This is a genomic window from Alloalcanivorax sp. C16-1 (assembly GCF_046507805.1).
GTDB lineage: Bacteria > Pseudomonadota > Gammaproteobacteria > Pseudomonadales > Alcanivoracaceae > Alloalcanivorax.
In genome coordinates this window covers 1399030-1455470 of the sequence record NZ_JBKFTK010000001.1, presented here as the reverse complement: position 1 = coordinate 1455470, position 56441 = coordinate 1399030, and the positions used below count along the sequence as shown (strand labels likewise).

52 protein-coding genes (2 of these 52 only partly in view) are annotated in these 56441 nt (G+C 68.1%); 31 read left to right on the top strand and 21 right to left on the bottom strand.

Translation table 11 applies throughout. The features are described 5' to 3' along the window. Positions 1-592 carry the 3' portion of an HAD-IIB family hydrolase gene (locus ACLD0W_RS06950; RefSeq protein ID WP_410306747.1) on the top strand. It extends 257 nt beyond the left edge of the window, so the window shows 592 of its 849 coding nt (coding positions 258-849); the start codon falls outside the window, past its left edge; its stop codon occupies positions 590-592. Further along, complete coding sequence (locus ACLD0W_RS06945; RefSeq protein ID WP_410306746.1) at positions 585-1802, top strand: glycosyl transferase; 1218 nt, start codon at positions 585-587, stop codon at positions 1800-1802. Before ACLD0W_RS06950 ends, ACLD0W_RS06945 begins: the two co-directional genes overlap by 8 nt. 240 nt (positions 1803-2042) lie before the next feature. Here ACLD0W_RS06945 and ACLD0W_RS06940 read toward each other — a convergent pair whose 3' ends face one another. Further along, complete coding sequence (locus ACLD0W_RS06940) at positions 2043-2873, bottom strand: 23S rRNA (adenine(2030)-N(6))-methyltransferase RlmJ (protein WP_410306745.1); 831 nt, start codon at positions 2871-2873, stop codon at positions 2043-2045. Between the two features lie 160 nt (positions 2874-3033). Between ACLD0W_RS06940 and dapF the strand changes: the two genes are divergently transcribed. The 5 genes from dapF to ACLD0W_RS06915 are packed head-to-tail and all read left to right on the top strand — an operon-like array spanning position 3034 to position 6608. Next, positions 3034-3888: a diaminopimelate epimerase gene (gene dapF, locus ACLD0W_RS06935; RefSeq protein ID WP_410306744.1), complete on the top strand. Its 855-nt coding sequence runs from the start codon at positions 3034-3036 to the stop codon at positions 3886-3888. Next, positions 3885-4613: a DUF484 family protein gene (locus tag ACLD0W_RS06930; RefSeq protein WP_410306743.1), complete on the top strand. Its 729-nt coding sequence runs from the start codon at positions 3885-3887 to the stop codon at positions 4611-4613. Before dapF ends, ACLD0W_RS06930 begins: the two co-directional genes overlap by 4 nt. 7 nt (positions 4614-4620) lie before the next feature. Next, positions 4621-5529: a tyrosine recombinase XerC gene (xerC, locus tag ACLD0W_RS06925; protein WP_410306742.1), complete on the top strand. Its 909-nt coding sequence runs from the start codon at positions 4621-4623 to the stop codon at positions 5527-5529. A gap of 51 nt (positions 5530-5580) precedes the next feature. After that, positions 5581-6288 carry an HAD family hydrolase gene (locus tag ACLD0W_RS06920; RefSeq protein WP_410306741.1) on the top strand — a complete coding sequence of 236 codons (708 nt, stop codon included), beginning with the start codon at positions 5581-5583 and terminating at the stop codon, positions 6286-6288. Further along, positions 6288-6608 (top strand): YqcC family protein, encoded by a 321-nt coding sequence (locus ACLD0W_RS06915; protein WP_204431640.1) that lies wholly within the window; start codon positions 6288-6290, stop codon positions 6606-6608. The genes ACLD0W_RS06920 and ACLD0W_RS06915 overlap by 1 nt, the downstream gene beginning before the upstream one ends. Positions 6609-6623: 15 nt before the next feature. Here ACLD0W_RS06915 and ACLD0W_RS06910 read toward each other — a convergent pair whose 3' ends face one another. Together ACLD0W_RS06910 and ACLD0W_RS06905 are read right to left on the bottom strand one after the other, a co-directional pair. Next, on the bottom strand, positions 6624-7622 hold the full coding sequence (locus tag ACLD0W_RS06910; RefSeq protein WP_410306740.1) for a hypothetical protein: 999 nt from the start codon (positions 7620-7622) through the stop codon (positions 6624-6626). A gap of 97 nt (positions 7623-7719) precedes the next feature. After that, entirely contained in the window at positions 7720-7935 is a 216-nt protein-coding gene (locus tag ACLD0W_RS06905; protein ID WP_204431642.1) for a hemin uptake protein HemP, read from the bottom strand. Positions 7936-8118: 183 nt separating this feature from the next. Here ACLD0W_RS06905 and ACLD0W_RS06900 point away from each other — a divergent pair, with 183 nt between their 5' ends. Together ACLD0W_RS06900 and ACLD0W_RS06895 are read left to right on the top strand one after the other, a co-directional pair. Continuing rightward, entirely contained in the window at positions 8119-8637 is a 519-nt protein-coding gene (locus tag ACLD0W_RS06900; protein WP_410306739.1) for a DUF6231 family protein, read from the top strand. Between the two features lie 97 nt (positions 8638-8734). Further along, the gene (locus tag ACLD0W_RS06895) at positions 8735-9418 is read left to right on the top strand and encodes a hypothetical protein (protein ID WP_410306738.1); all 684 of its coding nucleotides are present in this window, start codon (positions 8735-8737) and stop codon (positions 9416-9418) included. 24 nt (positions 9419-9442) lie between these two features. Here ACLD0W_RS06895 and ACLD0W_RS06890 read toward each other — a convergent pair whose 3' ends face one another. Continuing rightward, positions 9443-11074: a site-specific DNA-methyltransferase gene (locus ACLD0W_RS06890; protein ID WP_410306737.1), complete on the bottom strand. Its 1632-nt coding sequence runs from the start codon at positions 11072-11074 to the stop codon at positions 9443-9445. A 166-nt stretch (positions 11075-11240) separates the two neighbouring features. Between ACLD0W_RS06890 and ACLD0W_RS06885 the strand changes: the two genes are divergently transcribed. Both ACLD0W_RS06885 and ACLD0W_RS06880 read left to right on the top strand, forming a co-directional pair. Continuing rightward, positions 11241-11588 (top strand): helix-turn-helix domain-containing protein, encoded by a 348-nt coding sequence (locus ACLD0W_RS06885; protein WP_410306736.1) that lies wholly within the window; start codon positions 11241-11243, stop codon positions 11586-11588. Positions 11589-11709: 121 nt separating this feature from the next. Beyond that, entirely contained in the window at positions 11710-12063 is a 354-nt protein-coding gene (locus tag ACLD0W_RS06880; protein ID WP_410306735.1) for a helix-turn-helix domain-containing protein, read from the top strand. 6 nt (positions 12064-12069) lie between these two features. Here ACLD0W_RS06880 and ACLD0W_RS06875 read toward each other — a convergent pair whose 3' ends face one another. From ACLD0W_RS06875 to ACLD0W_RS06860, 4 genes are read right to left on the bottom strand one after another with little or no spacing between them, the layout of a single operon-like run. Then, complete coding sequence (locus ACLD0W_RS06875; protein ID WP_410306734.1) at positions 12070-12579, bottom strand: dihydrofolate reductase; 510 nt, start codon at positions 12577-12579, stop codon at positions 12070-12072. Positions 12580-12604: 25 nt separating this feature from the next. After that, positions 12605-13438, bottom strand: a complete 834-nt coding sequence (locus tag ACLD0W_RS06870) for a thymidylate synthase (protein WP_410306733.1) — start codon at positions 13436-13438, stop codon at positions 12605-12607. A gap of 4 nt (positions 13439-13442) precedes the next feature. Next, entirely contained in the window at positions 13443-14246 is an 804-nt protein-coding gene (gene lgt / locus ACLD0W_RS06865) for a prolipoprotein diacylglyceryl transferase (protein WP_410306732.1), read from the bottom strand. A gap of 41 nt (positions 14247-14287) precedes the next feature. Next, a complete protein-coding gene (locus ACLD0W_RS06860) occupies positions 14288-15085 on the bottom strand; it encodes a sulfite exporter TauE/SafE family protein (RefSeq protein ID WP_410306731.1) in 798 nt (265 codons plus the stop codon). A 69-nt stretch (positions 15086-15154) separates the two neighbouring features. Here ACLD0W_RS06860 and ACLD0W_RS06855 point away from each other — a divergent pair, with 69 nt between their 5' ends. Further along, entirely contained in the window at positions 15155-15916 is a 762-nt protein-coding gene (locus ACLD0W_RS06855; protein ID WP_410306730.1) for an NRDE family protein, read from the top strand. A gap of 12 nt (positions 15917-15928) precedes the next feature. On the opposite strand, the gene ptsP is transcribed toward ACLD0W_RS06855, so the two are convergent. Next, on the bottom strand, positions 15929-18196 hold the full coding sequence (gene ptsP, locus ACLD0W_RS06850; RefSeq protein ID WP_410306729.1) for a phosphoenolpyruvate--protein phosphotransferase: 2268 nt from the start codon (positions 18194-18196) through the stop codon (positions 15929-15931). A gap of 57 nt (positions 18197-18253) precedes the next feature. Beyond that, the gene (locus ACLD0W_RS06845; protein ID WP_262731788.1) at positions 18254-18757 is read right to left on the bottom strand and encodes an RNA pyrophosphohydrolase; all 504 of its coding nucleotides are present in this window, start codon (positions 18755-18757) and stop codon (positions 18254-18256) included. A 171-nt stretch (positions 18758-18928) separates the two neighbouring features. Between ACLD0W_RS06845 and ACLD0W_RS06840 the strand changes: the two genes are divergently transcribed. Together ACLD0W_RS06840 and ACLD0W_RS06835 are read left to right on the top strand one after the other, a co-directional pair. Then, positions 18929-19609, top strand: a complete 681-nt coding sequence (locus ACLD0W_RS06840) for an HAD family hydrolase (protein ID WP_410306728.1) — start codon at positions 18929-18931, stop codon at positions 19607-19609. Continuing rightward, positions 19606-20670 carry an imelysin family protein gene (locus tag ACLD0W_RS06835; RefSeq protein WP_410306727.1) on the top strand — a complete coding sequence of 355 codons (1065 nt, stop codon included), beginning with the start codon at positions 19606-19608 and terminating at the stop codon, positions 20668-20670. The genes ACLD0W_RS06840 and ACLD0W_RS06835 overlap by 4 nt, the downstream gene beginning before the upstream one ends. Before the next feature lie 9 nt (positions 20671-20679). Here the strand turns inward: ACLD0W_RS06835 and ACLD0W_RS06830 are convergent, their stop codons facing one another. Further along, the gene (locus ACLD0W_RS06830; RefSeq protein WP_410306726.1) at positions 20680-21264 is read right to left on the bottom strand and encodes a sterol desaturase family protein; all 585 of its coding nucleotides are present in this window, start codon (positions 21262-21264) and stop codon (positions 20680-20682) included. Between the two features lie 52 nt (positions 21265-21316). Then, positions 21317-22366, bottom strand: coding sequence for an AraC family transcriptional regulator (locus ACLD0W_RS06825; protein ID WP_410306725.1), 1050 nt, complete (start codon positions 22364-22366; stop codon positions 21317-21319). A gap of 111 nt (positions 22367-22477) precedes the next feature. Here ACLD0W_RS06825 and ACLD0W_RS06820 point away from each other — a divergent pair, with 111 nt between their 5' ends. After that, positions 22478-23164: a TetR/AcrR family transcriptional regulator gene (locus tag ACLD0W_RS06820; protein ID WP_410306724.1), complete on the top strand. Its 687-nt coding sequence runs from the start codon at positions 22478-22480 to the stop codon at positions 23162-23164. A 107-nt stretch (positions 23165-23271) separates the two neighbouring features. On the opposite strand, the gene ACLD0W_RS06815 is transcribed toward ACLD0W_RS06820, so the two are convergent. Then, the gene (locus ACLD0W_RS06815) at positions 23272-24498 is read right to left on the bottom strand and encodes a CaiB/BaiF CoA transferase family protein (RefSeq protein WP_410306723.1); all 1227 of its coding nucleotides are present in this window, start codon (positions 24496-24498) and stop codon (positions 23272-23274) included. A gap of 18 nt (positions 24499-24516) precedes the next feature. Beyond that, positions 24517-25701, bottom strand: coding sequence for an acyl-CoA dehydrogenase (locus tag ACLD0W_RS06810; protein WP_410306722.1), 1185 nt, complete (start codon positions 25699-25701; stop codon positions 24517-24519). A 157-nt stretch (positions 25702-25858) separates the two neighbouring features. On the opposite strand from ACLD0W_RS06810, the gene ACLD0W_RS06805 reads away from it, so the two are divergent. Further along, a complete protein-coding gene (locus tag ACLD0W_RS06805) occupies positions 25859-26767 on the top strand; it encodes a LysR family transcriptional regulator (RefSeq protein ID WP_410306721.1) in 909 nt (302 codons plus the stop codon). 112 nt (positions 26768-26879) lie between these two features. On the opposite strand, the gene ACLD0W_RS06800 is transcribed toward ACLD0W_RS06805, so the two are convergent. Together ACLD0W_RS06800 and ACLD0W_RS06795 are read right to left on the bottom strand one after the other, a co-directional pair. Further along, positions 26880-29213: a DUF6351 family protein gene (locus tag ACLD0W_RS06800; protein WP_410306720.1), complete on the bottom strand. Its 2334-nt coding sequence runs from the start codon at positions 29211-29213 to the stop codon at positions 26880-26882. 149 nt (positions 29214-29362) lie between these two features. Further along, positions 29363-30811, bottom strand: a complete 1449-nt coding sequence (locus tag ACLD0W_RS06795; RefSeq protein ID WP_410306719.1) for a PLP-dependent aminotransferase family protein — start codon at positions 30809-30811, stop codon at positions 29363-29365. Between the two features lie 168 nt (positions 30812-30979). On the opposite strand from ACLD0W_RS06795, the gene yrfG reads away from it, so the two are divergent. The 10 genes from yrfG (at position 30980) to ACLD0W_RS06745 (ending at position 42162) form a co-directional block, all read left to right on the top strand. Further along, positions 30980-31633 (top strand): GMP/IMP nucleotidase, encoded by a 654-nt coding sequence (gene yrfG, locus ACLD0W_RS06790; RefSeq protein WP_410306718.1) that lies wholly within the window; start codon positions 30980-30982, stop codon positions 31631-31633. Then, on the top strand, positions 31630-32025 hold the full coding sequence (locus tag ACLD0W_RS06785; RefSeq protein ID WP_410306717.1) for an RNA-binding S4 domain-containing protein: 396 nt from the start codon (positions 31630-31632) through the stop codon (positions 32023-32025). The genes yrfG and ACLD0W_RS06785 overlap by 4 nt, the downstream gene beginning before the upstream one ends. Further along, a complete protein-coding gene (gene hslO, locus ACLD0W_RS06780) occupies positions 32022-32894 on the top strand; it encodes an Hsp33 family molecular chaperone HslO (RefSeq protein WP_410306716.1) in 873 nt (290 codons plus the stop codon). The genes ACLD0W_RS06785 and hslO overlap by 4 nt, the downstream gene beginning before the upstream one ends. 117 nt (positions 32895-33011) lie before the next feature. Beyond that, positions 33012-34556 carry a phosphoenolpyruvate carboxykinase gene (locus ACLD0W_RS06775; RefSeq protein ID WP_410306715.1) on the top strand — a complete coding sequence of 515 codons (1545 nt, stop codon included), beginning with the start codon at positions 33012-33014 and terminating at the stop codon, positions 34554-34556. A 159-nt stretch (positions 34557-34715) separates the two neighbouring features. Next, on the top strand, positions 34716-36008 hold the full coding sequence (locus tag ACLD0W_RS06770) for an NAD(P)/FAD-dependent oxidoreductase (RefSeq protein WP_410306714.1): 1293 nt from the start codon (positions 34716-34718) through the stop codon (positions 36006-36008). Positions 36009-36048: 40 nt separating this feature from the next. Beyond that, positions 36049-38436 carry a membrane-bound PQQ-dependent dehydrogenase, glucose/quinate/shikimate family gene (locus ACLD0W_RS06765; RefSeq protein ID WP_410306713.1) on the top strand — a complete coding sequence of 796 codons (2388 nt, stop codon included), beginning with the start codon at positions 36049-36051 and terminating at the stop codon, positions 38434-38436. A 79-nt stretch (positions 38437-38515) separates the two neighbouring features. Next, the gene (locus ACLD0W_RS06760; protein WP_410306712.1) at positions 38516-39436 is read left to right on the top strand and encodes a YihY/virulence factor BrkB family protein; all 921 of its coding nucleotides are present in this window, start codon (positions 38516-38518) and stop codon (positions 39434-39436) included. Between the two features lie 29 nt (positions 39437-39465). Continuing rightward, positions 39466-40266, top strand: a complete 801-nt coding sequence (locus ACLD0W_RS06755; protein ID WP_410306711.1) for a glucose 1-dehydrogenase — start codon at positions 39466-39468, stop codon at positions 40264-40266. Positions 40267-40294: 28 nt separating this feature from the next. Then, a complete protein-coding gene (locus tag ACLD0W_RS06750; RefSeq protein ID WP_410306710.1) occupies positions 40295-40954 on the top strand; it encodes a glutathione S-transferase family protein in 660 nt (219 codons plus the stop codon). A 71-nt stretch (positions 40955-41025) separates the two neighbouring features. After that, positions 41026-42162 carry a PQQ-dependent sugar dehydrogenase gene (locus ACLD0W_RS06745; protein WP_410306709.1) on the top strand — a complete coding sequence of 379 codons (1137 nt, stop codon included), beginning with the start codon at positions 41026-41028 and terminating at the stop codon, positions 42160-42162. 7 nt (positions 42163-42169) lie between these two features. Here ACLD0W_RS06745 and ACLD0W_RS06740 read toward each other — a convergent pair whose 3' ends face one another. Together ACLD0W_RS06740 and ACLD0W_RS06735 are read right to left on the bottom strand one after the other, a co-directional pair. After that, positions 42170-44392, bottom strand: a complete 2223-nt coding sequence (locus tag ACLD0W_RS06740) for a DUF6351 family protein (RefSeq protein WP_410306708.1) — start codon at positions 44390-44392, stop codon at positions 42170-42172. A gap of 229 nt (positions 44393-44621) precedes the next feature. Next, a complete protein-coding gene (locus ACLD0W_RS06735; protein ID WP_410306707.1) occupies positions 44622-46037 on the bottom strand; it encodes a PLP-dependent aminotransferase family protein in 1416 nt (471 codons plus the stop codon). Between the two features lie 114 nt (positions 46038-46151). Here ACLD0W_RS06735 and ACLD0W_RS06730 point away from each other — a divergent pair, with 114 nt between their 5' ends. Next, the gene (locus tag ACLD0W_RS06730) at positions 46152-46589 is read left to right on the top strand and encodes a carboxymuconolactone decarboxylase family protein (protein ID WP_410306706.1); all 438 of its coding nucleotides are present in this window, start codon (positions 46152-46154) and stop codon (positions 46587-46589) included. 38 nt (positions 46590-46627) lie between these two features. On the opposite strand, the gene ilvD is transcribed toward ACLD0W_RS06730, so the two are convergent. Then, on the bottom strand, positions 46628-48304 hold the full coding sequence (gene ilvD / locus ACLD0W_RS06725; RefSeq protein ID WP_410306705.1) for a dihydroxy-acid dehydratase: 1677 nt from the start codon (positions 48302-48304) through the stop codon (positions 46628-46630). A 236-nt stretch (positions 48305-48540) separates the two neighbouring features. Here ilvD and ACLD0W_RS06720 point away from each other — a divergent pair, with 236 nt between their 5' ends. Continuing rightward, complete coding sequence (locus tag ACLD0W_RS06720) at positions 48541-49740, top strand: MFS transporter (RefSeq protein WP_410306704.1); 1200 nt, start codon at positions 48541-48543, stop codon at positions 49738-49740. Between the two features lie 7 nt (positions 49741-49747). Here ACLD0W_RS06720 and ACLD0W_RS06715 read toward each other — a convergent pair whose 3' ends face one another. After that, positions 49748-51064 carry an ATP-binding protein gene (locus tag ACLD0W_RS06715; protein WP_410306703.1) on the bottom strand — a complete coding sequence of 439 codons (1317 nt, stop codon included), beginning with the start codon at positions 51062-51064 and terminating at the stop codon, positions 49748-49750. 12 nt (positions 51065-51076) lie between these two features. Beyond that, positions 51077-51787: a two-component system response regulator OmpR gene (gene ompR, locus ACLD0W_RS06710; RefSeq protein ID WP_204427494.1), complete on the bottom strand. Its 711-nt coding sequence runs from the start codon at positions 51785-51787 to the stop codon at positions 51077-51079. Positions 51788-51988: 201 nt separating this feature from the next. Here ompR and ACLD0W_RS06705 point away from each other — a divergent pair, with 201 nt between their 5' ends. The 3 genes from ACLD0W_RS06705 to gshA form a co-directional block, all read left to right on the top strand. After that, complete coding sequence (locus ACLD0W_RS06705) at positions 51989-52357, top strand: PleD family two-component system response regulator (protein ID WP_410306702.1); 369 nt, start codon at positions 51989-51991, stop codon at positions 52355-52357. 122 nt (positions 52358-52479) lie between these two features. Beyond that, complete coding sequence (locus tag ACLD0W_RS06700) at positions 52480-54822, top strand: Tex family protein (RefSeq protein ID WP_410306701.1); 2343 nt, start codon at positions 52480-52482, stop codon at positions 54820-54822. Between the two features lie 113 nt (positions 54823-54935). Then, positions 54936-56441, top strand: partial view of a glutamate--cysteine ligase gene (gene gshA / locus ACLD0W_RS06695; RefSeq protein WP_410306700.1) — the 5' portion only. It continues 63 nt past the right edge of the window; the window shows 1506 of its 1569 coding nt (coding positions 1-1506); its start codon is at positions 54936-54938; its stop codon lies beyond the right edge, outside the window.

Below are 56441 nucleotides of genomic sequence, written 5' to 3'. Positions count from 1 at the left end.
TCCCGCCCCCGGGGGCGACGGCCTGACCCTGTTCACCCCCGGCGAATCCGCCGACGCCCTGGCCGCGCGCCTGCACGCCCTGGCCGCCGACCAACGCGCGCCGGTGCGGCTGTTCTCCGAGCTCAGTGACGACGAAGCCGCCGCCCTCACCGGCCTGCCCCCGGCGGACGCCGCCCTGGCCCGGCAACGGGAGGGCAGCCAACCGCTGCTGTGGGACGGCGACGAGGACGGTTGGCAACGCTTTTGCAAGGTGCTGGAACGGGACGGCCTTACCGTCACCCGGGGCGGCCGCTTCCGGCACGTCATGGGCCGGGTGGACAAGGGCCGGGCGGTACGCTGGCTGGTGGAGCGTTACCGGGACCTGCACGGGCGGGACGTCCGCACCCTGGGGCTGGGCGACGGCCCCAACGACTTGCCCCTGCTGGAGGCGGTGCAGCGAGCGGTGCTGATTCGCGGCGCCCACGACCTGCCGGTGGCGCCCCGCCAGGACGCGCTGTACCGCACCGGCCAGCCCGGGCCGCGCGGCTGGGTGGAAGGCGTTGAGCACTGGCTTTTGAAGGACGGGCCCGACAAGGAGAACGGCCATGAGTGATTTCTACCAGAACGGTCTGATCACCAACTTCCACAATCTGCAGCAGCGCTCCGTGGAAGACCTGGAACAGGAGCTGACCCGCTTCGCCAAACGGCGCCCCATGGGTCTGATTCTGCCGTCGCTGTATTCCGAGCTGGAGGGCCCGGCGCTGGGCCACATCGTCGACGAGCTGGCGCGGGTGCCCTATCTGAGCGAGATCGTCATCGGCCTGGACCGGGCCGACCGGGACCAGTTTCTGCACGCCCGGGAGTTCTTTTCCCGGTTGCCGCAGAAGCACCGCATCCTGTGGAACGACGGCCCGCGCCTGCAGGCCCTGGACGCGGAACTGCGCACCGAGGATCTGGCGCCGGACGAACCGGGCAAGGGGCGCAATGTGTGGTACTGCGCCGGCTACGTGCAGACCACCCGCACCGAGGCGGTGGCCCTGCACGACTGCGACATCGTCACCTACGACCGGGGGCTGCTGGCGCGGCTGATCTACCCGGTGGCCAATCCCCAGTTCAACTACGAATTCTGCAAGGGCTATTACCCGCGCATCGCCGAGGGCAAACTCAACGGCCGGGTGGCGCGTCTGATGGTGACGCCGCTGCTGCGCGCCCTGAAGAAGATCTACGGCAACCTGCCTTATCTGGAATATCTGGACAGCTACCGGTATCCGCTGTCCGGGGAGTTTTCCATGCGCACCGACGTGCTGGAGAGCATCCGCATTCCCAGCGATTGGGGGCTGGAAATCGGGGTGCTGTCCGAGGTGCATCGCAACTATTCCACCAAGCGGCTGTGCCAGGTGGACATCGCCGACGCCTACGACCACAAGCATCAGCCGATGTCCGAGGACGATGCGGCCGGCGGCCTCAACCGCATGAGTCTGGACATCGCCAAGGCCCTCTATCGCAAGCTCGCCACCCTGGGTGTGCAGATCAACGTGGAGGATTTCCGCACCATCAAGGCCACCTACTATCGCATTGCTCTGGATCTGATCGAGGCCTATTACAACGATGCGCTGATGAACGGTTTGAAGCTGGATCGGCACAGCGAGGAGCAGGCGGTGGAGTTGTTCGCGGACAATCTGATGGAGGCGGGCAAGGCGTTTCTGGAGCACCCCCGGGACAAGCCGTTCATTCCCAGCTGGAACCGGGTGCTGGCGGCGTTTCCGGATCTGTTGGAGCGGATGCATGAGGCGGTGGAGTTGGATAACGCGGGGGAGGTGTGAGGCCGCGCCGTTTCTCCAGCGGGGCCGCGTCTCGGTGTGGCCCCCCTTCCGGGAACGCCGCGAGTCCCCGCAAGCGGGCCCGGCCACCCATCACAGATGGGCGGCGTTCGGCGGCGCGCGAAGCCGTGCTTCGCAACACGCTTGCCTCACCCATGTAGGCTCCCTTTCGAACGTCCTGTTCTCAAGGGTCCCGGAAGGGGGGCCACACCGAGACGCTCCGAGGTAGCGTCCGCGGCGCTGTTACTGGGAGAGGATGAGTCGTTGGCTGCCGCCGCCCTGATCCAGGGTGCGGTGGAGGATGGGCAGGGCCGTTTGCAGTTGTTCGCCGAGGGTCCAGGGCGGGTTCAGCACCACCATGCCGGAGCCGGTCATGCCACGGGCGCCGCCGTCGCGGAGCACGCACAGTTCCGCGCGCAGGTGCTTGGGGGCCAGGGCCATCAGGCGTTGGGCGAAGCGGTCCGCGCGGCGGCGTTCCAGCACCGGGTACCAGATCGCGAAGCAGCCGGTGTTGAAGCGCCGCAGTCCTTCTTCCACCGCCTCCAGGGTGGCCGCCTCGTCGCCGCCCAGTTCGTAGGAGGGGTCGATCAGCACCAGTCCCCGTTTGTGCGCCGGCGGCAGCAGGGCCTTGATGCCGGCCAGGGCGTCCTGCCTGGCCAGGCGGATGCGCCGGTCACCGCCGAAGCGGGCTTCCAGCAGTTCAAAGTCGGTGCTGTGCAGCTCGGTGATCTGCAGGCGGTCCTGGTCGCGCAGCAGGGCGGCGCTGATCGCCGGCGAGCCCGGGTAATGGCTGAGTGCGCCGGGGCGGCTGAAGCCGGCCACCACGTTCAGGTAGCGGTTGACCAAGGACGCCTCGAAACGCCGTTCCCACAGCCGACCGATGCCGTCCCGGTATTCCCCGGTTTTCTGCATGTGCGCGTCGTCCACCGCGAACAGGCCGGCGCCGCCGTGGGTGTCGTGCACCAGGAACGGCTTGTCCTTGAGGCGCAGATGGTCGAGCACCGCCACCTGCACCAGATGCTTGAGGACATCGGCGAAGTTGCCGGCGTGGTAGGAGTGGCGGTAGGAAAGCATGGGCGCGTCCGCGGCGTTGGGGGCCGACCATTGTAGGTAGGAGCGGCTTCCGCCGCGACCGGCTTTTGATATTGTCGGCGGGGCGGCGCGGCCGCCCTGTTCCCGCGCCCAAGCGGCCCGTACAATGGAGCGTCTTGATGAACAATCCTGCGGGTCTCCCATGCGTCTCCGTTTCACCAAAATGCACGGCCTTGGCAACGACTTCATGGTCGTGGACGGGCTTACCCAGCCGCTGCCGGAGGACGGTCCGCCGTTGCCGGAGGCGGAGCTGCGCCGGCTCGGCGACCGCCATTTCGGGGTCGGCTTCGATCAGTTGCTGGTGGTGCAGCCGGCCCGGCACGAGGGCGTGGATTTCCGCTACCGGATTTTCAACAGCGACGGGTCCGAGGTCGGCCAGTGCGGCAACGGGGCGCGCTGCTTCGCCCGCTTCGTGCGCGACCAGGGCCACACCGACAAACACGAGATCCGGGTGGAAACCGCCGAGGGCCTGATGACTTTGCGGGTCACCGACGACGGTCTGGTCACCGTGGACATGGGCGCGCCACGCTGGGCGCCGGCGGCGGTGCCGTTCCAGGCCGAGGCGGAGGCCGACACCTATATTCTGGTGGCCGGCCAGAACGCCTACGAAGTGTCCGCCGTGGGCCTGGGCAACCCCCATCTGGTGATGCTGGTGGAGAACGTGGACAGCGCCCCGGTGGAAACCCTGGGGCCGCTGCTGGAGCGCCACGAGCGCTTTCCGGAGCGGGTCAACGCCGGTTTCATGCAGATCGTGCGCCGCGATGAGATCCGCCTGCGGGTGTTCGAGCGCGGCGCCGGCGAAACCCTGGCCTGCGGTTCCGGCGCCTGCGCGGCGGTGGTGTGCGGCCAGCGCCGGGGTCTGCTTGACGAGGCGGTCACCGTGCATCTGCCCGGCGGCGCCCTGCAGGTCCGCTACGACGGCCAGGGGGGCATCCTGATGACAGGCCCGGCCAGCCGTGTCTATGATGGCGAGATCGACGTGGAGCCCCGCCAATGACCGACGACACTCAGCCCGGCGCCACCCTGCCCGGCGCCGATCAGGTGGCCGCTTATCTGCGCCGCCACCCCGAATTCTTCCAGGACCGCCCCGACCTGCTCGAGCTGATGCGGCTGCCGGACCCGCGCGGACCGGCGGTGTCGCTGCTGGAGCGCCAGGCCTCGATCCTGCGCGACCGCAATCAGGAGCTGCGCGAGCGGCTTAACGGCCTGATCGACGTGGCCCGGGAAAACGACCTGCTGTTTGAACACACCCGCCGCCTGACCCTGGCGCTGCTGGAGGCGCGCAACACCGACAAGCTGCTGCGCCAGCTGTTGCAGGGCCTGGAACAGGAATTCCGCTGCGACACCGTGTCGCTGCTGCTGCACGACCGGGAAGCCAAGCTGCTCGGCGAGGTGCGCAAGCAGGTGCGCTTCGTCGACCCGGAGGACCTGCCCGCCGCCCTGGGGCCGCTGCTGCGCACCGGCAAGGCGGTGTGCGGCGTGCTGCGCCAGGAGGAACTGGCGGCGCTGTTCCAGGACCGCGCCGAGGCGGTCAAATCCGCCGCCGTGGTGCCGCTGGAGCACAACGGCCGGCTCGGCGTGCTGGCCATCGGCAGCGGCGACGCCATGCACTTCCGCAGCTCCATGGGCACCCTGTTCATCAGCCATATCGGCCAGGTGCTCAGCCGCCGGCTGGTGGAGGTGAGCGGCCCGGCGGCCAACCGCCACGCGCAGCGCGCCTGAGCCCGCCATGAGCGACCGGCTGGCCGCCGTCGACGCCTTCGCCCGCCATCTGGCCAGCGAGCGGCGGCTGTCGCCGCACACCGTCAATCATTACCGCCGCGATCTGCGCAGCGCCGCCGAGGTGCTGCGCCCGGATTGGCCGGCGGTCACCGCCCATGACGTGCGCGCCCTGGTCGCCACCCTGCACCGGCGCGGCCTGGGCGGACGCAGCCTGCAACGCCTGCTGTCGGCGCTGCGCACCTTCTATGCCTACCTGATCCGCGAAGGGCTGGCCCGGGACAACCCGGCCCTGGACGTGCGCGCGCCGAAAAGCGGCAAGCGCCTGCCCAAGGCCCTGGACGCGGACCAGGCCCGCCAACTGCTCGACCACCCGGACGGCGACGGCCCGCTGGCGCGCCGCGACCAGGCCATGCTGGAGCTGCTGTACGGCTGCGGGTTGCGATTGGCGGAACTGCTCAGCCTGGACCTGGACAGCGTGTCCGCCGGTTCCGCCGAGCTGGTGGTCACCGGCAAGGGCAACAAGACCCGCGTGCTGCCGGTGGGCAAACCGGCGCTCAAGGCCCTGCGCGCCTGGCTGCAGGCCCGCGCCAGCCTGGTCCACGACCCGGACCAGCGTGCCCTGTTCGTCAGCCAGCGCGGGCGACGCCTGTCTCCGTCCGGGGTGCAGCAGCGGCTGCGCCGGGCGGCCCTGGCCCGGGGGCTGGAGGATCATCTGCACCCGCACAAGCTGCGCCATTCGTTCGCCACCCACGTGCTGGAGTCGTCCGGCGACCTGCGCGCGGTCCAGGAACTGCTCGGCCACGCCAACCTGGCCACCACTCAGGTCTACACCCATCTCGACTTTCAACACCTGGCGAAGATCTACGACGGCGCCCACCCGCGCGCCCAGCGGCGCCGGACCGGCGACGAGGACTAATTTTTCACGTACCGTTTATCCGCGCCGCCGCGCCGCTTATCATCTCTCTCCATGACCGGACTCAAACTGATCACCTTCGACCTGGACAACACCCTGTGGCCGGTGGACGAGGTGATACGCCAGGCCGAACGCACCACCAGCGACTGGATCGCGGACCACCATCCGGACGCCGCCCGGGCGCTCACCCCGGCGCGCATCCGCACGGTGCGCGACCGGCTGGTGCGCGAGCATCCGGATTACCTGAACAACCTCACCCGCCTGCGCCGGGACGCCATGGCCGAAGCCTTCATGGCCGCCGGATTCGAGGACAAGGAAGCGCGCCACATCGCCGCCGACGCCTTTCTGGTGTTCCACGAGGCACGCAACCGGGTGAGTTTCTTCCCCGGTGCCCTGGAGGTGCTGGAGACCCTGGCCGACAGCTATACGCTGGGCGCCCTCAGCAACGGCAACTCGGACCTCAAACGGATCGGCATCGCCGACCTGTTCCAGTTTCATCATTCCGCGGAGAGCATCGGCCGGCGCAAGCCGGAGCCGGATATGTTCCGGGCGGCGCTGCGCAGCGCCGGGGTGGAACCGGACCAGGCCCTGCACGTGGGCGATCATCCGGTGGAAGACGTGGACGCCGCCCGGCGCCACGGTTTTCAGGCGGTGTGGGCCAACCTGATCGATCTGGACTGGCCCGACGACCTGGATCGCCCGGACCATCACATTCACCATCTGCGGGAACTGCCGGACCTGCTGCCGCTATTGGACAACTGATGACCACCGACCAACGCCAGGCCCTGACCGGCTTGCTCAACGACATGCAGAGCGAGATGGAATCCCTGAATCTCTGGGAAACCCTGCCCCCGGAACCGGAGGCCTTTGAAAGCGCCACCCCATTCTTCGCCGACACCATGAAGTTCAGCCAATGGCTGCAGTGGGTGTTCATCGCCCGTTTCCGGGCGATCCTGGCCGAGGACCACCCCCTGCCCGCCCAGTGCGACGTGGCGCCGCTGGCCGAGGAAACCCTCCGCGACCTGCCCGAGGACACGGATCGGTTGGTCGCCCTGATCCGGGATTTCGACGATCATTTTTAGCTTGCAGCCTGGCCCCTAAGCCATCCGCCGGCCCGGGGCGCCGTCCGGGATCAGGCTGTCCGCCAGCAGGCTCAGCCAGGTGTCCTCGTCTTCCCCGCCGGACAGGGTCCACAGCCAGCGGCCCTGGGCGTCCAATGCTTCCAGGGCGGTGACCACCCGCCCGGGGCCGGGGCGGCGCAGGCGCCAGACACTGGCCACCCGGCCCATATCCAACGACACCAGGGTGCCCTGATGGGCCAGATGGCACTGGCCTTTCTGCCAACGCGGCGCCGACCAGGGCGCGGTCAGACAGAGGCTTACGCCGCTGTTGCCGGTGCACACCGTGTAGGGGGCGTCCCGGCGGCTGGCCAGGGCCAGCAGGGACGGCACCGTCTCCGCCCGTACCGGGCAGGCGAACTTGTCCCGCACCGCCTGATAGAGCACCTGGCGGCGGTCGCCGATGCGCGCCAGGAGGGCACGGAAGCCGTCGTCGTCATCGTGGGACCATTGCCGCTCCAGCTCCGCCACCGAGGGCACCGTCGCCGGGCCGGCCAACAGCCGGGGCGGCGGCGCGCCGAGCTGGCGCTGATCCGGGTGCAGCATGGCGCACACCAGTTCCTCGAAGGCCAGCCCGCCGGTTTCCGGTGCCACCGCCATCTGCTGCACCGGCTCACCGAAGCGGTCGAAGAACAGCAGGCTGCGCGGCGGCAGGTCCGCCACCGGCGCCAGCACCGCCATCACCGAGCGCCACAACGGCAGGTTCAGTTGGTGGCGCAACCGGCTTTGCTGGCCCCGGGCTTCCAGGCCGTCCTCGCCGTCTTCCAGGGTCGGGTAGCGCATTGACTGGGACACCCGGCCACCGTCGGCGAAGGTGGTGACCACCAGCGCGCCGAGCCGGTACAGGCCCTTGAGAATGGCCAGCGGTTCGTCCTGCAGCCGCAACACCTGATCGCCGAGGGCGGCGCGGCAATGATGAAAGGTGGTGGACGCCCGGGGCGCGGGCCTCAGGGTCGCCACCGTCGCGGTCAGGGTCACGGTGAGCCTCCTTGCGAAATCAGGGTGTGGGCAGCTGGCGGGCACGGGGCCGGGCTGGCGTTCCACGGTCAGGGAGAACGGAAGAGCCCGCTCCTGCTTATTTGGTCAGGATTAGGCGGTCATTGGCGGTGCGGCGCAGCAGATAGCGCTCGCCACCGTGTTCGATCCACAGCTTGCCGTCCTGGTTGAGCAGGGCGCGGCTGGCCACGCTGCTGTCCGCCTCGATGGCGATGCGGCGGGCGCGCGGGGCGCCGGCGGCGACACGGCGGGCGGTGGATACCTTGTGCGGGTGGGTCAGAGTACCTTGGGACATGACGTTTCTCCTTGAACGTATCAGCCTTGAAGGGGGGGGATCCTTAAATGTATTTGAGAATCATTATCATTAGTTCCCCCTATCCCGTCAACGGCACCGTCCGTGACACGGCAAACAATTTTTAACAGCCACCGCCCCCGCCCGGCCCTGGCCGTGCCGCCGGGAACCGCCTAGACTCAAACCATGACTACAGCCATCGCTTCAAAAGCCATTGAAACGCCGCAGGAAAAACTGGCGGCCATCCTCGACAGCCATCAGCCGAAGAGCCTGCTGACCATCAGCCTCAATCCGGTGCCGGTGGCCGACCACTGGTCCCGGGATCACGACTGCGAGCTGATCCATATTCAGGAGCAGAATCCGTTCCCGGCCCTGGAACAGGTGCGCCGGGTCGATCTGGCGGTGATCGCCGACCAGCTGGAATACATGAGCCAGCGCGACGGCGAATCGCTGATCGGGCTGCTGCGCAATCTGCACACCGATTCCCTGGTGGCGGTGTATCAGCCGCATCTGGCACCGGAGAAGCTGCGCTGGCCGCACAACGGCTTCCTCGCCCTGGGCTGCCGGGAAGAGGGCCACTTCGCCCAGGAAGGCCGCGAGTTGGACATCTACAGCTACGACCTGGACGACTACAACTTCCGCCGCAACTGGAACAATCCGCGTTTCTGGGCCAACCCGCAGAACTGGGGCAAATACTGGTGGTAGCCCCCGGGGCGAACGGCTGACGCGGCGGGCTGCCCGGCGCTGGTCAAGTTCCCGCCGCTGACGTATGGTGTCGCCGGTTCGCGGAGGGTAGCCCGGCATGATTCTGCAACGTCTCAAGGAAGCCTTGTTCTTCTGGCGCCGCCATCTGGTGGCGCTGTTTCTGATCAGCGCGCCGTTCACCCTGTTCGGTGAGGTGCTGCAGCTGGTAATCGGCCCGGTGCTGGTCACCGGCGACGACGGCACCCTGATCGGCTTCAACGCGCTCAGCATGACCACGCTGATGCTGCTGCGGCCTTTGGCGGAGGGCGCGCTGATCGTGCAGATGGCCCATATTCAGCAGGGCCGCGCCCGTGGCCTGCTGGCCTGCACCCTGCCCGCCCTGGCCCGCTATCCGTTTCTGCTGGCCACCTACTTCATGCTCGCCCTGGCGGTGTCGCTGGGCTGGTTCCTGCTGATTTTCCCGGCGCTGTGGCTGTACGCGCGGCTGTGTTTCGCGCCCTTCCAGTTGATGCTGCGCGGCGATGGCCCGATTACCGCCCTGCAGAACGGCTTCCTGCGTTCCTCGGCCAGCCAGTGGCCGCTGCTGGCGGCGTTGCTGCTGTCGTTCCTGCTGGTGCTGGTGCTGTCGCTGGTGGCCAACAGCCTGGTCATGTCGCTGCTGGGCGAAAACGCCGGCAGCCTGATGCTGACCGGTGTGATCAGCGGCCTGCTGGCCACCCTGGTGAACGTGGTCGCTTTCCGGTTCTGGGTCTTGGCGGAGCCGCAGCCCGATCGCGGCTAACGCCGCGCCCCCCGCGAATCCGGATCACCCCACGATTTTCAGTTCCGGCGCGCCCTCCCCCCGCCACGCGGCGTCGGAGGGCTGACCGGCGAGCAGGGCACGGTGCAGCACCACCACATCCGCGCCGGCGCCCGCTAACGCGCTCAGCAGCGCCTCGTCCAGCTCGGTCCCGGCGTACAACAGCCAGCTCTCCTTCCCATGACGCACCCGGTGTGCCAGCCCGCCGTTCACGGTGACCGGTTCCAGGCGCGCCTCCAGCGGCAACCCCAACGGCGCCAGCCAGCTCCAGGGGTCGGTGGCCTCCGGCGGCGAATCCGTGTGCCGCCAGAACCGGAACCCCTCGTTGCCGCCCAGGATCATGGCGGCCCGCCGCAGCCGCTCGGCGGTCAGGTCCGCCAGACCCGGCCAGCGCGGGTCGCCGGTGGGCTCCGCCAGCTGCACCAGCAGACAGCGGCGCCGGCCGCCGTCGGCCCGGTTCTCCTCCAGCACCGCCTGACCGGTGCTGCCGCTGCCGGCGAAGAAATCCAGCACCAGGTCGTCCGGGCCGGTGCCCAGACGCAGCAGGAATCTCAGTAGCTTGGTGGGCTTGGGGTACTGGAACGGGCTCTCGCCGTCGAACAGCGCCTGCAGTTCCCGGGTGCCGTCGCTGGCGGTGCCGTGGCCGGCACCGTCCAGCCAGCTGGTGGCCACCTCGCCGAACGCCCGCTTCTCGTTCAGGAACACCTTCAGCTGAGGCCGCGCCCGGCCACGGCGCCCGAACACGATGCGGCGGTCCGCCAGCAACGCCTCGAAGCGCTCCGGCCCGGTGCGCCAGCAGCGACCCGGCGGCGGCCGGAACGCCTGGCCGGTGTCCGGGTTACGGATCGTGTAGGTGAGCCGGGGCCGCACATTGGGGGCGTCGAAGGGGTCCGCTTTCCAGGGGCCCCGGGGGTCGTTGTCCGGGTTCCGGTAGCGGTCGCTGTCGATGCGCGCCGGGTAGGCGGCGAATCCCGGGGCCGCGTGCCACCGCTCCCGGTTGTCCGCGTTGAGACGGCGCAGCCCGACGCGCCGGTGGCGGGCGTAGCCGATCACGTACTCGTGCTGCACGCACAGGTCGGTGTCGTTCTGCCGGGAGGTGCGCGACTGCCAGGGGAACATGGCGAAGAAGTTCCGCGAACCGAAAATCTCGTCCAGCATCAGCCGCAGGGCATGGACTTCATGGTCGTCGATGCTGACGAACAGCACGCCGTCCTCGCGCAGCAGCTCCCGGGCCAGCAGCAGGCGCGGGTACATCATGTTCAGCCAGCGGGCATGGTAGCGGCCCTCGGGCTCCGCCCCCTCGCCGGCCCGGCGGCGGTGGTCGGCGGGCGTATCGCGGAAGTTGTCCGGGTACAGGAAGGCGCGGCCGGTGTTGTAGGGCGGATCGATGTAGATCATCTTCACCCGGCCGGAATAGCTTTTCCGCAAATGGCCAAGCACCGCCAGATTGTCGCCCTCGATCACCGCGTGGGCGGCCCCTTCGAAATCCACCGACGCGTCCGGGCGCGGGCTCAGGCTGCCCGCCGCCGGCGCGGCGGCCCGGGCCGCCGCCCGCCCCTTGCCCGGCCAGCTGAACCCGTACGGTTCCTGCCCGTCACCACCGTCGTCCGATGCGCCGGAAATCGCCCTTTGATTCATGCCTGTTTTGACTTCCCTTTCCATTGCAAAAAATGAAACCATATGGTTTGGTACAATAGCAATGGCGGATTCTTGCTATTTTGCAGGAAGCGCGCTACAACAACCCAGAGCGAAGACCACGTGTCCGGCTTCGCCCTGACGAAACCACTAAGGGAAGGAAATAATCATGACGAAGGATCTGAATATCGGTGGCCTGCTGCGCGAACGCCGGGCCCGCCTGGGACTTACCCTCAAACAGGTGGCCTGCCGGGCCCACACCGACCCGGGCAACCTGTCCCGTATCGAACGCAATGAACAGCAGCTCAGCGTGCCGCGCATGCTCGCCCTGTGCGATGCCCTGGGCTGGCCCGCCGAGGATTTCGTGCGCTGCCTGACCGCCCGTCGCGGGCGGCGCGTGAACGACGCCCCGGGCGGCTATTCCGCGGAACCGCGGGGCGATCGCCGCGCCGCCGGGGAGCGCCTGCGGCTGTCGTTCACCGCCCGGCTGACGCCGGACGAGGAGCCCTTCGACTGATATCGGCCTTGCGCCATTTCAAGGCCGGATAGCCCCGTTTTGCCCATAAGCTAAAAATATCTTTTGCACCATTGCAAGTAACACATTGAGTGCGCCAGAGCGGCTACAGACACTTATGGGCATGGATATCGGTGGCATACTCAAGGAACGGCGCCAACGCCGTGAAGAAACCCTCGAAGAGGTGGCGTACCGGGCTGGCACGGACGCGGGCAACCTGTCGCGCATCGAGCGCAACCGGCAGGACGTGTCCGTGCAGCGGCTCGGGCGGCTGTGCGCGGCCCTGGAAATGTCGCTCACGGAGCTGTTCGAGGAGTTGGAAGGGCGCACCAAAACGCCCCATCTTCGCGATCCGGCGGCCGCCTTCGACAAGGAAACCCGCGAGCTGATCAGCATCGTCGCGGCGCTGACGCCGTCGCGCCGGCGATTGCTGATGAAGATCGCGGAGGACGTGCGCGACAGCAAGGGGCTGTCGTAACCCGGATCAGGCGCGCTCGTAGACCACGAACGAATAATCGTAGGGATTCGGTCCCTCGGCCTGGAAATCCTCCCGGCCGATTTCCCGCCATTGCGCCGCGTCCACCGCCGGGAAGTGCGTGTCCCCCGGCACCTCCGCGTGCACCTCGGTCAGGTACAGCCGGTCCGCCCGGGGCAGCGCCAGGGCGTAGATCTGCGCGCCGCCGATCACCACCACTTCGTCCTGCCCGTCGATCAACGCCACGTGTTCCGCCAGCTCCAGGGCCTGCTCCAGGGTCGCCACCACCTTGGCGCCGTCGGCGCGGTACGCCTGCTGGCGGGTGATCACGATATTGGTGCGTCCGGGCAGGGGCCGCTTCAGCGACTCCCAGGTGTTGCGGCCCATGATGATCGGTTTGCCCAGGGTCGCCTGTTTGAAATACTTCAGGTCGTTGGGCAGGTACCAGGGCAGCTTGTTGTCGCGGCCGATGACGTCGTTGCTGGCCTTGGCGGCCATCATCGCCAGACGAATACTCATGACATCTCCTCGGGGCGGCGCGCGCTCAGATCGCCACCGGCGCCTTGATGTGCGGGTGCGGGTCGTAGCCTTCCAGGGTGAAGTCCTCGTAGCGGAACGCGTACAGGTCCTTCACCGCCGGGTTCAGCTTCATCACCGGCAGGGGCCGGGGCTGGCGCGCCAGCTGCTGGTCGGCCTGCTCCAGATGATTGCTGTACAGGTGGGCGTCGCCCAGGGTGTGCACGAAGTCGCCGGGCTTGAGATCGCAAACCTGCGCCATCATCAGGGTCAGCAGCGCGTAGGAGGCGATGTTGAAAGGCACCCCCAGAAAGATGTCGCCGCTGCGCTGGTAGAGCTGGCAGCTGAGCCTGCCGTCGGCCACGTAGAACTGGAACAGGCAATGGCAGGGCGGCAGCGCCTGGCGGCCCAGGGCCGCGTTCTCCCGGGGCGAGAGGCGCGGGTCCGGCAGCACCGCCGGGTTCCAGGCACTGACCACCAGCCGGCGGGAATCCGGATTGCGGCGGATTTCCGCCAGCACCTCGTCGATCTGGTCGATCACCGCGCCGTCGGCGGTGGGCCAGCAGCGCCACTGCTCGCCGTACACCGGCCCCAGGTCACCGTCCTCGGTGGCCCACTCATCCCAGATGCTGACGCCGTTCTCTTTCAGATAACGGATGTTGGTGTCGCCGGACAGGAACCACAGCAGTTCGTGGATGATCGACTTCAGGTGCACCTTCTTGGTGGTCACCAGCGGGAAACCGTGGGCCAGATTGAAACGGATCTGATAACCGAACAGCGAGCGGGTGCCGGTGCCGGTGCGGTCTTCCTTGCGAATGCCCTCGGTGCGCGCCAGGCGCAGCAGATCCAGATATTGATTCATGGCGTTACTTCCTCGCCGGGGCCGGCCGGTCGTCGTGCCGGTAGGCCCAGAACATCATGGCGGCGCCAAGGATAATCATGGGAATGCTGAGCAGCATGCCCATGGTCAGCCAGCCGCCGGTCAGATAGCCGATGTGCGCGTCCGGCTCGCGGAAAAACTCCACGAAGGTGCGGCCCAGGCCATAGCCGAGACCGAACAGGCCGGTGACCGCGCCGGCCGGACGCGGCCGGGCGGAGTAGATCCACAGCACCAGAAACAGCACCACCCCTTCCAGCAGAAACTCATAGAGCTGCGAGGGGTGGCGTGGCACGCCCATGGGGTCGCCGGGGAAAATCATCGCCCAGGGCACGCTCGCCGGATGGCCCCACAGTTCGCCGTTGATGAAGTTGCCGAGCCGGCCGGCGCCCAGGCCGATGGGCACCACCGGCACCGCGTAATCGGCCACCGAAAAGTAGCGCTTACCGAACTTGCGGGCCAGCAGCCAGAACGCCAGCAGCACCCCCAGGGCACCGCCGTGGAAACTCATGCCACCGGTCCAGATCTCGAACAGCCACAGCGGGTCGTCGAGAAACTTGCCGAAGTTATAGAACAGCACATAGCCGACCCGGCCGCCGAGAATCACCCCCAGGGCCACGTAGAACACCAGATCGCTGACCTGGTCCTTGGTCCAGCCGCTGTCCGGCCGGGCGGCGCGCCAGCGCAGCAGCAGCCAGCCGCCGACGAAGCCGATCAGGTACATGAGACCGTACCAGTGAATCTGCAAAGGCCCGATGCCGATGGCCACCGGGTCGATACGGGGAAACTCCATGCCAATACTCCGTCAGCGCGGCCGCCCGGGGGACGGGCCGCTCACAGAATCAGTTCCAGACCGATGCCGATCAGGAAGATCGCGAAAATCCGTCGCAGAATCGCCGACGGCACCCGGTGGCTGAGGCGCGCCCCCACCTTGGCCATGGGATAGCTGGTCACCACGATGGCCAGGGCGGCGGGCAGATACACATAGCCCAGCGTCCAGGCCGGCAATTCCGGGCGCCCCCAGCCGGTGACCACGAAGCCCAGGCTGCCGGCCAGAGCGATGGGCAGCCCGCAGGCGGCGGAAATCGCCACCGCATTCTGCATCGGCAGGCGGCACCAGGACAAAAACGGCACCGTCAGCGACCCGCCGCCGATGCCGAACAGGCTGGAGAAGGTGCCGATCACCCCGCCGGCGCCGGCCAGCCCGGCGCTGCCCGGCAGCCGCCGGGGCGCGTCCTCCACCGCCCGGCCCGGACGCCGGATCAGCATCTGCAAGGCAATGGCGATGGCGAAGAACCCGAACAGCCGGGTCAGCGCCACGCCGGACAGGCGGTCGGCGATCACCGCGCCCAGCAGCGCGCCGACCACGATGCCCACGGTCAGGCGGCCGGCCACTGGCCACAGCACATAGCCGGCGCGATGGTGGGCGGCCACCGAACTGGCGGAGGTGACGATGATGGTGGCCAGGGAGGTGCCCACCGCCATCTGCGCCACCACCGCGTCGTCCACGCCCATGCCGTGAAACAGGTAGATCAACGGCGGCACGATCACCACGCCGCCGCCGAGCCCCAGGGTGCCGCCCATCAGGCCGGCGACCACCCCGATCAGGGCGCAAATCAGCACAAGCGTCATGGATGTCCCCTGCCGGAAATGGCGGTTATGCTAGCAGGCTGACTTGTTGCTGTCCCCCATGGGAAACCTATGTGCATCGTGCTGTTCGATTGGCGCCCCGACACCGCCCGGCCGCTGGCGGTGGCCGCCAATCGCGATGAATTTCACGCCCGCCCGGCGCAGCCGGCGCGCTGGCGCGGTCCGGTCTTCCACGGCCTGGACCTGACCGCCGGGGGCACCTGGCTGGGCATCCACCGGGACGGGCGCTTCGCGGTGATCACCAATTTCCGCGAGCCGCTCACCGAGCGCGGCGCCGGCGAGCGCTCCCGGGGTCTGCTGCCCCAGGCGTTTCTGCAAGGTGACCAGGGTCCGGAGGCGTTCTGCCGCGCCTTGCGCGCGGAGCAAACCCACTACGCCGGCTTCAACCTGCTGGTGGGCGACCACCAGTCGCTGTGGTATCTGAGCAACCGGGGCGCGCCGCCGCAGCCGGTGGCGCCGGGCCTGCACGGCCTGTCCAACGGGCTGCTGGACGACCCCTGGCCCAAGGTGGAGCGGGGCAAGGCCAGGCTGGCCGCCGCCCTGGCCGACGGCGGCGACCTGGACGCCCTGCTGACGGTGGTCAACGATCGCCACCAACCCACCGACGACACCCTGCCGGACACCGGCGTGAGCACCGAGCTGGAGCGCCTGGTGGCGCCGGTGTTCATTCAATCGGAACGCTACGGCACCCGCGCCAGCTCGGCGGTGACGGTGCCGGCCCGGGGCGAACCGGCGATGGCGGAGCAAAGCTGGCGGCCGGACGGCGAACCGGACGGCCCGCCGCGCTACAGCGCCACCCCGCGATCCCCGTAGCAGCCCCCGGCTTCAGGCGGGCTTGCGGTGGCGCACCAGGTCGCCCAGCCCCACCTTGGTGAGCTGCAGGTCCAGGTAGGAGGCGATCACCTCGCCGTTGTCCATGGCCAGCACTTCGTTGAGCAGCCGGCGCAGGAAGGTCATGTTGACCTGGCGCACCGCCGCCTTCACCCGCAGCAGGTTGGAGGCGTTCATGGACAGCGAATCGAAGCCCATCGCCATCAGGATCAGGGCGGTGCTGGGGTCGCCGGCCATTTCACCGCACACCGACACCGGCTTGCCCTCTTCATGGGCCTGCTCCACCACATGCAGCAGCGCATGCAGCACCGCCGGGTGGCAGGAATTGTAGAGCTCCGAGACCTGCCGGTTGTTGCGGTCCACCGCCAGCAGATACTGGGTCAGGTCGTTGGTGCCCACGGACAGGAATTCCACCCGCTGGGCCAGGGCGCGGGCCTGATACACCGAGGCGGGCACCTCGATCATCACCCCCACCGGCGGCATCTCCACGTCCACGCCTTCCTCGCGCACCTCCAGCCAGGCCCGGTGGATCAGATGCTGGGCCTCCTCGGCCTCGATCACGGTGGTGATCATCGGCAGCATGATGCGCAGATTGTTCAGGCCCTCGGCGGCCTTGAGCATGGCGCGCACCTGCACGATGAAAATTTCCGGGTGGTCCAGGGTCAGGCGGATGCCGCGCCAGCCGAGGAAGGGGTTGTCTTCCTCGATGGGGAAATAGCTGAGCGGCTTGTCGCCGCCCACGTCCAGGGTACGCATGGTCACCCCGTGGGGGGCGAAGGCGGAAAGCTGCTCCCGGTAGATCAGCCGCTGCTCCTCCTCGGAGGGGAAGCGGTCGCGCACCATGAACGGGATTTCCGTGCGGTACAGGCCGACGCCCTCGGCGCCGCGCTCGATGGAGCGCACGATGTCGGTCATCAGGCCGGTGTTCACCTGCAGCGTGATGCGCTGCCCGTCCTCGGTCTCGGCGGGCTCGTCGCGGAGTTTCTCCAGCCCCGCCAGCAGGTGTTTCTCTTCGGCGATGATGTCCTCGAACTGGGCTTTCAGCTCCGCCGAGGCGTTGGCGATCACCCGCCCCCGGAAGCCGTCGACGATCAGTTCCTTGCCGTCCAGTTTCTTGAGCGGCAGATTCTGGGCACCCACCACCGTGGGGATGCCCATGGCCCGCGCCACGATCGCCATGTGCGAGTTGCGCGAGCCACGGGTGGTGACGATGCCGGCGATGTTCTCCTCCGGCATCTCCATCAACATGGGCGCGGAAATGTCCTCGCCCATCAGAATGCAGGCCTTCGGAAACTCGATCCGCCGCCGGTTGCGGCTCTGTAATTGCCCCAGCACCCGGCGGCCCAGGTCGCGCACATCGGCGGCCCGTTCGCGCAGATAGGGGTCGTCCATCATCTCGAAATTGTGCACATGGGCGTCCACCACCGTGCGCAGCGCGCCCTGGGCCCACTGGCCCTCGCGGATGCGCGCCACCACCTCGGCGGGCAGCGCCTGCCGGTCGAGCATGCGCAGGTAGACGTCGAACAGGGCCTGCTCTTCCGGCCCCAGGGACTTCTTGGCGCGCTCGGCCAGATCGCGGATTTCCTGGCGCACCCGCACCAGGGCTTCGTCGAGCAGGGCGATCTCACCGCTGATGTCGGTGGCGTCCCGGTCCGGCACCGCCGACAGGTCGGTTTCCGGAAACAGCAGCACGCCGATGCCGATGGCGGCGCCGGTGGAGCCGGGCTGGCCATCGTGGATGCTGGGCAGGTCCTTGGTGTCGAGCTGGTCGAACAGCACGCCGGAGGCGTGGGCGTGGGCGATCACCGCCGACAGCTGGGCGGAGATGGTGACCAGGAAGGCTTCCTCGCTCTGGTCGAAGCGGCGGGCGTCGCGCTGCTGCACCACCAGCACTCCCAGCACCTCGCCGTGGTGCATCACCGGCACGCCCAAAAAGGCATGGAAGGGGTCCTCGCCGGTCTCCGCCAGATAGTGGAATTTGGGGTGGGAGAAGGCGTCTTCCAGGTTGATCGGCTCCTCGCGCTGGCCCACCTGGCCCACCAGGCCCTCGGAGGTGCCCAGGCTGACGCGGCCCACCGCTTCGCGCTTGAGGCCCTCGGAGGCCATCAGCATGTAGCGTTCTTCGTTGTTGTCCCGCAGATAGATGGAACACACCTCGGTGCCCATGGCATCGCGCACGCGCTGGGCCATCAGATCCAGGGCGGATCGGATGTCCGGCGCGTTGTTCACTTCCTGCACGATGCGGCGCAGGGTATCGAGCATGGGCGTTCCTCTCAGATTGGTGTGGGGCGCGGCGTTGTTGCCTGGTTCGCGCGGCGGTCAGCGCGGGCGCGCGTCGCCGCGCAGGGCCGGCGCCAGCTCGCGCAGGGCGCGGGCGTACACGCCCCGCTTGAAATGCACGACCTTGCGAATCGGGTACCAGTAGTTCACCCAGCGCCAGTCCTGAAACTCGGGTACCGGTGAGCGGGCCAGATCGATGGCGTCCTCCTCGGCGTTGAGCCGCAGCAGAAACCATTTCTGGCGCTGGCCGATGCACACCGGCCGGTTGCGCGGCGGGCGCAGAAAACGGCGCGGCAGGCGATAGGTGAGCCAGCCGTCGGTGGTCGCCAGCACGCTGACGTGCTCGCCACGCAGGCCGGTTTCCTCCTCCAGTTCCCGGAACAGGGTGTCCTCGGGGCTCTCGCCGGGCATCATGCCGCCCTGGGGAAACTGCCAGGCGTCGCGGTTGCCCACGCGGCGCCCCCAGAAAACCCGCCCATCCGGGGCGGCGATCACAATGCCGACATTGAGCCGGTATCCTTTGTCGTCGATGATGCCTGTCATTGCCTCAATCCGATGGCGCGGAACCCATCCGTACAGGCGCGCAATATTCCCATTAAACCTTGTCGGCCCGGCGGCGATCAATCGACTGCCTTCACGGACACGCTTTTGGTAAGCTGCCGCTGACTTTGGGCACCTTCCTCCACCGACAACGGGCACGCCCCGGGAGCCTGCATGACTCTGGCCATTTTCGACCTGGACAATACGCTGATCGCCGGCGACTCCGACCATCAGTGGGGAGAGTTCCTGGTCGATCGCGGCGAGGTGGACGGCGCCGGCTACAAAGCCGCCAACGACCGCTTCTACCAGGACTACCTGGACGGAACTCTGGACATCTTCGCGTACCAGGAGTTCGTTCTGTCGGTGCTGAAAGGGCGCGACCTGGATGAACTGCACGCCCTGCGCCGGGACTTCATGGATCAGGTGATCGACGCCCTGTGGCTGCCGGCGGCGGAACAACTGGTGGCCAGGCACCGGCAACAGGGTGACACCCTGATGATCATCACCGCCACCAATGATTTCATTACCGCGCCCATCGCCGAGCGTCTGGGCGTGCCCCATCTGATCGCCACCACCGCCGAACGGGACGAGCGGGGCGGCTACACCGGCCGGGTGGCCGGCGTGCCCAGCTACCGGGACGGCAAGGTGGAGCGGCTCAACGACTGGCTGGCGCGCCACGGCGAGAGCCTGGACGGCAGCTGGTTCTACAGCGATTCCCACAACGACCTGCCGCTGCTCGGCAAGGTGGATCACCCGGTGGCGGTGGACCCGGACGACACCCTGGCGCGGGAGGCCCGGGAGCGGGGCTGGCCGATCCTGTCCCTGCGCGAGACCCGCGAGGAAACCTCGTCATGACTCTGCAACGACGACCGCCGGCGGCGGCGCTGCTGGCGCTGCTGTCCGCCTTGCTGCTGAGCGCCTGCGACGCCCCGGAAACCGCCACCGCGCCGGACCGCGGCACCGCCGGAACGGGCACCCCGGACAGCGCCGAGGCGGACACCGACCTGCGCCCGCTCAACGACGAGGCCGGCGCCACCGCCCTGGCCAACCAGCGCCGCGCCTGGCGGGAGGCCCTGGCGGCCCTGCTGGAGGCGCCGGACGCGGACAGCCTGGCGGCGGCCCGCAACGCCTGGGCGGACCTGTACAGCGCCTTCAACGACCACTATCTGTCGCTGGCGGCGGTGGCCTGCCAGCGCGGCGTGCCGGAGCGTCTGGAACGGCTGGACGGCTGGCCCTTCTACCCGGCCTACGTGGACGCCCTGCCCGCCTGGCCGGACTCCGGCATCGTCAACGATCCGGCCCTGGAGCTGACCGCCGCCAACCTGCGCCGCCAGCAGGGCGCCACCAGCGAGGGCGAAATCGCACTGGGCTTTCAGCCGCTGCGGTTGCTGGTGGCCGGCGTCCCCGAAGCGCCGCGCCGGGCGGCGGATTTCCGTGGCGGCCGCCAGGAAGCGGCGGTGCCCGCCAACGCCGTGGAGGAAGACGCCGCCGTGCAGGTGGACGCCCCGGCCCGGCGGCGGACCTATCTGCGCCTGGCCGGTGAGCAGCTGGAAGCGGACCTGGACGCCCTGGACGGCGACGCCGCCGGCGATCCGGACAGCCTGCGCTGCGCCCTGAGCACCCTGGACCGGCGCCTGGCGCTGCTCGACCGGCAGCGCCCGGCCACCGACCCGGAGGCCGGCCTCTACCTGTCGCCGCGCAGCATCGAGCTGATCGACGCCAGCCAGCCCGAAGCCGCCCTCTCGCAACTGGCGGACGACGACAACGCCGCCCTGCGCCGCGCCCTGGAACAGCGCTGGCCGGGCTTTGAGAAGGCCCTGGAGCAGGCCCGCGAACGGGGTGACTGGTCGCCCCTGGGCGCCTGGCTGCGCCCGGCCGCCGGCGGCATCGCGCCCACCGCGGCGGTGCGCGGCTAGGAACAGAGCCTAGGCCGCCACCGCCGCCGGCGCGGTTTCCCGGCGCAGCGGTCGCCAGCGGCGGGACAGCCGGTTCACCGGCCGTTCCAGCCAGGCCGGCAGCGGCAACCCCAGCGGATTGCTTTCCGTCTCCGAATCGGCCCCCGCCACCCGGGTGCCCATCAGGTAATCGAACCAGGGCCGGGTCACGCACCAGTTGGCGTTCTGGTCCCGGTTCATATGGTGGTCGTAGTGCCAGGGCAGATGGGCCCGGGCCCACGCCGGGTCCAGGTGGGCGCGGCTGTGCTTGCGCCAGTACTGCCAGGCCCCGTAATAGATGCCCAGGGTAAAGAACGGCGCCACCGGCGCCGCCGGCGTGAACACCGCGCACAGCCCCAGCAACGCCACTTTCTCGTTGAACATTTCCTGATCGCGCCACATGGATTCCCGGTAGCCGGCATCGGCGAAGCCGTTCAACCGTGCCCGCTTGTGGTGGCGGATATGCGTGAAGAACGGGCTGTTGCGGTGGCGCGCGGGGTACTCGTGCAGCCAGGTTTTGTGGGCGTACCACTCAAAGCCGTTGACGGTGAGCAGCGCCACGGGAAAGCCGAGCATGATGGATTCTCCTGGATGGCCGTATCAGCCCTCCATGATGCCGCCACCGGACTCAGTCGCTTTGATCGCCGCCGCGCGAATGCCCGTCACCGGGATCAAGGGCCCGTTCGGCGTGCCTGCGGTGGCGGTAGGCGGTGGGCGTCTCGCCGGTCCAGCGCTTGAAGGCCCGGGAGAACGCCGCCGGCTCCGAAAAGCCGGTGAGATAGAGAATCCGGTCGATGGGGGCGTCGGTGCGCGCCAGCAGCCGCCGGGACAAGCGCTCCCGATAGCCCGCCAACAGCGGCTTGAAGCCGGTGCCGGCGTCGGCCAGCGCGGCGCGCAACGCCCGGGGCGTGAGGCCGGCCCGGGCCGCCAGCGCATCCAGCGATGCCTCGCCGCGCTCCAGCAGGCCACCCAGATGGCGCTCCAGATCGGCCAGGAATTCACGCTGGCCCAGGGCCGCCATGCGCTCCGCCGCCAGCTGCTCATGCACCGCCAGCAACGCCGGCTCCGCCGCCGGCGAGGGCCGCGCCAGCAGCGCCGTGGGGAACAGGATGGCGCCCTCCCCGGCGCCCAGGGTCACGGCGCAGCCCAGCACCCGCCGGTACTCCGCCGGCGGGGCCCCCTCCGCATGGGGAAAATGCACCGCCGTGGCGCGGAACTCGCCGTCGGTGACCCGTTCCAGAAAGCGCAACGCGATGCAGGTGGCGCACTCCAGGTAATGGCGCACCGGATGGTCGAGCCCGGCCAGCCGGGCCTGGTCGCCCTCCACCGCCAGACGCAGCGGCAGGGCGTCGGTGATCAGGCGCTGATAGGCCAGCACCCGTTCCAGCCCTTCGCCCAGGGTGGGGCTGCTGAGCAGCAGGTATTCCAGCACCTGGCCGCGCCAGGGTGGCATCCGCTCACCGATGTGCAGCCCGATGTGCGGATCGCCGCTGACCCGCACGGCGGCGTCCCAGAACTGCCGCTGGGGCCCGTTGACGCGCCGTGGCCGCCGGTCCGGCACCTGGTCCGGCAGCCCCACGCTGGCGAAGATGGCGGCGCAGTCGAGCCCCGCGTCCAGCATGGCGCGGTAGGTCATCCACAGGAAGGTGCCATCATCACTGGCGGGTATCCGGGTCATGGCCGGAGTATAGGCACCCCGGCGACGCGGTGAAATGACCGGCCCGCTCGCCGCTATCGTCCGCCGGACGCGCATAGTAGGCTTAACCTCCCCCCGCGCCAGGAGCCCCCCGTGACCACCCCCCGGAAATCACCGCCCCGCAAGAAAACCCCGGTGAAGTCCGCCCCGTCGCGACGGCCGGGCAAGGTGCGCCGCGACCCGGAGCGGCTGACCGCGGCGATTCTCGACGCGGCCGTGGCGGAATTTTCCGAACACGGCTTCGCCGGGGCCCGGGTGGATCGCATCAGCAAGGGCGCCGGCACCGTGGACCGCATGCTCTACTATTATTTCGGCAACAAGGAACGGCTTTACCAGGCGGTGCTGGAAGAGGCCTACCGGCGGCTGGTGGACGCCCAGCGCCATTTCGTGCCGCCGGAGGATCCGGTGCGCGGCATGGAGGCGTTGATCACCCAGATGTGGGAATACTACCGGGACCATCCGGAGTTCATCCGTCTGGTGATGTCGGAGAATCTGCTCAAGGGCCGCTATATCCAGCAGTCGGAGACCATTCGCCAGGTCTCCCTGCCGCTGATTCACAGCGTCGATCGCCTGCTCCGCGACGGCCAGCAAAAAGGGCTGTTCCGTGGGGACGCGGACGCGCACTTCGTACTGATGACGATCATGGCGATGGGGTTTTTCCACGTCTCCAACCAGTACACCTATGGCTTCTGGCTGTCCGACTCGATGACGCCGCCGGTGCGCGGCGACGACTGGCTGGCGCACATGAAGACCGTGGTGCTCGACCACCTTCGCCCCTGAAACCGCGATAAAAAAAGGCCGCTCCGAGGGAACGGAGCGGCCAAGTCAAGGCAGATCTCTCTGTCAGCGCAGCGCGGCCCGAGATCGAAGGCCGCGCGGATTCCGCGTCAGGCGACCACGCCCTCGGCAAACAGGGTTTCCAGCCCCGCCTCATCGATGCCCAGCAAATCACCCAATACCTCACGGGTGTGTTCACCAAGCAGCGGCGGCGGCCGGCGGTATTCCGCCGGCGTGGCGGACAAACGCAGCGGGCTGGCCACGGTGGGCACCGACCCGGCGGAGGGGTGTTCCATCTCCCGACGCAGGCCACGGGCCCGGGCCTGGGGATCCTCGAACACCTGTTCCAGGGTGTTCACCGGCCCGCAGGGCACGCCCACCGCTTCCAGGGCATCCAGCCATTCCCGGGTGGTCTTCATCACCGTGGTCTGGCGCAGCAGGGGCACCAGCACCTCGCGATGCTCCACCCGCGAGCGGTTGGTGGCGAAGCGCGGGTCCTCGGCCCATTCCGGGTGACCGGCCACCTGGCAGAAGCGGGCGAACTGGTCGTCGTTGCCCACGGTCAGGATCAGATCCCCGTCGGCGGTGGGGAAATCCTGGTACGGCACGATGTTCGGGTGCGCGTTGCCGACCCGCTGTGGTGAGCGGCCGGTGGTCAGGAAGTTCATCGCCTGGTTGGCCAGGCAGGCCACCTGCACGTCGAACAGGGCCATGTCCAGGTGCTGCCCCTCGCCGCTGCGATCCCGATGGGCCAGGGCCGCCAGCACCGCGATGGTGGCGTACAGGCCGGTGGTGATGTCGGTGAGCGCCACGCCCACTTTCATCGGCCCGGCGCCGGCCTCGCCGTCCGGGCGGCCGGTCAGGCTCATCAGCCCGCCCAGCGCCTGGATCATGAAATCGTAGCCGGCGCGGCTGGCGTAGGGGCCGTCCTGGCCGAAGCCGGTGATCGAGCAGTAAATCAGCTTCGGGTTCACCGCCTTCAGGCTGTCGTAGTCCAGGCCGTAGCGCTTGAGGCCGCCGACCTTGAAGTTCTCGAGCACCACATCGCATTCCGCCGCCAGCTTGCGCACCAGCGCCTGGCCTTCCGGCCGGGTGATGTCGATGGCCACGGATTCCTTGTTGCGGTTGGCGCTCAGGTAATAGGCGGCCTGGTCGGTATCACCGCCGTCGCCATCCTTCAGGTAAGGCGGCCCCCAGCCCCGGGTGTCGTCCCCGCGACCGGGCCGTTCCACCTTGATCACCCGGGCGCCCAGGTCGCCCAGGATCTGGCCGGCCCAGGGGCCGGCCAGAACGCGGGACAGATCCAGCACGCGCAGGTGGGACAGTGCTCCGGACATCAAACTTCTCCGAAGCGGTTAGTTGGCGAACGCTTGCAGGCCGGTCTGGGCGCGGCCCAGGATCAGCGCGTGCACGTCGTGGGTACCTTCGTAGGTGTTCACCACTTCCAGGTTCACCAGATGGCGGGCCACGCCGAATTCGTCGGAGATGCCGTTGCCGCCCATCATGTCGCGGGCCAGGCGCGCGATGTCCAGGGACTTGCCGCAGGAGTTGCGCTTCATGATGGAGGTGATTTCCACCGCCGCGGTGCCTTCGTCCTTCATGCGACCCAGACGCAGACAGCCCTGCAGGCCCAGGGTGATTTCGGTCTGCATGTCGGCCAGTTTCTTCTGGATCAGCTGGTTGGCGGCCAGCGGGCGGCCGAACTGCTTGCGGTCCAGGGTGTACTGGCGAGCCTTGAACCAGCAGTCCTCGGCGGCACCCAGGGCGCCCCAGGCGATGCCGTAGCGGGCGGAGTTCAGGCAGGTGAACGGACCACGCAGGCCGGTCACTTCCGGGAACATGTTCTCTTCCGGCACGAACACGTTGTCCATCACGATTTCACCGGTGATGGAGGCGCGCAGGCCGACCTTGCCGTGGATGGCCGGCGCGGACAGACCTTCCCAGCCTTTCTCCAGAATGAAGCCACGGATCTTGCCGTCCTCGGTTTTGCCCCAGACCACGAACACGTCGGCGATCGGGCTGTTGGTGATCCACATCTTGGCGCCGGTCAGGCGGTAGCCACCGTCCACTTTCTTGGCGCGGGTGGCCATGCTGCCCGGGTCGGAACCGTGGTCCGGCTCGGTCAGGCCGAAGCAGCCGATCCACTCGCCGCTGGCCAGCTTGGGCAGATACTTCTGTTTCTGCTCTTCGGAGCCGAATTCGTTGATCGGCACCATCACCAGGGAGGACTGCACGCTCATCATGGACCGGTAACCGGAATCCACGCGCTCCACCTCGCGGGCGATCAGGCCGTAGCACACGTAGTTCATGCCGGCGCCGCCGTAGGCTTCCGGAATGGTGGCGCCGAGCAGGCCCAGTTCACCCATTTCGCGGAAGATGGCCGGGTCGGTCTTCTCGTGGCGGAAGGCTTCCAGCACACGGGGAGCCAGCTTGTCCTGGCAGTATTGGCGGGCGGAGTCCGCCACCATGCGTTCGTCTTCGGTGAGCTGCTGATCGAGCAGCAGGGGGCTTTCCCAGTTGAACGAAGCCTGATTCGCCATGATGTCCACCTATGCATTTGTTGATATAGAGCGCCGCGGCGAGGGCGGGACCCGTAAAGGGCGTCCATCCTATGGACCTGTTATCCCTCTCCGCAAGCGATTAATATTCATCCCGTTGTGCGTTTTTCTCACTTCAAGAATCCGCCCCGGAGACACCATGCGCCGCAAGATTCCCAGCACCACCGCCCTGGTGGGGTTCGAAGCCGCCGCCCGCCACCAGAGCTTCACCAAGGCCGCCGAGGAACTTTCCCTCACACAGAGCGCGATTTGCCGGCAGATCGGCGGGCTCGAGGAATTTCTCGGCGTGAAGCTGTTTCGCCGTGGCCGCCAGGGGGTCCAGCTGACCCCCGCCGGCCAGCACTACAGCCGCCAGGTCAGCGCCCGCCTCAACGAACTGGAACGGGACACCCTGGCGGCCATGGGCAAGCACGGCACGAATAACATTTTGGAACTGGCCCTGGTGCCCACCTTCGGCACCCGCTGGCTGCTGCCCCGGCTGGCCTCGTTCCGCGAGCAGAATCCGGACGTGACCGTGAACCTGACCAACCGCACCCGCCCGTTTCTGTTCGCCGACACCCGCTTCGACGCCGCCATCTACTTCGGCGACGGCCAGTGGCCGGGCACCACCGCCACGGCGCTGATGCATGAGGAGCCGGTGCCGGTGTGCCATCCGGATCTGGCCGGCGACGGCGCCCTGGACGGCGCGGCCATCGCCCGGTTACCGCTGCTGCAGCAGACCACCCGGCCCTATATGTGGCGGGCCTGGTTCGATTCCCTGGGCCTGAAGGTGGAGCGCGACATGGCCGGGCCCCGCTACGAGCTGTTCACCATGCTCGCCGAGGCGGCCATCCAGAAGCTGGGCGTGGCGCTGATTCCGCCGTTTCTGATCACCCGCGAACTGGACAGCGGCCAGCTGGTGATTCCGTTCCGGCACAGCTTCCGCAGCAGCGACGCCTATCAGTTCGTGGTGCCGGACAGCCAGCGCGGCAACGAGACGGTGGCGCGCTTTCAGGACTGGCTGGTGGAAGAGGCCGCCCGCTTCCAGGCCGCCGAAGCGGGTCGATGAACCATAAAAAAGCCCCTCCGAAGAGGGGCCGAGTCTCGCCAAACATCACCGTTATCCGATGTCCCGAGCCTGACGAGCAAACCACACGATCATGCTCTCCCGATAAACCGTGTCAGAGTCCCGCCGGGCGCCCCTGGTCGGGCAGGGTGTAGTCGCACACGCCGTCGGGGAACACGGCGTTGAGCCGGTTCACCTGGTCCGAGGTGGGCGTCCAGTTGCCGTAGGTGCCGTCTTCCAGGGCCACCGACACCGGCTTCAGGCCACACTTGAAGACGTCGCCGTGGGTGGGCGCGCCGGCCACGATCCGTGAGGTGGAATAGATCGGGAAGTGGGCGGTGCAGGCGCCGTCCTCGTCGTCGCTCAGGGCGCCGTTCCAAACGTCGTCGCCGCTGGCGATCACCGTGCCGTCGGTTTCGAAGCAGGTGTCCACCGCCAGCGCCGGCTTGTTGGCGGCCACGCCGGCGGACGGGTTGGCGCGCAGGTTGGCCATCCAGTCATCGATCACCTCCAGGGCCAGGGGCACGGCGCTGTAGTCTTCCTCCGGGCGGGCGTCGGCGAACCAGATCACCTGGTTGTCGGCGTTGCCGGCGAATTCCTCCATGCGCTGGCGCACCACGAAGGACTGGTGCACATTGTGCATGTCCAGTTCGTGTTCCAGGTAGGGCCGGTAGTCGATGATCGGAATGTCCGCCTTGCCACGGAACACCATGCCGGATTCATAGGCGCCGTTCATCGCCTCCAGGTCGCCCTCGGTACGCGGTGCCGGCTGGGTGCCGTCCGGGCTGAGGGTCATATTGCGGCTGCTCCAGGGATCAAACAGGGACGGGTCGTTCATTACGTCCTGCTGGGTGCCGAGGAACGGGAAACCTTCCTGCACCATGTCCTTCTGATCCTTCCAGCCGCCCGCCTGCTCGTTGAGCGAGAGGAATTCCTCGGCGGTGATATGGCCGTCGAGCAGCGCCCGCAGGCCGTATTGCACGCCCACGTTGTCGAACAGGGTGTTCGGGTAACCGTCGCCGTCCACACCGTAGATGTTGCGCAGGTCGTCGTAGTGGCTCCAGTTCACCGTGGCCATCAGACCCGGCGGCTGCATCTGCGACTGGTTGTCCGCCTGCCCGTAGTAGGGGTTCATGGTCAGGGGCGTGAGGCCGCGCCAGGATTCCACGCATTCGGTGGAGCCCGGCGCGCCGCCGTAGCCGAGCTGCTGCTTGGCGGCGTAGAGCGGGTCCGCCACATCGTCCTCGGCGTTGAGGCCCACCAGCCAGGTGCGGTTCTTGGTGGTCGCCCACTTGGGGTTGTCCCGGTCGGTGGCGTCCATGTAGTACTCGAGCAGCTCGCAGTCGCCGATATGGATGGTCTGGGTGACCATGTCCGGGTAGCTCTGCACCGGAATCCCCGCGTCGATCAGGCCGGGGTGGTTCTGGGCGTACACGTACTGCTGGATGGCGCCGCCGGAGGCGCCCAGGCCCACGGTGTAGAGCGGCTCGCCGTATTCTTCGACAAAGCGCTCCTTGACCATCAGCGCGGTCTCGCCGCCCACCTGCATGTTGTAGTGCTCGCTCATGCGGGTGCCGGTGGAATAGATGATGGCATAGCCCTGGCCGAGCACGTCCGGCTGCAGGGCGCGGCGTTTGTAGTCCATGCTGCCCTGGGTATGGCCGATGCCCACCCCGCCCTGGAAGCGGTACATCAGGCGGCCGTTCCACAGGCCGGTGTCCAGGGAACCAGCTTCCTCGCCGGCCTCGGCGAGCATGGCGATGGAATAGATAAAGCGGTTGATGGTGCCGCGCTCCCAGCGCACCACGAAATCCACCACGCGGCCGTCCGACAGGGTGGTGGTGGCCATGTCCGCCGGGCGGGACCCGCCCTCCGGCAACGGCTGATATTCGCCGCCGGTGGTGCGGTACCAGTATTCGGTGTAGGGCTCGAGGCCGCAGTCGCGGCTCAGGCCGATCTGCTGATGGTTGTCGTCATAAACCGGGAAACCCTCGTCGCCGTCGGTGTCCACCAGCGGCTGCTTGCCCAGTTCGGAGACCGTGGTGCAGACGAACGGATACTGGTGCGGGCCGGAAAACATGGGGCCCTCCACCGGGTAGTTGGTCAGCGTCAGCCGCTGCAGGGTGCCGTGGTCCGGGTGCCAGACGGTGAGCGTGTTCTCGCCCTCCTGAAGACCATGGATCATCCCTTCCACGCCCTGGTCGCCGGCCTGGAAGGTGGAGGTGTCCAGGTCCTCGCCGTTAAGACGCAGGCGCGCCCGTGCCAGCACGTCGGCATCGCCGCGCACCGCCACCCGGGCATCGCCGCCACTGACCCACTGGGGTTCGCTGGACACCACCCGCAGCCCCACGGACGGGGCCGGGTCGGAGGAATCGGAATCGCCACCGCAGGCGGTGACCAGACAGGCGGCCGCCAACGCGAGCGCGCTGCCCGTTACGCGTACTGACATGATGCTCTCCTCGATATTGTTGTTATCGCCGGGCGTGGCCCGGTCGCCCATTCAAGGTAGAAGCGACGGCGACGGCAAAACAGATACAGTTTTGGGGAAGTGGCTGGAACAGTGGCGGGGCTGTCTTAAGGTGCGGGACAAACAGGCGTCTAACCACCCTGCCCGGGTCCGCCGGCCGCCAGCTCGGCGGCGGTTTCGCCGAGCCAGCGCAGCGCCCGGCGTACCGGCGGAGTCAACGGGCTGCCGGCGTTCAGGCGAAGGTAATCGGCGTGCTTGCCGTCCAGGGAAAACACGCCACCGGGGAACACATGGATGCCGCGGGCGGCGGCGCGCTGGAACAGCGCCAGGGTATCGACCCCGCCGGGCAGGCGCACCCACAGCACGCAGCCGCCGGTGGGCCGGGTCAGGCGGGTGCCGGGCGGGAAGCAGCGGCGCACTTCCCGGGCCATGGCGTCCACCTGCTGGTGCAGCCGCCCGCGCAGTTCGCGCAGGTGCTGGGCGTAGAAGCCGCTTTCCAGCAGCCGGCCCATGGCGATCTGCGAAATCGAGGTGGAGGTGATGGTGCTCAGTTGCTTGAGCTCACGGAAGCGCTTCTGGAAACGGCCCGCCGCCGCCCAGCCGATACGCAGGCCCGGCATCAGACTTTTCGAGAACGAGCTGCAATAGAGCACCAGCCCGGCCCGGTCGAAGGCCTTGGCCGGCGGCGCCGCTTCCTCGCCGTAGACGGTGTCGCCCCAGACGTCGTTCTCGATCAGCGGCACCTGGTAGCGCTCCGACAGGGCCACCAGCGCCGCCTTGCGCTCCGCGCTCATGGTGAACCCCAGCGGGTTCTGGGCATTGGGCGACACCAGGCAGGCGGCCACGCCGCCGCGCCGAAACACCTGCTCCAGGGCGCTCAGGCTGATGCCGTGGCGGGCGTGGGTGGGCACCTCCACCACCTTGCGCTGGTGGGTTTCCAGCAACAGCAGGGCACCATAGTAGGTGGGCGACTCCACCGCCACCGTGTCGCCGGGGCGGCTGACACTGCGCAGGGCCAGGGACAGCGCCTCCATGGCGCCGCTGGTGACGATGATGTCCTCGGCGGTGACCGGCACCGGGTAGGACAGGCTGCGCCGGGCCAGATGGTGGGTGAACAGCGGGCAGCCGTTGGGGTGCATGTAATCCCAGGCTTCCAGGGCATGGTGGCGGGTCACGTCGCGAAGGGTGGCCATGATCCGGTCCACCGGCAGCACTTCCGGCCCGGGCAGGGCGATACCCAGGCGCACCATGGCCGGGTCGGCGTGCAATTCCATGTACTGCAGCACCTGTTCGCTGAGCGACACTTCCACCGGCAACAGCGGGTAACGGGAACCGTCCGGCTCGGGGATATCGTGCACGTCGGAGCTGCGCACGTAGACGCCGGACTGAGGACGGATGTCCAGGTAGCCTTCCGCCTCCAGCTGGCGGTAGCTCTGCATCACCGTGTTCACGCTGACCTTGAACAGCGCGCTCATGCGCCGCACCGAGGGCAGCTTCTGGCCCACGGCGAAGGTGCCGGCGCCGATCTGCTCGAGCAGCCGCCGGCTGATGCGTTCATAGAGAAACCGGTCGTCAATCACCGGCGTCACCTTTCGTTGTTATAGGAATGGGGCCGCCCCATTCTGCCTCAGGCGCCGGGGTTTGTAACCGCGCCGCCCGGGGCGCCTTTGTATTTCCGGCGGCCGCCCCGATATTGCATACTGTGCGCCCGATTCCCGGCGCACCGGCGCGGCAACGACGGCGAGGCAATGATCGACTGGAAAGACATCGACACCGTGCTGCTGGACATGGACGGCACCCTGCTGGATCTGGCGTTCGACAACTGGTTCTGGCAGCGCCACGTGCCCGAGCAGTACGCCCTCAGCCGGGGGCTGGAATACGCCGAGGCGGAACGGGTGCTGCAGGACTGGATCGCCAGCCATCTGGGCACCCTCAACTGGTATTGTCTGGATTTCTGGACCCGGGAGCTGAACCTGAACATCGCCGCCCTGAAACGGGCGGCGGCGGACCGCATCGCGGTGCGGCCCGGGGCCGAGGCCTTTCTGGGCGCGCTGCGCGATGGGCCCCGTCAGGTGATCATGGTGACCAACGCGCACCGGGAGGCCCTGGATCTGAAGCTGGAGCGCACCGGCATCGACCGCTACTTCGATGCCCTGGTGTCCAGCCACGACTACGGCCACCCCAAGGAAGCCCAGGACTTCTGGCAGCGGCTGCGCGAGCGGCATCCGTTCGACCCGGCCCGGGCCTTGCTGGTGGATGATTCGCTGCCGGTGCTGCATTCCGGCCGTCTCTACGGCCTCGGCCACCTGGCCAGCATTCTGCAGCCGGACTCCAGCCTGCCGGCCCGGGACCACACCGACCCGTTCCCGGCCATCGACGATTTTCTGCGGGTGCTGCCGTGAGCGAGGGCACCCGCATCGATTCCTGGCTGTGGGCGGCACGGTTCTTCAAGACCCGCAGTCTCGCCAAGCAGGCCATTGAGGGCGGCAAGGTGCAGGTGGACGGCGCCAAGGCCAAGCCCAGCAGAACCGTGCAGCCGGGCACCGTGCTCGACATCCGCAAGGGCGAGCAGCGCTGGACGGTGGTGGTGGAGGGGCTCGGCAACAAGCGCGGCCCGGCCCGCGCCGCCGAGCAGCTCTACCGGGAAACCGAGGAAAGCATCGCGGCACGCCAGCAGGGCGCCGAGCAGCGCCGGCTGGCACGCGTCGCCGCCCCGGTGCCCGACCACAAACCCAACAAGAAGGAGCGCCGCGACCTGGCGCGCTTTCGACGTGACCACGAAGGTGATCTGTGACCGACACACACTCGGCCGACCAAAAGCAACGTTTCCTGTTCCCCGACACCGATGTGCGCGGCGAACTGGTGCGCCTGGACCGCAGCCTGACGGCGATTCTCGGCGCCCACGACTACCCCATGTCGGTGCAGGGCCTGGTGGGCGAGGCGGTGGCCGCCGTGGCGCTGCTCGCCGGCACCCTCAAGTTCCGTGGCCGGCTGAGCCTGCAGGCCCAGGGCCACGGCCCGGTGTCGCTGCTGCTGGCCGAGTGCACCCACGACGGGCAGCTGCGCGCCCTGGCCCGCTACGATGAGCGGGCCGGTGAGCGGGTCGCCATGGGCGATCTGCTCGGCGATGGCACCATGGTGATCACCATCAGCCCGGAAGGCGGACGTCAGTACCAGGGCATCGTGCCCCTGGAAGGCGACACCCTGGCCCGCTGTCTGGAAGCCTATTTCCGCCAGTCCGAGCAGTTGCCCACGCGCCTGTGGCTGGCCGCCGGCAATGGCCGCGCCGCCGGCATGCTGCTGCAAAGGCTGCCGGACCGGGCCGCCGACGCCGAACACAACGCCGAGCGCTGGCAGCACCTGGAAACCCTGGCGGACACCCTGCGCATGGAAGAGCTGCTGGATCTGGACACGGAAACCGTGCTGCGCCGGCTGTTCCACGAAACCCCGCCGCGGCTGCCGGAGCCCCAGGCCATGCGCTTCGGCTGCACCTGCTCCCGGGAGCGCACCCGCAATGCCCTGCTGTCGCTGGGCGCCGCCGAAATCCGCCAGCTGCTCGACGAGGACGGCGAAGCCACTCTGACCTGCGATTTCTGCCTGTCCCGCCAGCATTTCGACGCCGTGGATCTGGCCGAACTGGTCCGCGAGGCCGAGACCGGCTGAGGCGTTCGGGCCGCCGTGGCGGCGCCGTCGCCAGGGCGCCGCTTTTCTGTCATAATCGCGCGCCTGTCAGCGTAGCCAGCAAGTGCTCCATCAAGGTGCCAAGCCCCAGGAATAATCATGACCGATCCTATGACCTATAACGATCTCAGCCCGGCCCAGCTCGTCGAACTGGCCGTTCAGCGCAACGAAGGCCAGTTGTCCGATACCGGCGCCCTGGTGGTGGAAACCGGCCACCGCACCGGCCGCTCCCCCATGGACCGCTTTATCGTCGATGAGCCCAGCACCAGTGAGCACATCCACTGGGGCCCCGTGAACCGCCCCTTCCCGGCGGACAAATTCGACGCGCTCTGGGATCGCGTGGCCGCCTTCGTGACCGAGGACGACACCTTCGTCTCCCATCTGCACGTGGGCGCCGATACCGATCATTACCTGGCGGTGAAAGTCACCGCGCAGACCGCTTGGCACAATCTGTTCGCCAACGTCCTGTTCATCCGCCCGGAGAAGTACAACCCGCGCGGCAAGGAAGAGTGGCAGATCCTGCACGCGGTGAACTTCCAGTGCGATCCGGAGCGCGACGGCACCAATTCCGACGGCACCGTGATTTTCAACTTCGCCCAGCGCAAGATTCTGATCGCCGGCATGCGTTACGCCGGTGAAATGAAGAAAGCCATGTTCGCGGCGCAGAACTTCCTGCTGCCGGAGAAGGACGTGCTGCCCATGCACTGCTCCTCCAACGTGGGCGAAAACGGCGACGTGGCCCTGTTCTTCGGCCTGTCCGGCACCGGCAAGACCACCCTGTCCGCCGACCCGGAGCGTTACCTGATCGGTGACGACGAGCACGGCTGGGGCAAGGACGTGGTGTTCAACATCGAAGGCGGCTGCTACGCCAAGTGCATCGACCTGAGCCAGAAGAACGAGCCGATCATCTGGGACGCGATCCGCTTCGGCGCGGTGCTGGAAAACGTGATCCTCAATGAGGAAACCCGGGTTCCGGACTACACCGACGTATCCCTGACCGAGAACACCCGCGCCGCCTACCCGCTGGAAAACGTGGAAAAGCGCGTGATCGAGAACCGTGCCGGCGAGCCCAAGCACGTGATCTTCCTGACCTGCGACCTGACCGGCGTGCTGCCGCCGGTGTCGCGGCTCACTCACGAAGGCGCCGCCTACCACTTCCTGAGCGGCTACACCGCCCTGGTGGGCTCCACCGAAGTGGGCGCCGGCAAGGGCATCAAGAGCACCTTCTCCACCTGCTTCGGCGCACCGTTCTTCCCGCGCCGTGCCGGCGAGTACGCCGAGCTGCTGATCAAGCGGGTCAAGGAATTCGGCTCCAAGGTGTACCTGGTGAACACCGGCTGGACCGGCGGCCCCTACGGTGAGGGCGAGCGCTTCAGCATCCCCACCACCCGTTCGGTGATCGACGCCATCCTCAGCGGTGAGTTGGACGAGGCCGAGACCGAGCACCTCGACATCATCAACCTGGACGTGCCCAAGCAGGTGCCGGGCGTGGACAGCAAACTGCTGATGCCGAAGAACACCTGGGCCAGCCCGGAGAACTACGAGCAGGGCGCCCGCGATCTGGCCAAGCAGTTCCAGAACAACTTCGCCGAGAAGTACTCGGACGTGTCCGACGACATCCGCGCCGCCGGCCCGCAGGCCTGAGCCCCGGCCCGCGACCACGAAAAAGCCCGCCACTCCGGCGGGCTTTTTCGTGGTGCGCCGCGGACCGGTCGGTCAAATCACGCAAAACCGGCCGGGCCGCGATTTCATGCTTCCCCCCCACGGCGTTAGACTGGCCGCCGTGACGCAAGGAGTCCGTTGATGAGCAAACCCAAGATAGTCGTGGTCGGCGGTGGCGCCGGCGGTCTGCCGCTGGTCACCCAGCTGGGCCGCAAGCTTGGCAAGTACGGCAATGCCGACATCACCCTGGTGGACACCAGCAGCGTGCACGTCTGGAAGCCGCGCTTCCACGAGGTGGCCACCGGCGCCATCGACGCCGACCTGGACGCGGTGGATTACCGCGCCCACGCGCGCCTCAACCATTACCGGTTCGAACCGGGCAGCATGATCCGCGTGGACAAGAATGCGCGCACCATCACCCTGGCGGCGATCACCGACCAGGACGGCGAGCCGGTGCTGCCGGAGCGCGACCTGGCCTACGATTACCTGGTGATCGCGGTGGGCTCCCAGAGCAACGACTTCGGCACCCCGGGGGTGCGCGAGCATTGCCTGTTCATGGACACCCGCGCCCAGGCGGAGCGCTTCCGCGAGCGCTTCATGAACACCTGCCTGCAGGCCAATTACCGCAACGATCCGGTGTCCGTGGCGATCGTCGGCGGCGGCGCCACCGGCGTGGAGCTGGCGGCGGAAATTCACCACGCGGTGGCCATGCTCAAGCTGTACGGCCACGAGCATCTGGACCGCAAGCAGCTCAAGGTGACCGTGGTGGAAGCGCTGCCGCGCATCCTGCCGGCGCTTTCCGAGCGGGTCTCCGCCGCCGCCCAGGAGCGCCTGGAAGCGCTCGGCGTCAGCGTGCGCACCGGTGTGATGGTGGCCGAGGCCAAGGAGCACGCCCTGCTCACCAAGGACGGCGACACCATCGACGCGGACCTGATGGTGTGGGCCGCCGGCGTCAAGGCGCCGGAAATTCTCGGCAAGCTGGAAGGCTTCCAGCTCAACAAGATCAATCAGATCGAAGTGGAGCCCACCCTGCTGGCCAAGGGCAACGACCGGGTGTTCGTAATCGGCGACTGCGCTTTCTTCAAACCGGAAGGCGCCGACAAACCGATCCCGCCCCGCGCCCAGTCCGCCCAGCAAATGGCGCACCACACCGCCAAGAATCTGCAGCGCCTGCTGATGAACCGGGACCCGAAACCGTTCGAGTACCGCGACCACGGCTCGCTGGTGTCGCTGTCCAACTACAGCTCCGTGGGCATGCTGATGGGCAACCTGAAGGGCGGCAACTTTTTCGTCGAAGGCTGGCTGGCGCGCATCATGTACGTGGGCCTCTACCGCATGCACCAGGCCGCCCTGTACGGCTGGCCGCGCACGCTGATCCTGCTGGCCGTGGGCCGGTTCAGTAAACTGGTGCGCCCGAGACTGAAACTGCACTGAACATCACCTGACGCTTTCACGAAGTAATGGGAGGGACCCCATGGCCGTTTTCACCGGCGGACTGTTGATTCTGATCGGGCTGGCGCTGGGCGCCGGTGGCGCCTGGCTGCTGTGGCTGGGCGGCAGCGCCTACTACCTGATCGCGGCGCTGGGTTTGCTGCTGACCGGTGCCCTGATGGTGGCCCGCCGCCCGGGGGCACTGTGGATCTACGCCCTGCTGATCCTCGGCACCGGCGTCTGGTCGGTGTGGGAAGTGGGCCTGGACTTCTGGGCCCTGGTGCCCCGGGGCGCGGTGCTCGTGGCCCTGGGCCTGTGGCTGCTGCTGCCCTTTATCAACCGGGCCCTGAGCGGCACCGGCGGCCAGCCGTGGACGCTCACCGCCGGCCCGCTGGCGGTGACGGTGGCGCTGGCCGCCGCCCTGGCGGCGCTGTCCTGGCAGCGTGATCCCCATGACCTGGCCGGCGCCCTGCCCGACGCCCGTGCACCGGCGCCGCCCGGCGACATCGAGGACGGCGACTGGCACGCCTACGGCCGCACCGGCCTGGGCCAGCGCTACTCGCCCCTGGACCGCATCACCCCGGATAACGTGGGCGGGCTGAAAAAGCTGTGGACCTACCACACCGGCGACGTGCGCGGCGAGGGCGACCCCACCGAGACCACCTATGAAGTGACGCCCCTGAAGGTCGATGACACCCTCTATCTGTGCACGCCCCACCATTGGGTCATCGCCCTGGACGCGGACACCGGCGAGGAGCGCTGGAAGTACGACCCGGAGATCGACCGGGACATCAGCCGCCAGCACCAGACCTGCCGTGGCCTGTCCTACTTTCCCGGCCACCGCGCCGACGACGGTCTGGAAAGCGGCGGCGACCAGGCCCTGGCCGCGTCCGGCGCCGGCCTGGAGGAACGCCCGGACACGGCGGAAGACCGTCACTGCCGACGGCGCCTGTTCCTGCCCACCGCCGACGCCCGGTTGATCGCCCTGGATCCGGACGACGGCCGGGTCTGCCGGGACTTCGGCGACAACGGCGCGGTGGACCTGTGGGCCAACATGCCGCACCGGAAGGACGGCTTTTATTATTCCACCTCGCCGCCGGTGGTCACCGAGGACCGGGTGATCGTCGGCGGCGCGGTGAACGACAACGTCTCCACCACCGAGCCTTCCGGCGTGATCCGCGCCTACGACGTGGACAGCGGCGAGCTGCTGTGGAACTGGGACCCGGGCGATCCGGACCATACCGCGCCCATCGCCGAGGGCGAGACCTACAGCGCCAGCACCCCGAACAGCTGGTCGGTGTCCAGCGTGGACGAGGACCTGGGGCTGATGTACGTGCCCATGGGCAATCAGGTGCCGGACCAGTGGGGCGAGCACCGTGACCCGCGAAGTGCCCGCTTTTCGTCCTCCATCGTCGCCCTGGAGCTGGCCACCGGCCAGGTACGCTGGGTGTTCCAGACCGTGCACAACGACCTCTGGGACATGGACGTGCCGGCCCAGCCCTCCCTCATCGACCTGAACACCGACGCCGGCACCGTGCCGGCCCTGGTGGCACCCACCAAGCAGGGCGATGTCTATGTGCTGGACCGGCGCACCGGCGAACCGGTGCTGCCGGTGGAGGAACTGCCGGCCCCCGCCAGCCTGGGCTACCAGCCGGTGGCGGACAGCCAGCCCGCCTCGACGCTGAGCCTCAACCCGCCGCCGCTGCGCGGGCGCGACATGTGGGGCGCCACCCTGTTCGATCAGCTGATCTGCCGCATCCAGTTTCACCGTCTCGAATACCAGGGCCGCTACACCCCGCCCTCGGAGCGCGGCAGCCTGGTCTATCCGGGTAACTTTGGCGTCTTCAACTGGGGCGGCCTGGCGGTGAACCCGCGCCGCCAGGTGGCCTTCGCCACGCCGTCCTATCTGGCGTTCGTGTCCACACTGGTGCCCCGGGACGACGCCACCACCGACTATGTGTCCGACGGCAAGCCCGGGCTCGGCGAAAACTACGGCGCCCCCTACGCGGTGACCCTCAAGCCGTTCCTGTCGCCCCTCGGGCTGCCCTGCCAGCAGCCGCCCTGGGGCTATGTGGCCGGCCTGGATCTGGTCAGCGGCGAGGTGGTCTGGAAGCACCGCAACGGCACGGTGCGCGACCTGGCGCCGGTGCCCCTGCCGTTCAAAATGGGCGTGCCGGATCTGGGCGGCCCGATCCTCACCGCCGGCGGCGTGGCCTTTATGAACGGCAGCATGGACAACTATGTGCGCGCCTACGACCTGACCAATGGCGAAACGCTCTGGCAGGCCCGCCTGCCCGCCGGCGGCCAGGCCACGCCCATGACCTACAGCGACTCCCAGGGCCGCCAGCGGCTGCTGGTGGTGGCCGGCGGTCACGGCTCCCTGGGCACCCGGGCCGGGGACGCCATCATCGTCTACGGGCTGCCCGAATAGCGGGCGCGGGCGTCCAGGCCGGAGACAGTGGGCCCCGGCGCCCGCTACACTCGTTGCTCATTCGAGACGGACGCTGGCTATGAAGCACATTCTGCTGCGCGCCTACCACCTGCTCAGGGACGCGGTGCGCTACTGGCTCGACGCCAACGCCATCAGCTACGCCGGGGCGCTGGCGTTTTTCACCCTGTTCTCCATCGCCCCGGTGGTGATCCTGGCGGTGCAGGTGATCGGTCTGGTGATGAGCACCGACGCGGCCATGGCGCAGATCATGGCGCAATTGCACGACACCGTGGGCCCGGAAGCGGCGCAGACGGTGCGCGAGGCGGTGGAACGCAGCCGCCTGGACGACAGCGGCATCCTGCCCACCCTGATCGGCATCGGCGCCATGCTGCTGGGCGCCACCACCGTGTTCGGTCAGATGCAGCGCTCGCTGAACAATATCTGGGACATCGCTCCCAAGCCTTCCCGCAATACTTTCCTGGCGCTGCTGAAAAGCCGGCTGTTGTCGCTCACCGTGGTGCTGTCCATCGGCTTCGTGCTGCTGGTGTCCCTGTTCCTGAGCGTGATGGTGCAGACCCTGATGGTGTTCGCCCGCGACTGGCTGCCGATTCCCGGCGGCCTGGTGGTGGCCCTGGAAACCCTGGTCTCGGTGGCGGTGGTCACCGCCCTGTTCGCCACCATCTTCAAGGTACTGCCGGACGCGGTGCTGCGCTGGCGGGACGTGCGCCTGGGCGCGCTGATTACCGCCCTGCTGTTTATCTTCGGGCGTTTCCTGATCGCCTTCTATCTGTCCCACACCGCCACCGCCTCCACCTATGGGGCCGCCGGCTCGCTGGTGCTGCTGCTGCTGTGGGTGTACTACTCGTCCCTGATTCTGTTGTTCGGCGCCGCCCTCACCCGCGCCTGGACCGAGGCCAACGGCGTTCATATCCGGCCCAGCTCGGTGGCCGTGCGCGTGCAGCGGCGGGTGCTGGAAGACAAACACGGCGAACAATTCTGATTTCAAAAAACAATGAACGGGGGAGCCCGATGAGTTCGACATTTCTACGCGACACGTCCCTGAAGGACCGGGTCATTCTGATCACCGGCGCCGGTGCCGGCATCGGCCGCGCCACCGCCGACCTGCTGGCCGCCGAGGGCGCCCGGCTGATGCTCGGCGATATTGATGGGGCGGCGGCGGAATACGCCGCCGAAACCCTCCGCGCCGCCGGCGGCGACGCCCGGGCCTGCACGCTGGACGTGACCCGGGACGACCAGGTGGCGGCGGCGGTGGCGGCCACGCTGGACGCCTACGGGCGCCTGGACGGCGCCTTCAACAACGCCGGCGTCGAGGAAGAGAACGACAAGGTCGCGGAGGTGGACGAAGCCCTGTTCGACCGGGTCATGGCGATCAACGTCAAAGGTGTGTGGCTGTGCATGAAGCACCAGACCGCCGCCATGGCCGCCCACGGCGGCAGCATCGTCAACACCGCCTCGGTGGCCGGTCTGGTGGGCGCGCCGCGCCGCGCCGCCTACGCCGGCAGCAAGCACGCGGTGGTGGGCATGACCAAGAGCGTGGCCGCCGAGTACGCCCGCGAGAAGATCCGCGTCAATACGGTCTGCCCCGGCATCATCCGCACCGCCATGATGGAACGCGCCATCGAACAGGCGGCCCGCGCCGGCTACGCCAGCGAGGAAAAACAACGCCACTTCCACGCCGCCATGCACCCTCTCGGCCGGGTCGGCGAAGCCGATGAAGTGGCCCAGGCGGTGCGCTGGCTGCTGTCCGACGCCTCGTCCTTCGTCACCGGCCATCAGCTGGCGGTGGATGGCGGTCTCACCGCCCTTTGAGTTTTTTTGTTTTTCGGGAGAGTTTTCAATGCTGACACTGCACGGCTTCGACGCCAGCAACTACGTGAACATGGTCAAATTCGCCCTGCTCGAAAAGGGCCTCCCCTTCGAACAGGCCACCCTGTACCCGGCCCAGGAAGAGCCGGTACTGGCGGTCAGCCCGATGGGCAAGGTGCCGGTGCTGGAGACCGAGCACGGTTATCTGTCCGAGGCCAGCGTGATCCTGGAATACCTGGACGACCTGGGCCAGGGGCCGGCCCTGTATCCGACGGAGCCGTTCCAGCGTGCCCGCGTCCGGCAGCTGGCCAAGATGGTGGAGCTGTATCTGGAACTGCCGGCCCGGCGCTGCTATGCGGAAGTGTTCTTCGGCGGCCAGGTCAGCGAGGAAACCAAGACCCAGACCCGCGAGGCCCTGCTCAAGGGCATCCGCGCGCTGCGCCGCAGCGCGGCATTTTCGCCCTATCTGGCCGGCGACCGGCTGAGCGCGGCGGACGTGGTGTTCCTGTACAGCGCCGATCTGGCCCAGGCGGTGGCCGGCAAGCTGTTTGCTCTGGATCTGCTGGCCGAGGCCCCGGGCAACGCCGAGCTGCTGCAACGTCTCAACGAACGTGACAGCGCCAAACAGGTGGCCGCCGACCGGGACGCGGCCATGGCGAAATTCCTCAAGTACGCCCGCGGCGGCAAATAGACCGCCGCCTTCACGGCACCTGGGCGGCGTGGCATGCTCAATGGCTGTTTCTTCAGCCTTCGGAGTCCGCCATGCCGCCCCGCTTCTGCTCCCCCTCCCTCGCCCTGTCCGCCGTCCTGATGGCCGGCTGCGCCGGAGCGGATGCTCCACTGACCCCCCAGGAACGCACCGACCTTACCGCCACGCGGGTGGTGGAGGGGCTGAACCAGCCCTGGTCGCTGGCGATGCTGTCCGACCGCGAATGGCTGATCAGCGAACGCGGCGGCGCCCTGCGCCGGGTGGTCCAGGGGCAATTGCGGGACACGCCGGTGAGCGGCGTGCCGGCGGTGGTGGCCAAGGGGCAGGGTGGCCTGTTCGACGTGCTCCCCCATCCGGATTTCCAGAACAATCAGCTGCTCTACCTGAGCTACGCCAAGGCCTGCGGCGACGGCGGCGCCACCACGGCGGTGGGCCGTGGCAGGTACCGCGACGGTGAACTGGTGGACTTCCAGGATCTGTTCGTGGCGGAGAGCGCCTGCACCGACACCGCCAAGCATTTCGGCGGGCGCATCGTCATCGACGACGACGGCTATCTGTTCCTGACCGTCGGCGACCGGGGCCAGCGGGAGCGCGCCCAGGACAACAGTGAACACGGCGGCAGCGTGCTGCGGCTGCACGACGATGGCCGCGTGCCCGAGGACAACCCGCTGGTGGGCGACGCCGATGCCCAGCCGGAAATCTGGAGCTGGGGCCACCGCAATCCCCAGGGCCTGGCGCTGCATCCGGACAGCGGCGAGCCCTGGCTCAACGAGCACGGGCCCCGGGGCGGCGACGAAATCAACCGGGTCGAGGCCGGCGTCAACTACGGCTGGCCGGTGATCACCTACGGCCGCGAGTACTACGGCCCGTCCATCGGTGAGGAGAAAAAAGACGGCTACGCCCAGCCGCTGCACCACTGGACCCCGTCCATCGCCCCCTCGGGCATGGTGTTCGTGACCAGCGAGCGCTACCCGGACTGGCGGGGCGACGTGCTATCCGGCGCCCTCAAACTCACCCACCTGAACCGGGTGCGCTTCGAGGACACCCGGGCGGTGGAAGAGCTTCGCTATCTGACGGATCGCGGTGATCGTATCCGCGATGTGCGCCAGGGCCCGGACGGCCATCTCTATCTGCTGACCGACAGCCCGGACGGTGCGCTGCTGCGGCTGACGCCGGAGCAGCGCGGCTGACCCGCCGCTAGCGCTGCGCGGAGGAGTAATCCAGCCAGGTGCCCTCCACGGAGCGCTGCCCCACGCCTTTGCGGCTGTAATCGCAGACCCCGTCGGGGAAGATCGTGTTGAGACGGTCCCACTGACCGCCATCGAAGAACACCTCGCCGTAGTCGAAACCGTCGGTGGGCCGCAGCTCGCATTTGATGATGTCGTCGACCACGGGACCGCCGGCGGCGATTCTCGGCGTCGGCGTTTTCGGGTAAAGGCCGTTGCAGACCCCGTCCCCGTCGAAGGTGGCCACTTCGTTGACGCGCTCACCGTTGTCCACCCGCCAGCAGGCATCCACCGCCGTGGCGGGCTTGTGGGCCACCACCTTGGCGGCGCTGAGCGGCGCCGGGTCGGCCACCAGCGCGTCCAGCCATTGGCGCATCAGATCAAACTGCTGCCGGGATACCTGCTCGCTGAGTTCGGACAACGCCTCCTGCTGCTCTTGCCCGAAGCCTCTGAGCACCGCCAGCTCCGGTCGCGGGAACAGCCAGATCACCTGATTGTCGGCGTTGCCGTTCTCACGGATCAGCTTTTCGCGGATCTGGATGTCGTTGTAGATGGTATGGATATCGCCGGCGGGCTCGGCGTAGAAGCGGCGGTGAAAGATCGGCACGGTGGCCAGGCCGCCACCGCCGCTGCCCACGCGGCCCCGTGCATAGGCGAGCGCCAGCGCTTGCGAGCCGGCCACGGTGCGCTCGGCGGCCAGGTTGCCGTCGGCGTCGAAGCCGCCCACGCCTTCGTTCACATCGAGAAATTCATCCACGGAAATGTCGCCGGCGCGCAGCGCCTCCAGGCCGTACTGAACGCCCACGTTGTCGAGTGGCCGCCGCACGATGCCGGTATCCGGATCGATGCCCAGCGTATTGATATTGATGTCGTAAATGGAACAACGCACGCCGTCCGGGTTGGTGACCGGATCATAAACCAGGCTCGCGTTCTGCAGACCGCACGCCGGCGACGCTGAACCGTCGTCGGCCAGGATCGCGTCGCCGTTGCCGAAGTCCCAGTTTCTGCAGGTGCCGGGCAGATGACCTTCGAACGCCTGGCGGGTGGCGTCGTCCGCCGGATGGGCGGTGAAATAGCGATTCAGCAGCCGGCAATCGGAGACCGCCTGGGCGGTGCCGAACACATCCGGGAAGGCGGCGCCGGGCAGCAGACCGTCCAGCAGGCCCGGGTAGTTCTGCGCGATCAGCATTTGCTGGATGGCGCCGCCGGAGCCGCCCAGGCCGACCATCCACAGGGGCACGCCGTACCCTTCGATAAAGCGCTCCTTGACCATCATCATGGTCTCGGCGGCGACCACGTCGTTGACGTTCACCTTGTTCACATTGAGCGTGGAAATGATGTAGCCGTAGCCGCTGGCAATGGCGGTCCTGGCGGCGCTGTCCTTGAACACCTCGCCGAAATCGTTATCGCCCTGGTTGTATTGCGCGGCGGTGGACTCCCCCAGCCGGAACACCAGCCGGCCATTCCAGGCGCCGTCGTTCCAGGCGCCCTCGGCGGTCGGGTCTTCCAACACCGCGATGCGGTAAATGGAGCGGTTCAGGGTGCCGGATTCCACCCGCACGATGTAGGGCACGGTGTCGCCCTCCAGCGTGGTGGTGGTGGCCAGATCCGACGGGCGCGGGCCGTAGGGATCGGCCAACGCCAGGCGCTCCCCGGCCTGATTGAAGTAGAAGTAGTCCACCCGCCTTTCCACCGAGCAATCCCCGTCCAGCGGCGCGCCCAGGTCGGATTCCACCGTGCGGCACTCGAACGGCATCAGGTGCGGCCCGGAGAATACCGGACCGGCGGCGGGATGGTTGACCACATCCATGGTCGCGCGTCGTACGTCGCCGTTCACCGTGGTCGCCTCCACTTCCACCCGGGCGGGGCCCAGGGGCAGGCCCGAGATGACGCCGGACAGATCGCCGTCGCGCGCCTGCAGGTCGAGGCTCTCCGGCAGCTCGGCGCCGTCCACCCGCACCCGCACCGCCGGCCGCAGCGACTCGCCGGCGTGCAGCCGCACGCGCATGTCACCGCCGGTCACCCGGCCCGGGTCACTGGACAGCACCGACAGGGTCAGCGCCGGCGGTGCCTCGCCGACGTCATCGTGATCACTACCACCGCCACAGGCCAGCAACAACAAACCCAGCGTGGCGATCACGGCACCTTTGAGCCCGTCTCCGGAGCGATCGAATCTCTCGCTTTTCGTTTTCATAGTGCCTCTTGTCGTTTTGTTGTAATACGTGATGGCCGCGCCTTCGGGCCCCGCCGGTGGCACGGACTCAACCGACCGGCCACTTCGAGGCTAGGCCGATCAAAACGGAGCAGACAGGCACAGATCGGGAAAAAGCACTGAAACAGCGGTGAACAACCTGCGGAGTGAGACGGCCGCCGGCGGCGCGGCCCATGGGCGCGGTGAGTCGGATGCGGTCGACCGGATGCGGTCAGCCGGATGCCAGCGCGCCCTCCACCACCTCCGCCAGGGCGGCGACGCCCTGGTCGATGGCGTCGCCGTCGATCACCCCGAAGCCGAGCAACAGCCCGTCGTGGAGAACTTCGCCCATATGGAACGGTGCCATGGGGTTGGCGCGAATCTCGGCGGCCGACAGCCGCGCCGGCAGGTCCGGGACCGGCGCCGGGAACCGCAGAGCCACGTGGATGCCGGCCACCTGGGGCAGCGGCGTCCACAGCTCGGGGCGGGCCGCCAGGGCGTCACCCAAGCGGCGGCGCCGGACCGTATAGAGCCGCTGCATGCGCCGCAGGTGGCGGGCGAAATCGCCGTCGATCATCAGCCGCGCCAGCGCCCGCTGGGTCACCAGCGGCGGGTAGCCGTCGCTGAACGCCCGCGCCCGCAGCAAGGCCGGGGCCAGCCCCGGCGGCATCACCAGATAACCGAGCCGCAGATCCGCGTGCAGCACCTTGGAGAACGACCCCAGGTAGGCCACCCGCCCTTCCCGGTCCAGGCTCTTCAAAGCATCCAGGGGGCGCCCCTCGAAGCGGAATTCGCCGTCGTAGTCGTCCTCCACCACCAGGGCATCGTGGCGGCGGGCGAACGCCAGCAGCGCCAGCCGCCGCGCCAGGCTCATGGGCATGCCGAGGGGAAACTGGTGGGAGGGGGTCACGTAGACCACGCTGGCGTCGGTGGGCAGCGCGTCCACGCACAGCCCCTGGTCGTCCACCGGCACCGGCACCACCCGGGCGCCACGGGCCTCGAACACAGCCCGGGCCGGCGGGTAGCCGGGCTCTTCCACGGCCACGGTGTCTCCAGGGGCCACCCGCACCCGGGCCAGCAGATCCAGCCCCTGCTGGGCACCCTGGGTGATCAGCAGGGCATCGCTGTCGCAGGCCAGGCCGCGGCTGTAGCCCAGGTACCGGGCAATCGCCAGCCGCAGCGGCGCCTCGCCGCGCGGGTCGCCGTAGAAGCCGATGTCCCGGGATGCTTCGCGCAGCGCCGCCATCATGGCCCGGCGCCAGGCCGCCCAGGGCAGCAGGGCCCGGTCGGTGACGCCGCCGGGAAAGTTGTGCCGGCCCGGGGCCAGCCGGCCGCCCCAGGGCGGCGGCGAACGCCAGTGCGCGCCGGGGCCGGGGCCGGCCGGCGCCGACGCCCGGGGCAGGGGCGGCGGCACCCGCAGTACGAAGGTGCCCCGACCGGGCGTGGCGCCGAGAAAACCCTCCGCCACCAGCCTTTCATAGGCCTCCACCACCAGCCGCCGGGACAGGCCCAGCTCCGCCGCCAGCACCCGGCTCGGCGGCAGCCGCTCCCCCACCGGCACCTGGCCGTCGAGCAGAGCCCGCCGCAGGCCTTCGTAGAGGCGCTGACCGAGGCCGCCGGCCCCGTCCAGGGAAAGATGAATCTGCACCGTCCGGCCTCGCTGAATTGGTCCCGTAAAACAGACGGAATTGGATCCTGTCCGCAGTCCAATTCAATTCTACCCTGAGCCTGTACCCACTCCAAACCGCCTCAAGGAGGCCCCATGAAAGCCCGATTCGATTTCTTCAAAGCCTCGCCGGACGCCATGAAACATCTGTTCGGCTGCAAGAAGGTGTACGACGCCAGCGGCCTGGAGCCACGCCTGATGCGGCTGGTGGAACTGCGCGCCTCGCAGATCAACGGCTGCGCCTTCTGCATGCACATGCACGCCGGCGACGCGCGCAAGAACGGCGTGCCCGACGAGGTGCTGGATACCGTGGCCGGCTGGCGCGAAGCGCCCTGGTTCAGCGAGCGCGAGCGCGCCGCCCTGGCCTGGACCGAGCGGCTCACCCGGCTGGCGGAGCCGGTGGACGACAGCCGCGACTACGAGCGGCTGGCCACCCACTTCACCGAGAAGGAGCGCACCGACCTGACCTACCTGATCGCCATGATCAACGTCTGGAACCGCTTCAGCGTGGGCTTCCGGCGCGAGCCGGAATAGCTCGCGCCGCAATAGCCCGCGCCGCCCCGGCGGCGTGATCAGTCGCCGTCGGTGATGGCACCCAGGGAGGCGGAGCTGACGGTCTTCGCGTACTTGGCCAGCACGCCCCGGGTGTAGCGCGGCGGCGGCGCGGTCCAGGCGGCGCGGCGGCGTTCCAGTTCGGCGTCGTCGATGCTCAGCGTGATGGTGTCCGCCTCGGCGTCGATGATGATTTCGTCGCCGGTTTCCACCAGGGCGATGGGACCGCCGTCCTGGGCTTCCGGGGTCAGGTGGCCGACCACGAAGCCGTGGCTGCCGCCGGAGAAGCGGCCGTCGGTGATCAGCGCCACGTCCTGGCCCAGGCCGCGGCCCATGATCGCCGAGGTAGGGGTGAGCATTTCGCGCATGCCGGGGCCACCCTTGGGGCCCTCGTAGCGAATCACCAGCACATCGCCGGCCACCACGGTGCCGTCCATGATGCGGTCGGTGGCTTCCTCCTCGGAGTGGAACACCCGGGCGGTGCCCTTGAAGAAGGTGCCTTCCTTGCCGGTGATCTTGGCCACCGCGCCGGTGGGCGCCAGGTTGCCGTAGAGGATGCGCAGGTGGCTGTCCTTTTTGATCGGCTTATCCAGGGCGTGGATGATGTCCTGCTCCTCGGGATAGGGCGCCACGTTTCGCAGGTTTTCCGCCAGGGTCTTGCCGGTGACGGTGAGGCAGTCGCCGTGCAGCAGGCCGGCGTCGAGCAGAATTTTCATCAACGGCTGGATGCCGCCGATGGCGACCAGCTCGCTCATCATGTAGTGGCCGCTGGGGCGCAGGTCCGCCAGCACCGGCACCTTTTTGCCGATGCGGGTGAAGTCTTCCAGGGCCAGGCCCACATCCACGGTGTGGGCCATGGCGATCAGGTGCAGCACCGCGTTGGTGGAGCCGCCCAGGGCGATCACCACGGTGATGGCGTTCTCGAACGCCTGGCGGGTGAGAATGTCGCGGGGTTTGATATCCAGATCGAGCAGCTTGAGCACCGCTTCGCCGGCGTCGCGGCAGTCTTGCAGCTTGTCGTTGTCCTCCGCGTTCTGGGCGGAGCTGCCGGGCAGGCTCATGCCCAGGGCCTCGATGGCGCTGGCCATGGTGTTGGCGGTGTACATGCCGCCGCAGGAGCCGGCGCCGGGGATCGCCTCTTCCTCCACCTGTTTCACTTCGATCAGCGACTTGTCGCCCTTGGCGTGGGCGCCCACCGCCTCGAACACGGAGATCAGGTCGGTGTGGTTCTTGCCCGGTTTGATGGTGCCACCGTAGACGAACACCGAGGGCCGGTTGAGCCGTGCCAGCCCCATCAAACAGCCGGGCATGTTCTTGTCGCAGCCACCGATGGCCACCAGGCCGTCAAAGCCTTCGCAGCCGGCCACGGTTTCGATGGAGTCGGCGATCACTTCCCGGGACACCAGTGAGTACTTCATGCCCTCGGTGCCGTTGGCGATGCCGTCGGACACGGTGATGGTGTTGAAGATCACGCTCTTGCCGCCGGCGGCGTCGGCGCCCCGACCGGCTTCCTCGGCGAGGCCGTTGATGTGCATGTTGCAGGGCGTCACCCGGCTCCAGGTGGAGGCGATGCCCACCTGGGGCTTTTTGAAATCCTCGTCGGTAAAGCCGGTGGCGCGCAGCATGGAACGGCTCGGTGCCTTGCCGATGCCATCCACCACCGGGGCGGAATAGCGGCGGCGGGGATCGTCGCTCATCGTCAGTCTCCTTGTGCATCGGGGCGTCCGCGTCGGGTGGAGCGCGGGCGCTGACCCGGCAGGATACCAGTCCGGCGAAACGTCGCCCACGGTCCCGCACCCGACGCGGTGGTGCCGATGCCGGCGATAGACAAAACCAACTTCGTTTGTTCACCGGGCTTTGAGAGAATGCGCGCTTTCGGGCTTACCCGCCCCTTTCCCTTTTCTCCCCGTTACCCACGGTCCGGAGCTTGCGCATGTCTTCCACTTCCCGCGCGGATACCCCTTCCGTCGCTTCCCACCCCCGTCTCGCCGAGCTGGCCCTGGCCCTGGGCGGCTTCGCCATCGGCACCACCGAATTCGTGATCATGGGGCTGATGAACCGCATCGCCGGCGACCTGTCGGTGGACCCGCAACACGTGGGCTACGCGATCAGCAGCTACGCCCTGGGCGTGGTGGTGGGCGCGCCCCTGATCTCCTGCCTGGCGGCCCGGGTGCCGAAACGCACCCTGCTGATCGGGCTGATGCTGGTGTTCGCGTTGGGCAACGTGGCCAGCGCCCTGGCCCCCGGTTTCTGGTCGTTCGTGGGGCTGCGCTTTATCGCCGGCCTGCCCCACGGCGCTTACTTCGGGGTCGCCGCCCTGGTGGCCGCCGCCGCGGTGCCGTTGAATCAGCGCGCCCGGGCGGTGGGCCGGGTGATGATGGGGCTGACCGTGGCGATCCTGCTGGGCGCGCCGCTGGGCACCTGGGCCGGCAACGCCTTCGGCTGGCCGGTGGCGTTCGCGGCGGTGGGGGGCATCGCCGTGACCACCGCGCTGATGGTGCGGCTGTTCGTGCCGTTCGTGGCCGCCGACCCGGACGCCAGCCCGGTGCGCGAACTGGGCGCGCTGGTCAACCAGCGGGTGCTGTTCACCCTGGGCATCGCCAGCATCGGCTTCGGCGGCATGTTCGCGGTGTTCAGCTATGTGATGCCGACCCTCACCCGCCAGGCCGGCATGGCCGAATCCCTGGGTCCGATGGTGCTGGCCATTTTCGGCGTCGGCACCATCATCGGCACCCTGGCCGGCGCGCGGCTGGCGGACTGGAACCTGGTCCGCGCGATCCCGATCATCCTGCTGTGGTGCACGGTGATCCAGGTGCTGTTCTTCTTCGCCGCCAACCAGGTCGCCGCCGGCCTGCTGTTCGTGGGGCTGGTGGGCACCAGCATGGCCCTGGGACCGACCATCCAGACCCGGCTGATGGACGTGGCCGGCGATGCCCAGACCATGGCCGCCTCACTCAACCACGCCGCCTTCAATATGGCCAACGCGCTGGGCGCCTGGCTGGCCGGGCTGGTGATCGATCAGGGCGCGGTGTGGTCGAGCACCGGTCTGGTGGGGGCGGCGCTGGCCATCGGTGGGCTGTTGATTTTCCTGGCCGGGCGGCGCCAGGAACGGCGCGCCACCCCGGCGGCTTGAAGGCGGCTTAACGGACGCCGGCGGAGAGCGGTTCCGGCTGCACCAGCTGGCCGGTGACCGGGAAGCGGATGCGCACCCGCAGGCCACCCTCCGGGTGGTTGTCCAGCACCATCTCGCCGTGGTGCATGTCGACGATGCGCTTGACGATGGCCAGCCCCAGGCCGCTTCCGGACAGGGTGCGGGCCATTTCCCCCCGGGAGAACGGCTGCAGCAGCAGCGGAATGTCCGCCTCGCGCACGCCCTTGCCGTGGTCGCGCACGGTCAGGCGCAGGGCGTTGTCGTCCACCTCGGTGGTGATTTCCACCGGCGGCGCGCCGTATTTCAGGGCGTTGGTGATCAGGTTGGAGAGCATCCGTTTCACGGTCAGCCGCTTGAGCATCAGGCGCGGCACGTCTTCCTGGTGGATGCGCAGCTTCTCCATGGGGTACTTGGCCACCACCTCGTCGATCAGGCTGTTCAGGTTCTCGTAGTCCGGCTGCTCGTCGGCGCCGTCGCGGATAAAGGCGATGAACTGGTCGAGGATGGCGTCCATGTCCTCGATGTCGGCGATGATGCCCTGGGACATCTCCTCGTCGTCGAGAAATTCCGCCGACAGGCGCAGCCGGGTGAGCGGCGTGCGCAGGTCGTGGGAGACCCCGGCCAGCAGCAGCGCCCGGTCCCGCTGGGCCTGCTGCAGCTGGCTGGTCATGCGGTTGAAGGCCCGGTTCACCGCCTGGATCTCGGTGGGGCCGGTGCTGTCGTCGAGCACCGGCACCGCCTCGCCACGCCCCACCTTGAGCGCCACCCGGGCCAGCCGCCGCAGCGGCCGGTTGAGGCTGCGCGCGATCAGCAGGCCACCGATCACCGCCAGCAGCGGCACGGTCACGCCCCAGCCCAGCAGCAGGTAGCGGTCGTAGTCGCGGAAGAACGACATCGGCACCCGCAGCCAGCCGCCCTGGAACGAGGGCGCCGTGACCCACAGGATCGGCTGGCGGTCCTCCTCCAGGCGCACGGTGGCGTGCTCGCCGAGGCGCGCCGACAGTTCCTCGCGGAAGCGATCCATCACCGGCCGGGACAGCACCAGAGTGCGCGGCTCGCCAAACTTCGGCGGCGTGCCCGGCACGATGCCGGTGGTCTCGCCCAGGCGCTGGCCCAGGGACGCATCACCGTCCGGCGGAAACACCAGTTCCGCCTGCAGGGCGGTGAGCCGTGCGTACTCGCGGATACCGGGCAGGTAGGCGTTGCGGGCGAAGAACCAGAGCGTGACGCCCTGGCTGAGTCCGATCACCAGGCCGACGATCAGCGCGGCCCGGGTGAAGGCGGTCTTGGGCAGGAAGCGGGCCATGGGGGCGCCGGCTCAGTCCGGCACGAACACATAGCCCACGCCCCACACGGTCTGGATGTAGCGGGGCTTGGACGGGTCGTCTTCCAGCAGGCGGCGCAGCCGCGACACCTGCACGTCGATGGAACGCTCCATGGCGGACCATTCGCGGCCCCGGGCCAGGCTCATCAGCTTGTCCCGGGTGAGCGGTTCGCGCTGGTTCTGCACCAGCGCCTTGAGCACCGCGAATTCGCCGGTGGTGAGCGGTTGCGGGTCGCCCTCGCGGGCCAGGGTGCGGTTGCCCAGGTCCAGGCTCCAGGGGCCGAACTGCACCACCGATTCCTCCTTGCTGGGGGCGCCGGGCACTTCACGCACATGGCGGCGCAGCACCGCGCGGATGCGGGCGCTCAGCTCCTTGGGGTTGAACGGCTTGGGCAGGTAATCGTCGGCGCCGGCGTCCAGGCCCTCGATGCGCTCGGCGTCGTCGCCCTTGGCGGTGAGCATGATGATCGGCAGGTTGTTGTCCTCGTCGCGCAGGCGCCGGCAGATCGACAGGCCGTCCTCGCCGGGCAGCATCAGGTCGAGCACCATCAGCGAGTAGATTTCCCGCGACAGGGCGCGGTCCATCTGTTCCGCGTCGGCCACCGCCTTGACCGCGTAGCCCTGCTCTTCGAGAAAACGCTGCAGCAGGCCGCGCAGACGGGCGTCGTCGTCCACCACCAGAATCTTTTCCACTTGTTCGCTCATGGTGCTCCTCGCTGTCCACCGGCCCGGTTTACCCGCCGCCGCCGCTCCCGGCAAGCCCGGCGCCGGGCTAGATTGTATAGAAAGATTACCGCCGTCCGCAGCGCGCGGTGACGTAAATTGGCAGGGAGTGCCGCTTTTCATCAAGTTACGCGCCGGCCGCCCCTTGCTATGATTGCGCCGGCGATAAGGAGACCAAGCACAATGGCGAAGATTCTCGTGGTGGACGATTCCCCCACCCAGCTGACCAACCTGGTGAAAATGGTGGAGAGCCAGGGCCATCAGGCGATTACCGCCAGCAATGGGATGCAGGGCATCGAGCAGGCCCGCAGCGAACAACCGGACCTGATCCTGATGGACGTGGTGATGCCGGAGCTGAACGGCTTCCAGGCCACCCGCAAGATCGCCAAGGACGCCGAGCTGAGCCGTATCCCGGTGATTCTGGTGACCACCAAGGACCAGGAAACCGACAAGGTGTGGGGCGAGCGCCAGGGCGCCGCCGGCTACATCGTGAAACCGCCGAAGGACGGCGAGCTGGCGGCGATGATCACCAAGGTGCTGGGCAACCGCTGAGCAACCACACCCCGCCCCGTCAAGTCAATCTATGAACGACCGGAGTCATTCCCTATGATTCCGGTCGTTTTCGTTTACACGCCTTCGCGCCGCGCGCGCCGCCGCGCAAGCCAGGAATCTCCATGCAAAGCATCGAACAGATCATCGCCCAGGAACTCAATGCCCAGCCCCGTCAGGTGGCCGCCGCCGTGGCGCTGCTCGACGAAGGCGCCACCGTGCCGTTCATCGCCCGCTACCGTAAGGAAGCCACCGGCGGTCTGGACGACACCCAGCTGCGCAACCTGGAGGAGCGGCTGCGCTACCTCCGGGAAATGGAAGAGCGCCGCGACACCATCCTGAAAAGCATCGCCGAGCAGGACAAGCTCACCCCGGAACTGGAAAAGGCGATCAAGGAGGCGGACACCAAGACGCGCCTGGAAGATCTGTACCTGCCCTACAAGCCGAAGCGCCGCACCCGCGCGCAGATCGCCCGGGAAGCGGGCCTGGAACCGCTGGCCGAGGCGCTGCTGGCCGATCCCACGCTGAACCCGGAGCAGGAAGCCGCCGGCTACCTGAACGAAGAGCACAAGATCGCCACCGCCAAGGACGCCCTGGACGGCGCCAAGCAGATTCTCATGGAGCGCTTCGCCGAGAACGCGGAACTGCTGACCCGGCTGCGTACCTGGCTGTGGGACAACGCCCATGTCCAGGCCCGGGTGGCCGACGGCAAGGAAGACGACGGCGCCAAGTTCCGTGATTACTTCGAGCACGACGAAGCCCTGAAGGCGATTCCCAGCCACCGCGCCCTGGCCCTGTTCCGTGGCCGCAATGAAAGCGTGCTGCATGTGTCCATGGTGCTGCCGGAAGAGCTGGAGAACGCCGAGCCGCACCCCTGCGTGGCCATGGTCACCCAGGTGGCGGACTGGAAGGACCAGGGCCGCGCCGCCGACGCCTGGCTGGGCGAGGTGATGCGCTGGACCTGGAAGATCAAGCTCAATACCCACCTGGAAACCGAACTGCTGGGCCGGGTGCGCGAGCTGGCGGAGGAAGAGGCGATCCAGGTGTTCGCCCGCAATCTGAAGAGCCTGCTGATGGCCTCGCCGGCGGGCCCCAAGGCCACCATGGGCCTGGACCCGGGCCTGCGCACCGGCGTCAAGGTGGTGGTGGTGGACGCCACCGGCAAGCTGCTGGAGCACACCACCGTGTTCCCGCACCAGCCGAAAAACCAGTGGGACCAGTCCCTCGCCACCCTGGCCAAGCTGTGCGCCAAACACAGCGTGGACCTGATCGCCATCGGCAACGGCACCGCCAGCCGCGAAACCGACAAGCTGGCCGGCGAACTGGTCAAGGCCCTGCGCGACAAGCTGACCATGCAGAAGATCATGGTGTCCGAAGCCGGCGCCTCGGTGTATTCCGCCTCGGAGCTGGCGGCCCGGGAATTCCCGGATCTGGACGTGTCATTCCGGGGCGCGGTGTCCATCGCCCGCCGCCTGCAGGACCCGCTGGCCGAACTGGTGAAGATCGATCCCAAATCCATCGGCGTGGGCCAGTACCAGCACGACGTGAGCCAGGTGAAGATGTCGCGCTCCCTGGATGCGGTGGTGGAGGACTGCGTGAACGCCGTGGGCGTGGACGTGAACACCGCCAGCGCGCCGCTGCTGGCGCGCATCGCCGGCCTCAACGCCACCATCGCCGGTAACATCGTCAGCTTCCGCGAGAAGAACGGCGCCTTCAATAACCGCGACGCGCTCAAGCAGGTGCCGCGCCTGGGCGACAAGACCTTCGAGCAGGCCGCCGGCTTCCTGCGCATCATGAACGGCGACAACCCGCTGGATGCCTCCTCCGTGCACCCGGAAGCCTACCCGGTGGTGGAGAAGATCGCCGAGAAACACGGCCGCCCGCTGAAGGACCTGATCGGCGACGCGCCCTTCCTGAAATCCGTGAAACCGGCGGAATTCACCGACGACACCTTCGGCCTGCCCACCGTCACCGACATCCTCAGTGAGCTGGAAAAACCGGGCCGCGACCCGCGCCCGGAGTTCAAGGCCGCCGAGTTCAAGGAAGGGGTGGAAACCCTCAACGACCTGAAACCCGGCATGATGCTGGAAGGCGCGGTGACCAACGTGACCAACTTTGGCGCCTTCGTGGACATCGGCGTGCATCAGGACGGCCTGGTGCACGTGTCGGCCCTGGCCGACAAGTTCGTGGAAGACCCCCACGACGTGGTCAAACCCGGCGACATCGTCAAGGTGAAGGTGCTGGAGGTGGACAAGCCCCGCAAGCGCATCAGCCTGACCATGCGCCTGGACGACCGGCACCAGGAGCAGGCCGCCGCCGGCGGCGCGCCGGCGCCGGGCAAGGGGCGTCCGCGCAAGGGCGGCCAGCGGCCGGCCGGCAAGGGCCGGGGCCAGCAGGCCCAGCCCCAGGGCCAGGGGGCCCTGGGCGCCGCCTTCGCCAAGGCCTTCGAGCAACAGAAGAAGCGCTGAGGCCGGCACACGCCAACGTTGCGGCGACCGTTTGGCCTGCCATACAGTGTCCTGCCCTGCGACCAACCTCTGGCGGCGCCACCCCGGCGCCGCCGGCCAGATCGGATAGGCCCATGACCGATATGCTCAGCCAGCGCATCCAGGCGCTGCTTGATTCCGACGCCGCCGCCACCCTGGCGGATATTCATCGCGGCATCGAAAAGGAAAGTCTGCGCATCAACGAGCGCGGCACCCTGGCGCGCACGCCGCACCCGGCGGAGCTGGGCTCGGCGCTGACCCACCCGTACATCACCACCGATTATTCCGAGGCGCTGCTGGAGTTCATCACCCCGCCCAGCACCTGCCTGCGCCGGCCGATCGAATTCCTCGACCAGCTGCACCGCTACACCTACCGGCACATCGGCGATGAGCTGCTGTGGGTGAATTCCATGCCCTGCATGATCGGCACTGACGACGACGTGCCGGTGGCCGAATACGGCCGCTCCAACGTGGGCCGCATGAAGCACATCTACCGCATCGGTCTGGGCCATCGCTATGGCCGCAAGATGCAGACCATCGCCGGCATCCACTACAACTTCTCGTTCCCGGAGGCGTTCTGGCGCATCCACCAGGAACTGGAAGGAGAGACCGGCACGCTGCAGGACTACATCTCCCAGCGTTATTTCGATCTGACCCGCAACTTCCAGCGCTATTCCTGGCTGCTGGTGTACCTGTTCGGTGCCTCGCCGGCCCTGTGCGCCACCTTCCTGGCCGGGCGCGAGCATCATCTGCTGGAGCGCTTCGACCACAGCCTCTACAGCCCCAAGGCCACCAGCCTGCGGATGAGCGACCTGGGCTACCAGAACAACGCCCAGTCGTCCCTGGCGATCAGCTACAACAATCTGCGCGAGTACGTGGACACCCTGACCCACGCCATCAAGACCCCGGAACCGGCCTACCAGAAGCTGGGCGTGCGCGACGCCAATGGCAACTATTTGCAGCTCAACGCCAATATTCTGCAGATCGAGAACGAGTACTACTCCTCGATCCGGCCCAAGCGCACCATCCAGCCGGGGGAGCGCCCCACCCTGGCGCTGCAGCGCCGTGGCGTGGAGTACATCGAAATCCGTGCCCTGGACCTGAACCCGTTCGAGCCGGTGGGCATCAACCAGCAGGAAATCCGCTTCCTGGACCTGTTCGCCACCTACTGTCTGCTGCGCGAATCGCCGCAGCTGGAGAGCGGCGACTTCAATGCCAGCAAGGAGAACCTGCGCCGGGTGGTCTACCAGGGCCGTGACACCAGCGTGGAGCTGAACAACTGGGGCAAGGCGGTGAGCCTGCGCCAGTGGGGCCTGGAAAAACTCGATCAGATGATTCCCATCGCCGAACTGTTCGACCGTACCCACGGCGGCGACAACTATGCCCGCGCCCTGGAGCACCAGCGCGAGAAGATCCGCACCCCGGACGCCACCCCCTCCGGCCGTATCCTGGACCGCATCGAGAGCCGCAATCAGGGCTTCTTCGCGTTCGCCCTGGAACAGGCCCTGGCCCACCGCGATCACTTCCTGGCGCGGCCGCTGGAGAGCGACGTGGAGCAGGAGCTGCGCCAGGCCGCCCGCGACAGCCTGGCCGAGCAGGCC

Bases quoted from the DNA above. Each gene is read 5' to 3' on its own strand.
- ACLD0W_RS06945 (WP_410306746.1), top strand. From the start codon at position 585: ATGAGTGATTTCTACCAGAACGGTCTGATCACCAACTTCCACAATCTG.
- ACLD0W_RS06940 (WP_410306745.1), bottom strand. From the start codon at position 2,873: ATGCTTTCCTACCGCCACTCCTACCACGCCGGCAACTTCGCCGATGTC.
- dapF (WP_410306744.1), top strand. From the start codon at position 3,034: ATGCGTCTCCGTTTCACCAAAATGCACGGCCTTGGCAACGACTTCATG.
- ACLD0W_RS06930 (WP_410306743.1), top strand. From the start codon at position 3,885: ATGACCGACGACACTCAGCCCGGCGCCACCCTGCCCGGCGCCGATCAG.
- xerC (WP_410306742.1), top strand. From the start codon at position 4,621: ATGAGCGACCGGCTGGCCGCCGTCGACGCCTTCGCCCGCCATCTGGCC.
- ACLD0W_RS06920 (WP_410306741.1), top strand. From the start codon at position 5,581: ATGACCGGACTCAAACTGATCACCTTCGACCTGGACAACACCCTGTGG.
- ACLD0W_RS06915 (WP_204431640.1), top strand. From the start codon at position 6,288: ATGACCACCGACCAACGCCAGGCCCTGACCGGCTTGCTCAACGACATG.
- ACLD0W_RS06905 (WP_204431642.1), bottom strand. From the start codon at position 7,935: ATGTCCCAAGGTACTCTGACCCACCCGCACAAGGTATCCACCGCCCGC.
- ACLD0W_RS06900 (WP_410306739.1), top strand. From the start codon at position 8,119: ATGACTACAGCCATCGCTTCAAAAGCCATTGAAACGCCGCAGGAAAAA.
- ACLD0W_RS06895 (WP_410306738.1), top strand. From the start codon at position 8,735: ATGATTCTGCAACGTCTCAAGGAAGCCTTGTTCTTCTGGCGCCGCCAT.
- ACLD0W_RS06890 (WP_410306737.1), bottom strand. From the start codon at position 11,074: ATGAATCAAAGGGCGATTTCCGGCGCATCGGACGACGGTGGTGACGGG.
- ACLD0W_RS06885 (WP_410306736.1), top strand. From the start codon at position 11,241: ATGACGAAGGATCTGAATATCGGTGGCCTGCTGCGCGAACGCCGGGCC.
- ACLD0W_RS06880 (WP_410306735.1), top strand. From the start codon at position 11,710: ATGGATATCGGTGGCATACTCAAGGAACGGCGCCAACGCCGTGAAGAA.
- ACLD0W_RS06875 (WP_410306734.1), bottom strand. From the start codon at position 12,579: ATGAGTATTCGTCTGGCGATGATGGCCGCCAAGGCCAGCAACGACGTC.
- ACLD0W_RS06870 (WP_410306733.1), bottom strand. From the start codon at position 13,438: ATGAATCAATATCTGGATCTGCTGCGCCTGGCGCGCACCGAGGGCATT.
- lgt (WP_410306732.1), bottom strand. From the start codon at position 14,246: ATGGAGTTTCCCCGTATCGACCCGGTGGCCATCGGCATCGGGCCTTTG.
- ACLD0W_RS06860 (WP_410306731.1), bottom strand. From the start codon at position 15,085: ATGACGCTTGTGCTGATTTGCGCCCTGATCGGGGTGGTCGCCGGCCTG.
- ACLD0W_RS06855 (WP_410306730.1), top strand. From the start codon at position 15,155: ATGTGCATCGTGCTGTTCGATTGGCGCCCCGACACCGCCCGGCCGCTG.
- ptsP (WP_410306729.1), bottom strand. From the start codon at position 18,196: ATGCTCGATACCCTGCGCCGCATCGTGCAGGAAGTGAACAACGCGCCG.
- ACLD0W_RS06845 (WP_262731788.1), bottom strand. From the start codon at position 18,757: ATGACAGGCATCATCGACGACAAAGGATACCGGCTCAATGTCGGCATT.
- ACLD0W_RS06840 (WP_410306728.1), top strand. From the start codon at position 18,929: ATGACTCTGGCCATTTTCGACCTGGACAATACGCTGATCGCCGGCGAC.
- ACLD0W_RS06835 (WP_410306727.1), top strand. From the start codon at position 19,606: ATGACTCTGCAACGACGACCGCCGGCGGCGGCGCTGCTGGCGCTGCTG.
- ACLD0W_RS06830 (WP_410306726.1), bottom strand. From the start codon at position 21,264: ATGCTCGGCTTTCCCGTGGCGCTGCTCACCGTCAACGGCTTTGAGTGG.
- ACLD0W_RS06825 (WP_410306725.1), bottom strand. From the start codon at position 22,366: ATGACCCGGATACCCGCCAGTGATGATGGCACCTTCCTGTGGATGACC.
- ACLD0W_RS06815 (WP_410306723.1), bottom strand. From the start codon at position 24,498: ATGTCCGGAGCACTGTCCCACCTGCGCGTGCTGGATCTGTCCCGCGTT.
- ACLD0W_RS06810 (WP_410306722.1), bottom strand. From the start codon at position 25,701: ATGGCGAATCAGGCTTCGTTCAACTGGGAAAGCCCCCTGCTGCTCGAT.
- ACLD0W_RS06805 (WP_410306721.1), top strand. From the start codon at position 25,859: ATGCGCCGCAAGATTCCCAGCACCACCGCCCTGGTGGGGTTCGAAGCC.
- ACLD0W_RS06800 (WP_410306720.1), bottom strand. From the start codon at position 29,213: ATGTCAGTACGCGTAACGGGCAGCGCGCTCGCGTTGGCGGCCGCCTGT.
- yrfG (WP_410306718.1), top strand. From the start codon at position 30,980: ATGATCGACTGGAAAGACATCGACACCGTGCTGCTGGACATGGACGGC.
- ACLD0W_RS06775 (WP_410306715.1), top strand. From the start codon at position 33,012: ATGACCGATCCTATGACCTATAACGATCTCAGCCCGGCCCAGCTCGTC.
- ACLD0W_RS06770 (WP_410306714.1), top strand. From the start codon at position 34,716: ATGAGCAAACCCAAGATAGTCGTGGTCGGCGGTGGCGCCGGCGGTCTG.
- ACLD0W_RS06765 (WP_410306713.1), top strand. From the start codon at position 36,049: ATGGCCGTTTTCACCGGCGGACTGTTGATTCTGATCGGGCTGGCGCTG.
- ACLD0W_RS06760 (WP_410306712.1), top strand. From the start codon at position 38,516: ATGAAGCACATTCTGCTGCGCGCCTACCACCTGCTCAGGGACGCGGTG.
- ACLD0W_RS06755 (WP_410306711.1), top strand. From the start codon at position 39,466: ATGAGTTCGACATTTCTACGCGACACGTCCCTGAAGGACCGGGTCATT.
- ACLD0W_RS06750 (WP_410306710.1), top strand. From the start codon at position 40,295: ATGCTGACACTGCACGGCTTCGACGCCAGCAACTACGTGAACATGGTC.
- ACLD0W_RS06745 (WP_410306709.1), top strand. From the start codon at position 41,026: ATGCCGCCCCGCTTCTGCTCCCCCTCCCTCGCCCTGTCCGCCGTCCTG.
- ACLD0W_RS06740 (WP_410306708.1), bottom strand. From the start codon at position 44,392: ATGAAAACGAAAAGCGAGAGATTCGATCGCTCCGGAGACGGGCTCAAA.
- ACLD0W_RS06730 (WP_410306706.1), top strand. From the start codon at position 46,152: ATGAAAGCCCGATTCGATTTCTTCAAAGCCTCGCCGGACGCCATGAAA.
- ilvD (WP_410306705.1), bottom strand. From the start codon at position 48,304: ATGAGCGACGATCCCCGCCGCCGCTATTCCGCCCCGGTGGTGGATGGC.
- ACLD0W_RS06720 (WP_410306704.1), top strand. From the start codon at position 48,541: ATGTCTTCCACTTCCCGCGCGGATACCCCTTCCGTCGCTTCCCACCCC.
- ACLD0W_RS06715 (WP_410306703.1), bottom strand. From the start codon at position 51,064: ATGGCCCGCTTCCTGCCCAAGACCGCCTTCACCCGGGCCGCGCTGATC.
- ompR (WP_204427494.1), bottom strand. From the start codon at position 51,787: ATGAGCGAACAAGTGGAAAAGATTCTGGTGGTGGACGACGACGCCCGT.
- ACLD0W_RS06705 (WP_410306702.1), top strand. From the start codon at position 51,989: ATGGCGAAGATTCTCGTGGTGGACGATTCCCCCACCCAGCTGACCAAC.
- ACLD0W_RS06700 (WP_410306701.1), top strand. From the start codon at position 52,480: ATGCAAAGCATCGAACAGATCATCGCCCAGGAACTCAATGCCCAGCCC.